Below are 57,671 nucleotides of genomic sequence, written 5' to 3' on the forward strand. Positions count from 1 at the left end.
CTCTGCGTCGCCAAAATGCCGCGCCATGGTTCTTTGCTTCCCGCTCGAAAGCACTCCCAGTGCCGAACACTACTGGCAGGAGTGCCCATCGTACTTTAATCGAGGCGCACGGCGGCGCAGACGGCGGCGAGGACGCGGCTCAGGTTGGCGACGCCGCCGGGTTCGTCGAAGCCGTTGCCGAGCTTGGGCTGCCAGGTGTCGCGGCTGTGATCCTGTTCGGGCTGGGGAATGAGGGTGAGCTTGGGATCGTACTGGCCGTCTTTGCCGCCGAGCTTGTAGATGACGAGATCGAGCGAGGGAACGATGTAGAGGCAGAAGCCACCGGCGCCGGATTTCCAGAAGGCGTCCTTGGGCACACCGGCGACGTGGCCGTCTTCGTTGTGCTCAAACTGGAGGGAGAAGGGCGTGTGCGGATTGTAGGGGCTCCAGGTCTGGCATTTTTTGATGTAGTCGGCAGGCACGAGCTGCTTGTCCTTCCACTTGCCGCCGTGGGCGAGGCAGTAGCCCATGCGCAGGGCATCGGTGGCATGCAGGGCGGTGCTGCCCGCGCCGTTGGCGTGGGGCATCACGTAGTCGCCACGGTGCAGGCAGTAGTCCCAGGCGCCCCAGCCCTGGGGCTTGGCGAGGCGGGTGTCGATGTAGTCCTTGAGCTCCATGCCGGTGACGTGGCGGAGCACGATGCTGGCGATGTGCGGGGAGGGAGAAGAGTAGGAGTAGCCTGCGCCGGGATCGATCCAGAGCGGGACATTGAGGGAGGACTTGTCGAGGTCACGGATGTTCTGGCCCGGCACGGGCTTGAGCGGGCGGGTTTTGGGATCGCCCTTCACATAGCCGCTGGGGGTCTGGCCTTCGCCCCAGTAGCCGGCGGTCATGCAGAGCAGTTGTCCCAGGTTGATGTCGGCTTTGCGCGGATCATTGAGGGGGAAGGCTTCGGGCAGGTACTGCTCGGTGAAGACCTTGGTATCGAGGCCCTGGGGGATCTTATCTTTGAACTCATGGAGCATGATGCCGCAGGCAATGCTGCAGAAGGCCTTGCCGGTGGAGGCCATGTCGGGATTGCAGTTGCGGCTGGCGCGGCCGAAGTACTTTTCAAAGACGAGGTAGCCTTTGTGCACGACGAGGAGGCCGCCGTGGGCGGTGGCGCGCTCGGAGAGAATATAGGCGGGCTCGATCTTGCTGAGGTCCATGCCGGCGAGATCGCGGCATTGCTTCTCCGTCTTGGCCTCGCGCCAGCCGCCTTCGCTGTCGGGCGGCGGGAAGTAGGTGTCTGCGGCGGCGGCGTGCAGAGATACAGCGGCGAGTGCGAGGGCGGTCAGGATGCGGGAGCTCATGGTGGTGCCGCACCATGAAATGCCCGGCGTGCTCTGGCGAGCGTGATTTTGACGGAGCCTGCAGAAAGCGCGGAGAGCCGGGCGTGCCGGGGCGCGCTACTCGGCGTGCGGGAGGTCCCAGGCTTTGAGCCAGCTGACGGCGGTGCGGGTGTAGCCTTTTTTGAGCAGGCGCTGCTCCATGTCTCCGAGGTGGGCGGCACCGTAGAAGATGGCGAGGTTCTTTTTGCCGATGGCGATCTCGTTGTCGAGGACGCGGAGTGCGAACTTGTTGCGCTCGCCGACGATGACGGTGCCGTCTCCGGATTCGATGCCTGCCATGATGTCCTCGACGGAGTCGAACTCGCGTGCGATCATGCGCTTGAGCTCGGTGCTGCTGTCTTTGACGGTGAAGACCTTGAGGAAGGAGGCGAAGCCGGAGGCGGTGGAGCTGCCGCCGCGTTTTTCATTGGCGGCCTCCTGGGCCTTCATGGCCTTGAGGTAGAGGGAGAAGAAGCTCTCCTGCTTGCGGGTCTGGGTGTCGGAGAACTGGGAGAGGTCCATGTCTGCATGGACGAAATTGGTGGCGCGGTAGTCGATGCCTTCGAGCTGGCCGTGGAGCTTGAGGGCGTCCCGCATCATGGTCTGGAGCTGGCCGACCCACTGGATTTTGGAGGCCTCCTGCTTCACCTCGGGATCATCGCGGTCTTCAAAGGCGGGACCGACGAGCTCATAGAGGACGGCGTCGTATTTTTTGAAGCGGAGATTGAGGCCTTCGAAGTAGGCCTTGTCCGCGATGTGGATGGCCCCGACGAGGTCCACCTTGACCTTTTGCGGAGATTCGTAGCTCATCACCGCCGTCTGGAGGCTGTCGGTTTTGGCCTCTTCGACAAAGCGGATGAAGTTGGTGGGCTCTTCCGCCGCTGCTGCGTGCAGCGTGGTGAAGGCCAGCACGGCAGGCAGCAGGAGGAGCTTTTTCATGGCCGGAGAGGCGGCGGGTGGAGAAGGGACGGACGGAGGGGCGAGACTGGTATAGACCGGGCTCAGCCCTGGGTGTTGAAGATACGGCCAAAAAAAGCCTTCATCTCCTCCCAGGAGGCCTTGTCTGCGGCCTCGTTGTAGGCGGCGCCCTTGCTGTTGTCGTTGCCGGCGGCCTTCTGGGTGAAGGAGTGCACAGCACCGGGGTAGCTGACGAGCTTGTAGTCCACCTTGGCGTCCTTCATCTCCTGCTCAAAGGCGGCGATGTCCTTGGCGGGCACGAAGGGGTCGTCGGCTCCGTGGAGGATGAGTACCTTGCCCTTGATGTTTTTGCCGTCGGCGGGATTGGGGGAGTCGAGGCCGCCGTGGAAGCTGACGATGCCTTTGATAAGAGCGCCGGTGCGGGCAAGCTCGATGACGCCGGTGCCGCCAAAGCAGTAGCCAATGGCTGCGACCTTGGAGACGTCGGTGTGGGCGTCCTTGTTGAGCACTTCCAGGGCGGAGAGCATGCGCTCGCGGTAGAGCTTGCGGTCAGTCTTGTACTTGCCGGCCTCCTTGCCAGCGGCAGGGGGCTGGGGGCGGATGCCTTTGCCATAGATGTCTGCGGCAAAGACGTTGTAGCCCAGCTCCGCGAGCATGCGGGCACGCATTTTCTCGTTGTCGCTGAGGCCGGTCCACTGGTGGATGATGAGGATGGAGGGGAGCTTGCCGGTTTTGGCAGAGTCCACGACGTGGAGGCCCTCGCAGAGGGTGTCTCCGGACTTGTATTCGACGACGGTTTCCTGGATCTCGGCGTGGAGCAAGCTGGTGGAAAGGAGGAGGGAGGAGATGAAAAGCAGAGCGCGGTTGGTTTTCATGGTTTGTGCGCAGTGTAAGCAGCGGGAAGCGAGTTTTCCAACTCGTTTCCCGCAAGAACTCTTGTGACGATTTTACTTGAGTTCCTGGATGCGGATATTTTTCCACATCACTTCCTTGCCCACGGCTTCCTTCTTTTTGCCGATGCCGTGCACCTGAAGGGCGATGACGCCTTCGGCGGTCATGTCGTCGGTGAAGTCGGCGGCGGGGACGCCATTGATGAAGGTCTTGATGCTGGAGCCGCGGCACTCGATGCGGGCCTGGTTCCACTCTCCCTGCTTGAAGGCCTTGCGGGCGGCTTCGTTGTTTTTGAGGTCAAAGAGCCAGCCGCGGCGGCCTTCATCATAGACGCCGCCGGTGAAGGCGCGGGGGCTGGGGTCGATTTCAAACTGGTAGCCGTGGACGCGGTCGGCGGGGAATTTCTTCTTTTTGCCAGCGATCTCGACTTCGGTTTCCTGGGTGTAGTAGTTGCTGCGGAACTGGATGCCGGAGTTCATGGAAGGATCGACCTTGAACTCGAGTTCGAGGATGAAATTGGCGTATTTTTTGGCGGTGCAGAGGAAGGAGTTGCCGGTGTCGGGGACGGTCTTGCCGACGACGGCGCCGTTTTCCACGCGGTATTCGGCCTTGCCGCTGTGCTGCTCCCATCCGGCGAGGGTCTTGCCGTCAAAGAGGGGGACGAAGGCGTCTTCGGCGCGCAGGGCGGAGGAGAGGGAGACGAGGGCGGCGGCAAGGGAAAGCAGGCGGTGGGTCATAGGAGCGATTTTAAACGGGGGGGAACGAGGGGTCTTTCTGCCCATGTTTTGGACGTGCATGGTGCCGTGCCCGTCAGGGTTGGTGGGCTAGATAAGCGCAATTTAAGACCGTATTTATTTGCTGATCAGACCAGATAAGGGGGATATTTAGTGATATGTAGGCCGTTTATCCCAGCCAGTTTCTGCCAACATCGAATGGAGAACTTTTGCTCAAACACTGGTGGAACCAGCCGCTTCTGATGAAAAAACCGCTCCCGAAAAACCCGATCAACAGCTCCCTGCAAATACGGCTGGCGAGCATTGCGATTCTGGGGCTTTTGATCGCTTTGTCTGCGGTGGCGTATTACAGCGGACGTCGAGTGGAGCGCGACAGCAACCTGATCGCGCAAGATGCGGTGCCGGGAACGATCCACGCGCACTACATGCGGATGGCGATCTCCCGGAACGTGGGCTGGGTGCTGGTGGCGGCCTCGGCGCAGACAACGGAGACGCGGGATGCCGCCTTGAAAGTGGTGCATGAGGCGGAAGAGAAGTTTGCCGATGAATTCAAAAAGTACCAAGCCACCATCAAGCTGAATCCGAAGGAGGACCATGCACTGCTGGAGCAGGTGAAGGAAAAGTCTGCGGTGTTTTTTGAAAAACGGCGGGCTTATGAAGCCTTGATTTTCAAAGGCGACCGGGATGCCAACGCCGCCTTTATGGAGCGTGAGCTGCTGCCGGTTTTCCTGCCAGCCATCACTGCAGCGGAGGATCTGATCAAATACAACCACGCCAACTGCTTTGGTTTTGCGAACTCGATCTATCGAAGCGTCAGTGATCTCTATCTGGCCGTGGCCGTGGTGGTGGGGCTGGCGCTGGCGTGCACGGCGGTGCTGGTGTTCAATCTGACCACCCGGCGCAACGAGCTGACGGAACTTCAGGAGAACGAGGAGAAGTTTTTCAAAGCGTTCAAGTCGAACCCCAGCGGGATCGCCATCACGGAGCTGGAGACGGGGAAATTTATCGAGGTGAACGACAGCTACTGCCGGATCATCGGGTATTCGCCACATGAGGTGATCGGGCATACGTCATTGGAGCTGGGGATCTGGGAAGATTCCAGCGCGCGGAGCCGGATGTTTGCGCCGCTTTTTCATGGGGGCTCCCTGCGTGACATGGAGATGAACGCGATCATGAAAGGCGGGGGGCGGAAGGCGGTGAATGTGAACTCGGACCCCATCGAGCTGGGCGGGAGGAGGTGCGTGATCTCATCGGTGGTGGACATCACGGAACGCAAGCAGCTGCAGACCCAGCAGGCGCAGCTGGCATCCATCGTGGAATCCTCTGAAGACGCGATCATCGGCAAGACGCTGGAGGGCGTCATCACGAGCTGGAACCGTGGTGCGGAGAGGATTTTTGGCTACAAGGCGGAGGAGGTGATGGGGCAGACGCTGCTGATGCTGTTTCCGCCAGAGAGACGGCATGAGGAGGAGATGATTTTGGCGCGGATCTCGCGCGGGGAGACGGTGCAGCATTTTGAGACGGTGCGCGTGCGCAAAGACGGGCAGCGGATTTTCATCTCGGCCACGATTTCGCCGTTGAGAGACAGCGATGGGAAGGTGACGGGGGCATCGAAGATCGCGCGAGACATCACGGCGCAGAAGCAGGCGGATGAGGCGCTGAGGGAAGGAGAGGCGCGCATTCGCGGCCTGGGGGACAACCTGCCCAGCGGGATGATGTACCAGCTGGACATGGGTAAAGAGGGGAAGGAGCGGAGGTTTACGTATGTGAGCGCCGGGGTGGAGAAACTGCACGAGGTCTCAGCCGAAGAGGTGCTGCGGGATGCGCAGGTGATGTATGGGCAGGTGGCCAAGGTGGACTTAACGAAGGCAATGGCGCTGGAGGCCGAGGCCCTGGCCGCCATGAAGCCTTTCAGGGCGGAGCTGCGCATGCAGATGCCGTCTGGAGCAATGAGGTGGAGCCTCTTTACCTCAGCACCGCGCCGTGCGGCCAACGGGCATGTGCTGTGGGACGGGATCGAGCTGGACATCACGGCGCAAAAGGAGGCTGACGAGATCCTGCGGCAGAAGCAGGAGCAACTGGTGCAGGCGATGGAGGTGGCGAAGCTGGCGCACTGGGAGTTTGACGTGGTGAGGAACATCGTCACGGCAGACGAGCATCTTTTCCAGATGCTGGGCACGACCTCCGAACAGGAAGGCGGGAACTCCATGCCACCTGAAGAGCATATACGGAGATTTGTGCATCCCGAGGATGCAGGGATCGTGGCGGCCGAGGTGGCTGGTGGAGTGGCGACGACCGACCCAAACTTTGCGCGGGAGTTTGAGCACCGGATCATCCGCAAGGATGGCGTGGAGCGTGCGATGCTGGTGCGCTGCCGGATCCTGATGGGAGAGGGGGGGAGAACGGGCAAGATCCTGGGGACGACGCAGGACATCACGGAGCAGAAGCAGGCTGAGCTGAAGATCCGGCAGCTGAACCGGATCTATGCGGTGCTGAGCGCGATCAACAAGATCATCGTGCATGAGAAAGAGCCGCAGGCGATGCTGACCAAGGCGTGCGAGATCGCGGTGGAGACGGGGGGCTTCCGGATGGCCTGGGTGGGAATGCATGACAGCGCCGCCAACAAGCTGAAGCCGGTGGCCTCCGCTGGCGTGGTGGAAGGGTATCTGGATCAGATCAACATCGACCTGAACGACAGTGTGCGGAGCTGCGGCCCGACGGGGCGGTGCTTCCAGACCGGGGAGCATACGGTGTGCAATGACATCGCCCAAGATGAGCGCTTGATGCCGTGGCGCGAGGCGATGGTGAATCGAGGGTACCGCTCGCTGGCCAGCTTTCCGCTGAAGACTGGCGAGAAGATGCGAGGTGTCTTCGCGCTTTATTCGGAGGAGAAGGCCTTTTTCAATGAGCAGGAGATGCTGCTGCTGGACGAGCTGGCGATGGACATCAGCTTTGCGCTGGAGGTGGGGGAGGACAATGCGCTGAGGCGGCAGGCGGAGCAGGAGCTGCGGTGGCGGACGGCCTTCTTTGAAGCGCAGGTGTACTCCGCGATCGACGGCATCCTGGTGGTGGACAGCACGGGGAGAAAGCTGCTGCAGAACCGCCGGATGAACGAGCTGTGGAAGATCCCGCCGCACATCGCGGATGATCCGGATGACGCGCCGCAGTTTCAGTTTGTGGTGGGGCGTGTGAAGGATCCGGAATATTTTGTGCAGAAGTCGGCGCATCTGAACGCGAACCCTGACGAGTCCAGCAGCGATGTGATCGAGCTGGTGGACGGCACCCTGCTGGAGAGGTACTCCGCGCCGGTGCGCGGGCGTGACGGCACGTACTACGGGCGTGTGTGGACCTTTCACGACATCACGGAGAAGAAGAAGCTGGAGCAGCAGTTTCTGCGGGCGCAGCGGATGGAGAGCATTGGGACGCTGGCCAGCGGCGTGGCGCATGACCTGAACAACATCCTGACGCCGATCATGATGTCTGTGGCGATGCTGCGGATGCCGATGCCGGATGAGAGGAGAGGGAAGCTGTGCGACACGATCGAAACGAGTGCGCAGCGCGGCGCGCAAATCATCAAGCAGGTGCTGACCTTTGGGCGCGGCTATGAGGGCGAGAAGCAGCCGCTGATGGTGGGGACGCTGATCCAGGAGATGGAGCAGATGATCCGAAGCACCTTCCCGAAAAACATCCGGCTGGAGACCGAGTGTGCGCCGGACCTGCGGATGGTGCTGGGGGACGCCACGCAAATGCACCAAGTGCTGCTGAACCTGTGCGTGAATGCGCGCGATGCCATGCCGGATGGCGGGAGGCTGCGGCTGAGCGCGGCGAACCTGGACATCGACGTCAGCTTTGCGAGCATGCTGCCGGAACTGACGCCGGGTGCCTATGTGCTGGTGAAGGTGAGCGATTCAGGCTGCGGCATGCCACAGGAAGTTATCGAGCGCATTTTTGACCCGTTTTTCACCACCAAGGGGCTGGGCAAGGGCTCGGGGCTGGGGCTTTCTACGGTGCATGGCATCGTGAAGAGCCACGGTGGCATGCTCAAGGTGGAGAGCACCCAAGGGGAGGGGACGACCTTCCAGATCTATCTGCCAGCGGATGTGCAGCAGGAGGAAAAGGCAGATGCCGTAGCAGACACCGCACCGCCTGCCGGCCACGGTGAGCTGGTGCTGGTGGTGGATGACGAGCCTGTGATCACGAACGCGGCGAGGGCGGTGCTGGAGGCCCATGGCTACCGTGTGCTGGTGGCCAAAGACGGGGTGGAGGGCATCGACACCTTTTCAAAAAACATGAACGAGGTGGCCGTGGTGCTGACGGATGTGATGATGCCGGTGATGGATGGCGTGCTCTTTGTGCGGACGCTGCGGAAGCTGAGCCCGAAGGTGCCGGTGATCGCCTCCACGGGGGTGGCGGAGGCAGGGCATCTGGACCAGTTGAGTGCGCTGCGCGTGGAGCATGTGCTGTGCAAGCCGTACAATGCCTCCACGCTCCTGCACACGATCCACGGGGTGCTGCACCCTGCGGCCTAGGCGGAGCTGTGGATTGCCGGGGGGTGAATCAAGAAAAGGCACGCGGGGGTCACAAAGGATGTCCGGTTTTGGCTCGCACTGCGGGATGAATCCGCTACAAGATCGGCAACCGGTCTCCCCATTTCCCAACCCCAACCATGAAGCGCTACTCTCTCGGAATCGACTACGGCACGAACTCCTGCCGCTCCCTGCTCATCGACCTCGACAACGGTGCGGAGGTGGGATCGACGGTTTTTAATTATCCGAGCGGGGAGATGGGCATCCTGCTGGACGAGAAGAATCCGCATGTGGCGAGGCAGAATCCGCAGGACTACCTGGACGGGCTGGAGGCGGTGACGCGCGGTGCGCTGCAGCAGGCGCGGGAGAAGGTGCCGGGCTTTGATGCGGCGCAGGTGGTGGGCATCGGCATCGACACGACCGGGAGCACGCCCATCCCGGTGAACAAGGAAGGCACGCCGCTGGGGCTGCTGCCGGAATTTAAAAACAACCTGAACGCGATGGTGTGGCTGTGGAAGGACCACACGGGCTACGCGGAGGCGGCGGAGATCACGAAGCTGGCGCATGAGATGCGGCCCAACATCATCGCCAAGTGCGGGGGCATCTACTCCAGCGAGTGGTGGTGGAGCAAGATCCTGCGGCTGCGCCGTGCGGACCCGGCGGTGTTTGCGGCGGCGTACAGTTTTGTGGAGCACTGCGACTGGATCCCTGCGGTGCTGACGGGGAACACGGACCCGCTGACGCTGAAGCGCGGCGTGTGCAGCGCGGGACACAAGGCGATGTACAGCGCGGAGTGGGGCGGGCTGCCGGACAAGGAGTTTCTGGCGAAGCTGGACCCGGCGCTGGCGGACCTGCGCGACCGTTTGTATGAGGTGGCCCATACTGCGGATGTGAAGGCGGGAGATCTGTGCGCGGAGTGGGCGCAGCGGCTGGGGCTGAAGGCGGGAATCGCCGTGAGTGTGGGTGCCTTTGATGCGCACATGGGCGCGGTGGGCGCGGGGATCAAGGAGGGGACGCTGGTGAAGATTTTGGGCACGAGCACGTGCGATCTCATGATCGCGCCGACAAGCAAGCCGCTGGCGGACGTGCCGGGCGTTTGCGGCATTGTGAATGGATCGGTGCTGCCGGGGTATTACGGGATCGAGGCCGGGCAGAGCGCGGTGGGGGACATCTTCCTGTGGTTTGTGAATCACCTGGTGCCGGACAGCTACGGTGCGAGTGTGGGCGAGAAGTTTGTGAACATGGAGAAGGCGATGGCGGGCCAGAAGCCCGGAGCCACCGGCTTGCTGGCGCTGGACTGGAACAACGGCAACCGCACGATCCTGGTGGATGTGCGGCTGACCGGGCTGCTGCTGGGCCAGACGCTGCACACGGAGGCGCATGAGATCTACCGCGCCTACATTGAAGCGACGGCCTTTGGCGCGCTGACGATCATCAAGCGCGTGGAGGAGTACGGCGTGAAGGTGGAGGAGGTGATCAACACGGGCGGGCTGTCCATCAAGAACGCGACGCTGATGCAGTGCTACGCGGACATCATCGGCAAGCCGATGAAGGTGAGCCAGAGCGAGCAGACCTGCGCGCTGGGCGCGGCGATCTTTGGCGCGGCTGCGGCTGGTGCCGGTGAAGTGGGCGCGCTGCAGGCGAAGGTGACGGCCACGCGCGAGAAGGTGTATTACCCGATCCCGGAAAATCAGGCGGTGTATGCAGAGCTGTATGCGCTGTATCGCACGCTGCACGATGCCTTTGGCACGGCGGAGTGGAGCGGGAAGATCAATCATGTGATGAAGGATCTGCTGGATATCCGGGCGCGGCAGAGCTGAGGTGGGGGCTTGTCTTTGAGCCAAGCCCGGCTAGACTTCTGCAGTGGAAACAGAAACCCTGGCCCGCAAACTTGGCACCACGACGCACCTTTCTCCGCTGCTGATGAAGGCGCGGAGGCTGGGGGTGCGTGTGCCCGAGGATCTGCGTACGCTGGCTGTGCAGCGGGGATGCCGTCACTATTGGCAGGGAGATGAGCCTGCGGGCGAACTTCTCCCGGTTGAGGCTTTTTCAAATGAGGAACTGGCTGTGGCGCTGCTTAGCATCGCGCAGGTTTACGATCCTTATTCGATCCGTTGCGGGGCTGCCATGCTCGGAGCGGAGGGGAATGATCCCCAGGTTCTTGCACGACTTGCGGTTTGGGAGCGCAGCGAGATGGTCGTCGCCTATGTGGCGGAATGCGGTCGGAAATATGAACCGGACAATGCTTTTTGGACTGAACTGCTGGCGCTTCTGCCGACAGTGCCTGCGCCAAAGGATGGCGTGATGCCTCATCCCACTCGTTTCGTGGCGATGAATGGCTACGTGGGGCCAAAAACCACTTTTGAATGGCAGCGCCCACGGCGTTTAGCTGCATGACCAATGCCGAGATCATTGCCTCCACTTTGGATGGTTTGCTCAAGCATTCAAATCCTCCTATGAAGGAACTCATTATCCTGTTTGTATTCAGTAGCCTTGCTTCCAGAGGCATAGAAACGGCCCTGCTTCGACAGCTCTGGCAGCTCAGGCCGGAGTGGGCGGTGGAGCGGAGCATTCCCCGGCATGCATGGGAAAAGTCACGGAACTTTAACTGGCTCAGGCTTTTGATGTGCTTTGACCGACAATTGCACATTACCCCGGAAATGAAGCGGCTGGCAACAATACTGGGCGTTCTTAACTACATCTGCATCCTGTCTCTTGTTCTGATATTCCTTGCCGCCATGCTTTGACTTGGGGTTGCGCATCGTGAGCTGTGCCTCTGAGATCAATCAACGGGCAGAATTCGAAGGCGCTGGGACGCTCGGATTGCAGGCAGGAGTGCCTGCATCACTTGGATTGCCGCAAGCTGGGCACGATTTGTGGCGTTTGGGTTGGGGTCATGATTTCTTTCCGCGCGCTTGCTGCTTTTTCCCTGGTGTTGGCTCCTTCCTTTCTGCTGGCTGAGGACTGGCCGCAGTGGCGTGGGCCGAGGCTGGATGGGACGTCGAAGGACACGGGGTTTCCGGTTTCGGCGGATGGCAGTGTGATCTGGAAGGTGGAACTGCCGGGGAGCGGGCATGCGTCTCCCATCGTGTGGCAGGATCGTGTGTTTGTGGTGTCGGCGCTGCCGGAGACGGAGGCGCGGGTGCTGCTGTGCTTGGACCGTGCGTCAGGCAAGGAGCTGTGGCAGACGGTGGTGCTGAAGGCGCCGACGGAGGGGACGCACAAGCTGAACTCGCTGGCGTCCAGCACGCCGGCCACGGACGGGGAGCGGGTGTTTACGGCTTTCCTCGACAACACGGAGACGGAGGCGACGCGTGCGGCGAATGCGGGGCGGGTGATCCCCAAGGGTGAGGTGCCGAAGGGCACGGTGGTGGTGTCTGCGCATGATTTCAGCGGCAAGCCGGTGTGGCAGGTGCGGCCGGGGCTTTTTTCCAGCAAGCATGGCTTCTGCTCCAGCCCGATCGTGTTTGAAGACAAGGTGATCGTGAACTGCGATCATGATGGCGATGGCTACATCGTGGCGCTGGCGCGCACGGATGGCAAAGAGCTGTGGAGGATCGAGCGGCCGAACAAGACGCGCAGCTACTGCGTGCCGCTGATTCGGGACATCGGCGGACGCACGCAGATGGTGCTGTCCGGCACGATGTGCGTGGCCAGCTATGACCCTCGCACGGGCAAGCAGCTGTGGATCATGGACGGGCCGACGGAGCAGTTTGTGGCGTCGATTGTTTACAGCGAGCAGAGCGGCCTGCTGTACATGACGGGCGGGTTTCCGGAGCACCATCTGCTGGCGATCAAGCCGGATGGCAGCGGGAATGTGACGAACACGCACATCGCGTGGCGCACGAACAAGGGGGTGTCTTATGTGCCGTCTCCGATCATCGAGGGAAGTCATCTGCTGAATGTGTCAGACTCGGGGGTGGCGCACTGCTTTGATGCGAAGTCGGGAGAGATCAAGTGGGAGGAGCGCATGCGCGAGCACCATGCCTCCCTGAGCAGCGCGGAGGGGCGCGTGTATTTCATCAATGACTTTGGCGTGATGCGCGTGGTGCAGCCGGAGAAGAGCTACAAGCTGGTGGCGGAGAGCGAGCTGAAGGAGAAGGTCTTTGCCACGCCGGCGCTGAGCGAGGGGCAGATCTTCATCCGCAGTGACAAGAGCCTGATCTGCCTGGGGAAGCGGAGCGCGAAGACGGCGGCGCGGTGAGGGCGGGGTCACTCCTGCATCCAGTAAAGGACCTGATGTCTGCTCTGAGACACTGCGACTCCTTTGAGGAGTTTATCTCTATTGGTTTCGCCGGGCGCGTGATTTGGTGAGACGTCAAAGAAGACAAAATCGTTCTCGAAGTTGGCGCTATCGATGGGGGCTGACTGATCCCTAAAGCCTGAAGTGAGCCAGGCTTTAGGAAGCATCGCGGATGGAAAAACCGGGGGCTTTTCATTGGGGAGGCCGGAATGCTCAGCGCGCAAACGCTGCTCGATACTGGCCGTTTCAGCGGCGGAAAAAGTCAGCAGCAGCAAAGTGTAGCCGCCATCGACGAAGCCAGGCTGAGAGTAGAATTTGGCGTCGGTTGCTGACGGCGGGATTCGATCTGGGAAATGGGCGAATTTTGCTGGTGTCGCGACTCCGGCGCTTTTCTTTGTCACTCTGCTGATGAAGGCGTCATACTTCTTGATGCTCGTGGTCGGAGACATTGTGTAATAGCAGCATGCGGCGCAGAATGCGAGGAATGCGAGAAACAATGAGCCTGCCACGATGGCTGCCCGTTTAATGAAAAATAAGAAATCCCGCATGGCGGCAAAGCTTATCGCAAATGTTGGCCGCGCATAGGTGTTGTTTTGTGATTGGAGCCAGCTGTGCTGAAAGCATCGGAATATGCAGAGTCAGCGCAAAGACGGCGGCTTGGGGAAGGGGGCGCTGAAGTTTTGATAGCCCAAGAAACGAAAGCTGACATCGTAGTCAGGAGGGAGATCATCTTATGCGAATCACTCTTTCACTGCTCGGTCTAGTGTTTGCCCAACTGACGTATGGAGCGGATGCCCTCACTTATGAGGGCTACGAGCGGGATCGCGTTTTGATTCGGTCCACCTATCGCTTGGTGGAGTCAAAGATTAATGCCTCCAGTGGAGAAGCCGGTCAGGCCGCCCAGCGGATCTTCAAAAACATCAGGTTTGTCGGTCTCACTCGTCAGCAGGTTCTGGGGATTCTCGGGGATCCGAAGACGATCAGCGATTACGGAATCGCGGCAGATGGCGCAGCCGACAGCCCGCTGACCTACCGCTTTGACTCAGGATTCGGCGGATGGGAATACACCCTTCGATTCGCGAAGGGTGTTGTCACGCAAGTGGACGAGCGGGGTTTGAACTGAGTGCATGTGCACAGAGACAGGGGGCTTGACGTGTGGTCGTGGGATGGGTGTGGCGAAAGCCCGCCCGTTCTTCAGCGGGTTGATGGCGCTGTGGCGTACGGACGTCCTCGCGGTCGGGCGGTTTGGCGGAGGGCTTTTTGTGTGTTGGAGAGTGTTTGGTGCGCCAAACACACCCCAACCTACGGCCGGAAAGCGCGGCGCGTGATTTGAGCGCCGGGTTATGGAATCACACCACGTGCAGCTGAAAACGGGGCTCATCATCCGTGAAAGCCCAGCACTCCCGCATCGTCGAGCGTTCTCGATCCATCCGTAAACACGCCGCAGGTGGGGGGATCAAGATGATCCCCCTCCGTCGGCTCGTGCTTCCGCCAGCAAACCCCTTTTTCAGCGCAGCGTGCTATCACTTCTTTTTGGCAGCGGCCTGGCTTGCGGTCATTTTGGCGGCGGCTTTTTCGGCGTCGTTGATGAGTTGCTTGTAATCTTTGACGGTGCCGGAGCCGGTGTGGGCGGCGAGCTGGGTGCCGTCTGGGGCGGCGATGACGACGAAGGGGAGGTATTCGCCGTCGGCTTTGAAGTGGCGGTTGAAGAGATCGAAGGTGCTGAGGTCATCGAAGTCCACGTCGGCGTAGATGTACCGGGTGTCGGAGAGAGGAAGCTCGTTTTTTGTGATCATGCTTTTGAGCTGCTGGCAGTTGCCGCAGTTTTCACGGCCGAGCTGGACGAAGAGGAACTTGCCCTGGGTGCGTGCGGCTTTGATGGCGGCCTTGAGGCTGGTGATGCCGGCGGGTGGGCCGGCGAAGGCGGTGGCGGCGACGAAGAGGGCGAGGGCGGTGAGGAGGGATTTCATGGTGGGAGTTAAAAATTTAAAGTTTCAGGTTTAAAGTTGGATGGCCGCCAAGAGGCGCGAGAGGGAACAAAAAGAAGACGTGGGAAAGAAGTAGAAAAGGCAGGGGTGGGTGCGTTTAGATGGGGCCAACCCATTTTTACAAACATGCTTTTCCGCCCGATCTCTCTGCTTTTCGTTTTGTCTCTGGCTGCCGCTGCGGCGGAGGCTGTGCCTGAGTTTAAGGGCTCGATTGAGCGGCTGGATCCGGCGCTGGATGGGCTGATCGCGCCGGGGACGGGGATCGAGGTGCTGGCGTCGGGCTTTAACTGGTCGGAGGGGCCGGTGTGGCGGGATGGCGGCCTTGTGTTTTCAGATGTGCCGGAGAATACGGTGTTTGGCTGGAAGGAGGGTGACACGGCGGCGAAGGTGGTGCTGAAGCCGAGCGGGAGCCTGAGCGGCGATGGGCAGGGCTCGAACGGATTGCAGGTGGATGCGCAGGGAAATCTCATCCTCTGCCAGCATGGCGAGCGCCGTGTGGCGAGGCTGGAGAAGGACGGGAGCTTCACGCCGCTGGCGGACAAGTATGAGGGCAAGCGCTTTAACAGCCCGAATGATCTGACGATCGCGAAGAGCGGGGTGATCTTTTTCACGGATCCGCCTTACGGCCTGAAGAAGGGTGAGACGCCGGAGCTGCCGCAGCATGGGGTGTACTCGGTGACGCCTGGGGGGAAGGTGTCGCTGGTGGTGGGGGACATCCGCTTTCCGAACGGGATCGCGCTGAGCCCGGATGAGAAGACGCTGTATGTGGCGGTGTCTGACCCGAAGGACACGCGGGTGATGGCGTATGATCTGCAGGCGGATGGCAGCGTGAAGAACGGGCGTGTGTTTTTCAATGCGCAGGGGCTGAAGAGCCCGGAGCGCAAGGGCGGCTGCGACGGGATGAAGGTGGATGCGCAGGGGAACCTCTGGACGACGGGGCCGGGCGGGGTGCTGGTGATCAGCAAAGAGGGCAAGCACCTGGGCAGCATCCTGACAGGGCAGGCGACGGCGAACTGTGCGTTTGGCGGTGCGGACCGCAGCACGCTGTACATCACGGCGGACATGTTTCTGCTGCGGGTGAAGACGCTGGCGAAGGGGCTGTGAGGTGTGGCTGCCCCCAGGATCGTCAAAGACCTATCCTCCAGTGCCATACGGCGGGCGCGAGATTCACGCAGATCACTGTGATGATGATAAGTCCGTAACGCAGATAGCGAACGTCCCAGCGGGTCAGGCTCCAGGGCCTGCGAAGCAAGACGAGCACTGCGATGCTCCAGTAGGCGATGGAACCGTATAGGAAACCATGCCAGCACTCGATGCTTGGATACATCGGCCCTTGCAGGACCCAAAGCAGAAACTGTATCACGACGCCCGACCACAGAAGCACGCGGACCTTGGGGTCGAACTTCATGTCGGCGTTCAGTTTCATGCTGGTTGTGCGAGGTGGCTGGGGTGTTGTTATACCGGATCGGAGCGCCGGGATGCCATCACAAATGTGACGATTGAACAGGCCGAGCATGGGGTGGAAGAATCCGCGTCCGAGGTGTGGGGAGGATGGCCGTGTGGAATTGTGTGAGGTGTGCCAAAGTACTTGGCCTGAGATGCGTTTTGAGGTGTAGTGACTGTGATGAGCGAGACTGCGACAGCGAGCGCCCCGATGACTCCGAGCTTTGCGCCGGTGGCGCAGCGCGTGCAGGTGTGGGTGGTGCTGCGGCGGTGGCTGGCGGTGCTGCGGATGACGCTGGTGCCGGCGTCCCTGTGCATGGTGCTGCTGGTGCTGGCGGGGCTGCGCGGTGCGGGCTTTGCTTTCTCTCCGTGGCTGGGGCTGCTGCTGTGGGTGGCGGGTTGCCTGGGCTATGTGTGGTGGCGGAGGCCGGGGGAATTTAGCGCGCTGGCGCTGTGGGATGAGGCGGCGGGCAGGCGCGAGGCGTTTGCTTCGGCGTGGTGGTTTGAGCAGCGTGCGGAGGAGGGCGCGGAGGCGCGGGCGCACATCGCGGCGCAGCGTGCGGTGCTGGGGCAGGCGTGGCCTGCAGCGCTGCGGCGGGATCTGCCGCTGAGGCCGGATCGCTGGCTGGTGCTGCCGGTGGTGATCGCGCTGCTGGGCAGTGGCGTGAGCGCGGTGCTGGCCCCGGTTTCGGATGAGGTGCCGATGGATGCGGAGATGACGCGCAAGGCGGCTGAGGAGGCGCGGCGGCTGGCGCAGACGGAGTGGGAGAAGAAGAAGCTGGCCGGGCTGAAGGAGGACGAGGAGAAGAAGATGGAGGAGCTGAAGCAGAAGCTGCAGCAGACGGTGGCGGAGCTGGCGCAGGCGGAGGGCAAGGATGCTCGCAGCGTGCTGGCAGAGCTGGAGCGCCGGGCACGCGATGCGGAGAAGCTGGCGGAGGAGATGGGGCGCGGGCAGGAGGACTGGGCTTCTGAAAAGCTGGTGGAGGAACTGCGCAAGCACGCTGACACGGCGGATCTGGGCGATGCGGTGGCGGCGCACAAGGCGCAGATGGCGGCCCAGGCCGCACAGGCGCTGGCGGAGCAGCTGAAGTCCCCGCAACTGACGGCGGAGGCTAAGGCACGCATGGGCGAGACGCTGAAGGATGCGCAACGAGAGGCGGATGCGGAGGACCGCAAGCGCACGGTGGGCCAAGGCGTGCTCTCAGCTGCGGATGAGATGCAGCAGGGACGACCGGCGGGTGCGGGAAAGGAATTTGAAAAGCTGGCGGAAAAGCTGCGCGAGCTGGGGATGCGCGAGCAGGCGCAGAAGGAGCTGCAGCAACTGGCGCAGCAACTGCGGGAGTCTGGCAGCAAGATCGCCGGACAGCAGGAGGGCGAGAGCGGGGCGATGCAGCAAATGAGCCAGGCGGGGCAGCAGGGCGATGGTGGCTCTGACCAGCAGGGGCAGCAAAACACGCCGCAGGTGGGACAGGCGCAGCAGGGACAGCAGCAGATGAATCCGCCTGGGATGGGGCAGAGCGGGCAGCAGAATCAAATGATGCAGCAGCAGCCGCAGGGAGGTGCGGGCTCTCAGCAGCAGCAGATCCAGATGGGGCAGGCGCAGCAGGGACAGGCGGGCAAGGAGGGGCAGCCGGGAGACGGGCAGCCGATGCTGCTGGCACCGATCCCGGGCGGGGCCAATCCAGGCGACAAGCCGCCGACGATGATCATCGAGAGCGAGGGTGCGCCGCAGGACCCGCAAGGGCCGATGCTGACGATGCCGGGTTCCGGCCTGAATGCGGGGCAGGGGAAGGCGGACCTGAACAACACGCCGACGGAGCGGACGAAGACGGATCAGCAGAGCGTGGTGCGCGCGCAGCAGGGCAGCGAGGGGCAGAGCACGGTGCGCAGCGTGCAGGGCGGTGCGCGCAAGGAGGATGCCGCACGCGGTGCCACGCAGACGGCGCTGGAGGCGATCCAGGCCGAGGAGGCGGCGCTGGATGAGGCCGCGCTGCCACCGGCGCGCCGCGAACAGGTGCGGCGGTATTTTAATGAGCTGCGGAAGCGGTTTGAGGGAAAGTGAAGGGGGCGGTGCTTTGACGGCCGCAGGTCTCTGCAACCAAGTGAAAAGCCAACCATTGTCAGGTCAGGAAGTCATGAAAGCCATTAATCAAAAAGAACTGGCGGGGCATTTGATCGTGATGCGCCGCACGAAGGGGCATGTCAGCGCCTGGGAGCATCATCGAAGGCATCCGCTGCGGTTGATAATTTTCATTGCAGTGATGGCGCTGATCTATGCCCTGGGTGAGAAGTTTGAGCTCAGTGGGCTCAGCGGAGGTGTGCTGGGCATTATCATGGGGGTTTTTGCACGAGACAGTGCCTACGCCAGGCGGTCGGAGTCCAGCTGGGAGGTGTTTGAGCGATTCATCGATTGGAATGAAGTGGAGAAGTGCGAGAATGAACCATGATGAGGCAGCAGCTGTTGAATGCTGCTTTCCGGTTGTGAGAGGCTGCATGCAAGTGATGCCCTGCGCCGAATTTTGAAGTGTGCTCTGACGACAGGTGGCCGGGGTATGCTATGGTCGCTCAATTGCTCTATGGATTACCTTCCACTTCTGCCCTTTCTGGTATGCATGGTGATGGTGGGCATCATCCATCACCGCTATCTGCGACGCGTGGAGGCTGCCTATGCCAGGCGTGGGCTGGCCCTGCCGGATACTTCAAAGCTGCCTGCAGGCAGCCGAACTGGAGGGGCGTGGTGGGCCTTTTATCCTCTGCCTGATGATCAGCCGGATCTGGCTGAAGAGAAGCGGCTGATCTTGAAGGCGGTCAGCCGCAAGACATGGCCGGTGGTGATCATCTGTATGACACTGTTTTTTACGACTGCGATCTGGCTTTCGTTTTGCGGGTGCCGGTGATGGGGGCGCGCTGGATGAATGGGTGGGATGAGTTTGGGGCGGCGCAAAGTGGTCCGCACAGTCCTCTGTGCGGCTCGTGAGGCCCTGAGTGGTGAGCTACTCAAGGCTTGCGCAGAAACCCAGTACTTCTTCTCCGGCGATGTGATGGCAAAGCTGCGCGAAGGAGGTGGAAGAATAGAGAACGCTGGGCAACGCGTGCCGCACAGGGGACTGTGCGGACCACTATGGGGGAGCGCTGGGGGTTGCGGTGTTGCAGTGGAGGGCTCGTGAGTCAGGGGGCTGGCGTGCCGCACAGGGGACTGTGCGGACCAGTGCGCTGTGAAGCTGCACGATCCTCCGGGGTGTGAGACCCCGGCCATCTGGAACCGTGTTCTGGGTGAGAACTTGAAGTAACTGCGCCGCCGCGAGGCGGGGTGGGGAGCAACGGAAAGAACCTGACAGACAACAACGAGAGTGAACACGATTCGGCCACAACACGACGGCGAGCCAGCTGGTCAAGAGCGAAGCCCTGATGCGATAAGCATCAGCCCACGACGTGGAGACACGGGACCTGTGGTGGGGAGTGTTGGGGTGGTTGGTGGTCGTATGTCAGGCAAGGATGGTGCCGTGAACACAGGAGGTCTGCCAGCGCAGGAACGTCGTGAGACGGCTGGCAGAAGTCAGAGTCATCATAGTAGCGGTGAAGTGGGTAATGACCATGGAGCGAAGGATGACAGGAAAGAAGACCGTCTCAGCGAAAGGCTAAGCGAAGCCCCATCATCGCCAGTCCCGGCAACGGGTAAGCAAGATGAAGAAGGCCTGTGGCAGCGCCACAAGGCCCAACGCGGAGTCTGGAGTGAGAAGATGCTCATGGCCCTCGAAAGAGGGATCAAAGGAGGAGTGTGGTTCAGTCTGATCGACAAGATCTACGCTGAACGCACGCTGCAACTGGCCTGGGAACAAGTGCAGTCCAACGCAGGGGCCTGCGGCGCGGACTGCATGACGGTGGCGCACTTTGCCAAAGACAGCCAAACGCGGCTGCTCGCCGTCAAAGAGCACCTCACCAAAGGCAGCTACCAGCCCAAGCCAGTCAGACGGGTTTACATCCCAAAACCGGGCAGCAGCGAGAAGAGGCCGTTGGGCATCCCGACGGTCACGGATCGTATCGTGCAGACCGCCGTGAAGATGGTCATAGAGCCGATCTTCGAGCGCGAGTTCGCCGAGCACAGCTATGGATTTAGACCCGGGCGCAGTTGCAGGAGTGCCCTTCGCCGCGTGGAGGAGCTGCTGCAAGGCGGCCTGGTCCATGTGGTGGATGTGGACATCAAGGGGTGTTTTGACAGCATCCCGCACCAGCGCCTGATGGAGCTGGTGGGGGAGCGCATCGCCGACGGGCGGGTGCTCGTGCTGATCGAGAGCATGCTCAAGCAGGGCATCATGGAGCAGGCGGGAGAGATGGAGCCGGAAGAGCGCGATGAGGGCACGCCGCAAGGCGGAGTCATCAGCCCGCTGCTGGCAAACATCTACCTCAACCCGTTGGACCACCTGATAAGCAGAAGCGGCATTGAAATGGTGCGCTACGCCGACGACATGGTCATGCTTTGTCGAGACGCGCAGACGGCACACTCCGTCCTGCAAACCCTGCGAGAGTGGATGGCCCAGGCCGGGTTGGAACTGCATGCGCAGAAGACGAAGATCGTGGACATGGGGCAGCCCAGAGCACACTTCGACTTCCTCGGCTACCGGTTCTGGCACGGCAAGACCAGCGGGCGCATCCGCCGGGTCATCCGTCCCAAGAGCTTGAAGAAGATCAGGGAGACGCTCAAGCCGTTTATGCGGCGCACCAGCGGTCAGAGCATGAGCGCGATCGCGCACCTGCTGCGGCCCCGGCTGGCAGGCTTCTTCAACTACTTCAAGCATGCCACCGCTAGTTCGCTGGCGGAGGTGGACCAATGGGTGCGAGGGCGTTTGCGCAGCATCCTGCGCAAACGTGCAGGGCACCGTGGAAAGGGACGAGGACTCGACCACCACCGCTGGCCCAACAGCTACTTTGTCAGGCTGGGTGTCTTCAACCTGGAAGAGGCCCGGAAACTGGAACTCATGAGTCTGCGTGTAGCAGCCAACTTCTGACCGGAGAGCCGGATGCGGGAAAACTGCCAGTCCGGTTCGGAGGGAGGGGCGGCGTTCATCGCGCCGTCCCTACCCCTATCTATGGGGGAGCGCTGGGCAGCACGTGCCGCTCAGGGGACTGTGCGGACTGCTTGGCTGGCGCATCGTGCGATGCCCGGCAGGGGGTGGTGTGGCTACGTGATTATTAAAAGCGTCCGCCGTTCTTTGTTTTTAGAACGGCGCACTTTTTTGAGCGCCTGCGATGCTCCAGGCCCGAATCTTCGGACGCGGCGCAGGGGTTCACCGCCAGCTTGGATACAGACCTTTTTTCCACAGGCTGTGGCATCAGCCGCCGGAGGCGCGCTGGATGCGGGCGGGGACGTCGTTGATGCTGAAGCCTGCTTCGCGCAGGGCATCCCAGACTTTGACGAGAACGCCGAGGGCCGAGGTGGTGTCTGCCTGCAGCTCCAGCTTGATGCCAGGCTTGGCGGCTTTCAGCGACGTGATGGCTTCTGCGAGGTTCTCAAGCTCCACGGGCTGGCCGTCGAGGAAGATCTTCTGCTTCTCGTCGATGCTGATGGGTACGCGTGTCTCGGCCACCTGGGCTTCGCCACCGAGGGTCTTGGACTCGGGGAGGGTGATCTTCACCTGTGTTTTGTCTTTTTTAAACGTCGTGGTGGCGATGAAGAAGATGAGGAGGATGACCATGATGTCGATGAGCGACACGATGGGGATCATCGGCACAGGGCGGCGTTTGGGGCGGAGGTCCATGTCAGGGGGCGGTGGTCAGGGGCCGGTTCTCAGTCACTAGTGGTGTGGGCTCAGGCTGCCGGGCGCTGGACCTCAAAGTGCTGGTAGAAATGCTGGATGACCTCCTGCATGACGGACTCCACACGCACTGCGAGGGCGTCCAGACGACGGGTGAAATAGGTGTGTGCGAGCACGGAAGGCACGGCGACAAACAGACCCGCGATGGTGCAGCGCAGCGCCACGCCGATCTCGTGAGCGATGACGGTGGTGTCCGGGCCCTCTCCGGTGCCGAAGGCGGAGAACATGCCCACCAGGCCTGCGGTGGTGCCGAGGAGGCCGAGGAGGGGAGCCACGGTGATGAGCACCTCAAGGAGCGGGATGCCGCTCTCCAGGCGGTGGATCTCCTCGCGGGCCTTGATGGCGCAGGCGTCATGGCACTCCTGCTTGCTGGTGAAGGCGCCGCTGATGGCCATGCTGCCGAGGCGAGCGAGCATGGAGGCATCATTGGAGAGAAACTCCTGCAGCGGGCGGATGTCGCCCTTTAGAGCATAATTTGGGATGGCCCGGAGCTGGCTGACGACGGAATTGGGCATGACGATCTGCGGCCGCATCTGCAGCCAGGAGAGGATGGAGGCGCCGATGGCGGCCATGGAGCAGAGCACGATGAGCGCCATGACAAAGCCGCCTGTGGCGAGGAACTCATAGAGGAGCTGCAGGCCGGAAGGCTGCGCGGCGGCCGTGGCGGTCTTTTCAGCTGCCGCAGTGGCGGCGGCAGCCAGCATGGGGGAGACGGCGGACTGGACGATCAGATCAGTAAATGAGCACATTGTATTCTACTTTGAGGCGCTCCTGATCATTCATCGGGAGCGAGGGGATCACGTCTGCAGGCATGGGGGGGATGTCCGCATCTCGGATCGCCTGCAGGGTGAATCCGGTGAGGATGGGATTGGAATCTTTGTCGTTCACGATGCGGAGGTCTTCGACCTTGCCCTGCTTGTTGACGAAGAAGACGACTTGGAGGCTGCCGTACGTGACGCCATCGCGGCGGAGGAGGCGGTAAACGTGCCACTTCTTTTCCACCTGGCCGGTGACCTGCCGGATGTAGCGCCCTTTTGGCGTGGCCTCGGCGTCCACGGAGTCTTCGGTGCCGCGGGTGGAGATGGTGCCCTTGGTCTGCGATCTGCGTGTGAAGGGAGTGAAGGAATTGGGGGCCTGGTTTGGCGTAGTGCGGGTGATGACCTCGTCATCCAGCACGGGCAGGGCTTTGGGCACGGGCTTCTGCGGCATGGACTCCGGAGGGGACTGCTGCGCCATCTCGGGCTTGGGCGTGGGGGCGGGCTCGGCCTTGGGATCTGTGGTGGGCGGTGCGTCGGGCTTCTTCTGCATCGCGTCCGGTTTTTTGACCTCGATGGGGAGGAGGTTTTTGTCCACCTTGGCGAGTTCCTTGTCGGCCTCCTCCATCATCTTGGTGAGCGGGGTGTCGTCGGGCTTGGCCTTGGCTATCTGCTGTGGGGCTGGCTTTGCCGGCTGAAACTGGGACGCCGTCTGCTGGGGCTTCATCTCTGTGCGAGGAGCCTCCGGGGCGGGGGGCTGCGGCGGCTGGGGCTGCAGCATGGGGATGGAGCGCTCGGGGGACTTGGGTCTGGCGTCGTCTTTCAGGTCGCCGTCATGGTGGTCGCGGTCGGCGAGTTCACGGGTGGGGATCTTGAGCCCGTTCATGGTGGGCAGGGGCTCGGTGCCATCAGGAGGCGGGGCCATCCTGGTGGAGGCCTTGGTGTTTCTATCCGCGATGAAGGAAGGATTTTTGGGTGCGCTGTCCGCCTCCTGGTTCTGGGAGGTTCGCATGTAAACCTCCGGCTTTCGCGGGGGTGGTGTCGGTGGTGGAGGTGGCTTTGGCTTTACCGGCTCAGGCGGAGGCATGAGCTGCTCCGGGAAGATGAGGGTGACCTCTTTCTCTTTGGGCGGCTGGTGCGCCTGCTTCCAGAGCTTGTGCGCTGACTCCTGGGCAAACAGCCACGCTAGCAGCACGAACAGCAGCGCATGCACCACGATGGTGCCCGTGATGGCGATGCGCAGGTTGTTATTGCTGCTGTTGTTGAAGTTGTCTGGCTGGGAGAGCGCGGTCACAAAGGGCAAAACTCAGGTGGCTGCCGCGGCCTGCCAAAAAGCAGGCGCAGCCCCACCCCCGCATAGTGCCCCCCACGCCCTAAGAAGCAAATCCAGAATGATCCCCCCGACACGCCACTCAGGGCATCCCGTGTGTCCCTTGAGGGCACAGGGCCTGGCTGAGCGGACGGCGGGCCCAAAAACAAAAAGGGCCCCCGGTGTGCGGGGGCCCTTTGAGGGAAGTCGATTTTGGAGAGGAGGCCTTACTTCACCACCGCCTTGAAGACGATGGGGATGATGAGGATGGCGAGGATGTTGACCACCTTGATCATCGGGTTCACGGCAGGACCTGCGGTGTCCTTGTAGGGGTCCCCCACAGTGTCGCCGGTGACGGCTGCCTGATGGGCAAAGCTGCCTTTGCCGCCGTGGTTGCCCTCTTCGATGTATTTCTTGGAATTGTCCCAGGCACCGCCGGCGCTCGTCATGGAGATGCCGACAAAGAGGCCGGTGACGATGGTGCCGATGAGCACGCCGCCGAGAGCCTCCATGCCGAGGTAGGACACACCGATGACGAAGATGAGCGGGAGCAGGGCGGGCACGATCATCTGGCCGAGGGCGGCCTTGGTCACGATGTCCACGCACTGGGCGTAGTCGGGCTTTTCGGTGCCGTTGAGGATGCCTGGCTTCAGGCCGATCTGGCGGCGGACTTCCATGACGACGGAGCCAGCGGCGCTGCCGACGGCGCTCATGCAGAAGGAGGTGAAGAGGAAGGGCAGAAGGCCGCCGATGAACATGCCGATGACCACGCGGTGGTCCATGAGGTCGAAGCTGACCTTGTGACCGACGAAGGCCTGAAGGTCCTCGACATAGGAGCCGAAGAGCACCATGGCGGCGAGACCGGCGCTGGCGATGGCGTAGCCTTTGGTGACGGCCTTCATGGTGTTGCCCACGGCGTCGAGCTCGTCGGTGATCTTGCGCACGCCTTCCGGCAGGCCGGACATGACGGCGATGCCGCCGGCGTTGTCAGTGATGGGGCCAAAGGCGTCCAGGGAGATGACGATGCCGGAGAGGGAGAGCATGGAGACCACGGCGATGGCGATGCCGTAGAGGCCGGCGAGATCGTAGCAGTACCAGATGGAGGCGGCGATGGCCAGGACGGGGAGGAGGGTGGCCTGATTGCCGATGCTGATGCCGGCGATGATGTTGGTGGCGTGGCCGGTTTCGGAGGCCTTGGCGATCTTGCGCACGGGGCCGTAGTGGGTGCTGGTGTAGTAGTTGGTGATCCAGACGACGAGCAGCGTCATGACGAGGCCGACGACGGCGCAGTAGAAGAGATTGGCATGGGCCACGGCGATGCCGCCGATCTTGAGGCCTTCAGGGAAGATGGCGCCGGTGGCCCACCAGAAGAGGCCTGCAGCGGCCAGACCCGCCACCACCACGCCGCAGACGAGGGAGGTCGTGGCTTCCTGCTTGATGAAATTGACCCAGCCGATGCCGATCAGGGAGGCGATGATGGCCAGACCGCAGAGCACGAAGGGGTAGATGACGGCGGCCTCGGTGCCGACGGTGAGGTGGCCGACGAGCACGCCGCCGATAAGGCTGACGGCGTAGGTTTCGAAGACGTCTGCGGCCATGCCGGCGCAGTCGCCCACGTTGTCACCCACATTGTCGGCGATGGTGGCGGGATTGCGGGGATCGTCTTCATTGAGGTTCTGCTCGTTTTTACCCACGAGGTCGGCGCCGACATCGGCCGCCTTGGTGTAGATGCCACCGCCGAGACGGGCGAAGACGCTGATGAGGGAGCTGCCGAGGGCCAGACCGACGAGGGAGTCGATGGCGTGCTTGGCGTGGTCCACCGCGCCGCGAACCACCAGATAGAACACACCGACGGAGAGGAGGCCGAGAGCCACGACGAGGAGGCCGGTGACTGCACCGCCATTGAAGGCGACCTTGAGCGCGGGATGGCTGCCCACGGAGGCGGCCTGCGCCGTGCGCACATTGGCGCGGACCGCGATCATCATGCCGATGTAGCCAGCGGCGAGGGAGCAGACTGCGCCGACCACAAAGCCTGCGGCTGTGAGCCCGCCACGCAGATACCAGACGGCGGCCAGGATGACGACTGCGATGAGGCTGACGGAGACGATCTGGCGATTAAGATAGGCCTTGGCACCCTGCTGGATGGCGCTGGCGATCTCATGCATCTTTTCATTTCCTGCATCTGAACCCACCACCTGGCGGATGAGGATGAACGCAAACACCAGCCCCACGACAGCGAGGGCGATGGCGAGAGTGATGCCGTTGGTCAGCAAGAATGAAGGAGCCATGTGATCAGTTGATGGATGAAGTGTAGGAACGTGAAACGGAGCAATGAATCGCGCCGCCCGGGGGCCTTCCAGGTTGGTCGGACCGGGCCGGGTAAAGCCGCGAACTTTAGCAAGTCGCAAATTTGTGGCAAGAACTTGCGCAGAGTTTTCGAAAATGTCTGATTGCCAAGGGGAATGGGGCTGGTGATGGCACCTAGGTGGAAATGCCCGGAAAGCTATTCCAATCGTCTCCCAGTCTCAGGTTTCTTGTCTTTGCTGATACAAGCCAGGTTCACCGGCGGCTTCTTCCGTTTTCAGGAAGCTGGGAGCTGAATGGTCGTTAGCAACTGATACAGCGGACGATGAATATAAAAATTACTGCGACCGATCTTCTCTTTCTCCAGAAAGCCCGCTGCTGTCCTTTGCTTCCTGGATAGCCAAAGTATCCACCAGAATGGCCGGATTGGGCAGTGCCGCACAGACCCCTTTAAGCTCCGCCAGGCTGCGGTGAGCATCCCGCAAGGCCTTCCACACTTTCGCCGTTTCCAGTGAGTGCAAATTTGGCAGGGGCAAAGGTTTGAGCAAAGTCATGACCTGTTAAGAAAATTGGTTTTTTTGAACAGATGGTGCCCGATATGTAAAGGAACCGGCCTTTCTTTAACATTTCTGCGCCGCAGAAACCCGCTCCCCCATTACACCCCTCACTTCTTTTTCTCCCTCATCAGCTCCCGCAAAATGAGGTTGGGGAAGCGGCGGCTGGGGGTGATGGCGTAGAAGGTTTCTTTGATCTGGGGGAAGCGGTGGCGCTCGACGAGGGTGCCGGTTTCGAGTTCGTCTTTGACGACGACGGGGGGGACGAGGGTGACGCCGTGGGTCTCGCGGGCCATGAGGCGGAGCATGGCCATGTCGTCCACCTCGGCGGCGATGATGGGGCGGATGCCGCTCTGGTCCATGAGGATGTCGAAGGCGGTGCGGATGCTGCTTTCGAGGCTGGGGAGGACGATGGGGGTCTTGCGCAGGTCCTCGGGGAAGCGAAAGGGGCGCATGCCGCGCTTTTTGTGGCCCACGAGGCTGACGGACTGCTCATCGAGGAGGTGGCTGTGGAAGCCGGTTTCGGCATCGCGGCGCACGGGGGTGTTGGAGAGGACGACGTCGAGCTTGTGGTTTTGGAGCTGGGCGAGGAGCTCGCGCAGGGTGCCGGAGTGGATGATGAGCTCGACATCATCCCGGGGGATGAGAGGGCGGAGGAAGCTGAGCTGGAAATTGCGGGAGAGGTTTGAGGCGGCACCGACGCGGAGGAGGCCGCGGCCGCGACCGGCATGGTTTTTGAGCACGTCTGAGAGCTCCTCGCCGCTGCGGAAGATGGCGTGGGCGTACTCCAGGGCGATGCGCCCGGCCTCGGTGAGCATGAGGGTCTTGTGCTTGCGCTCAAAGAGGGCCTGCCCGAGGCTGGTCTCCAGGCTGCGGAGCTGGACGCTGAGGGCGGACTGGGAGAGCTTGAGCTGTTTTGCCGCCTTGGTGAGGCTTCCTTCCATGGCGATGGCACGAAAGTAGCGAAGGTGGTGGTAGTTTAAAAATGCCATGACAATCCTTTTATCAAAGCGAACGATGTCTGCCAATTCTTGAAATGGAACGAATTGATTCCCTGTCTCAGGAATCAGGTGTCATAATCCCTCTTCTTGTCTCTTATCCGCCTATGAATCCGCCCTCCATGAAACGTGTCTCCATCATCTGCGCACCTGCTGTGGAGGAGCACGTGACGGCGCTGCTGGAGGAGATCGGTGCCGAGGGGCAGATGATCGTGCCCGTGCGTGGCATTGACGGCCAGAACACCGACGACGATGGAGAGCCGGCTGAAACCGCCAAGCTGCAGATCGAAGTCACCCTCGACCCCGACCGTGCCGAAAAGCTCCTCCAGCGCATCCAGAGCGATCTCATCGCCGCCTCTTCCGCCATCGCCGCCTATGAGAGTGACATCCCGGAGGAAGATCCTGCTGAAAGCCATGTGACAACTGCCGAGGAGCAGGCGCGACTGACACCGGACGAGGTGCTGCAGCAGTTTAAAGACGGCAACAGGCGCTTCCGCAGCGGCCATATTACCCGCCGTAATCATCCGGAGCAGGTGCGCAAATCTGCCGTGGGGCAGTTCCCCAAGGCTGTGGTGCTGAGCTGCCTGGACAGCCGTGTGCCGGTGGAGGACGTGTTTGACCAGGGGATCGGCGATGTCTTTGTGGCGCGTGTGGCCGGGAACCTGGTGAATGAGGACATCCTGGGCAGCATGGAGTTTGCGTGCAAGGCAGCCGGGGCCAAGATGATCCTGGTGATGGGGCACCAGCACTGCGGTGCCATCCGCGGGGCGATTGATGATGTGCAGATGGGAAACCTGACGAGCCTGCTGGCAAAGATCAAGCCTGCGGTGGTGATGAGCAAGGACTTCCCGGGTGAGCAGATCTCCTCCAACCCGCTGTACATGCGCCATGTGGCGCGCAACAATGTGCGCTATGCGCTCTCCCAGATCCGCACGCGGAGCCCCATCCTGAAGGAGATGGAAGAAAAGGGGGAGATCAAGATCGTGGGTGCGTTTTACCGCCTGACGGACGGGACGCTGGAGTTTATTGAGTAGTCTGGCACGTGGGAACGGAGTGCAGCGAGGGCTGCCGCCGCTGCTTTTTGAAACGTGGAGGGAGGTCAGATCTCACCACGTGGCTGACCAGTAGATGATCTCGTTTCTCTGAAGGCTGATCGCCACGCCGTGACAGAAGAGATAGGAATGGTTCTGCTGTTTTTGCTCGGATGTCAGAATGGGATCAAATACCATGATCTCATAGTCCGGAGGAAAGGGGGCTTTTGTGGGCTCGTCGCCGGTGTAGAAGAAGGTGGTGGCCATGCCATCGGGCTGGAGCGAGTGCTCCTTGTGGCTGCCGCCGTGGAAGGATGCGGTGCGTTGCGACAAAGACTGGCTGTACAGCGAACGGATCTGCTCCGCCGGGCGCTGGAGCCTCAGCTGCATGTACCAATGGCCGCTCCCCACTCCGGGGAAGTAGCAGAATTTTTTGAGGGTCGCATCTGCGGGGATCTCCGCAGGGAAGTGTGGTGCCCAGGTGCGCTGAAACTTGGCGAGGTATTTGGGATAGGCGTCGAGGCTGCGCACCTGCGAAGGGTTGAACATCCGATAGATGAACAGGGCGAGTCCACCGAAAGCGAGGATCGCCAGGACTAAAAGAAGGAGGAGGAGGGGCTTCAGTTCCTGCAGCAGCACGGAGCCACGCCCCGTGTGCCCGGTGGCGGCGCTATCTTGCTGGGCGGCAGGCGGGGGCTGGGCGGGTGCAGGCGAGGAGCCACCGGTGTCTGGATTCATGAGGCATCAAGGTCTGGCTACGACTGAAGAAGCCAGAATGAACTGGTTGCCCAGGGCAGAGGGAGGTGGGCTGAACTGGAAGTGATCAGCGGCCTTTGGTTTTGACCTTGGTGTATTTGACGTAGGGCTCGAATTTGTAGTGGGTGGGCATGATGATGCCGCGCTTGCCGAGGATGGTGATCTCGCTGTCGGCGGCTTCGCGGCCGGGGTGGCCGGTCCAGGCCCACTGCCAGCCTTCATTGGCGATGAAGAGGCCACCGCGCTCGTGGCCATCGCGAATGATGCCGATGGTCTTGAGGCGCTCCGGGGCGACGTAGTAGATGCCTTTGGAGGACTGGGCTTCGGGCTGATAGATGCCGGCGGGGAGGGTGAACTGGCCGCCTGGGTAGGTGCAGTCCACCGCCTGGGAAACCCGGATGGAGGGCAGGCCGGGAGGGCAGCGCTCGAGGTCGCGGGGCTTGGTGGCGCAGGAGGCGAGAACGACGAGCGAGAGCAGGCTGGTGAGGAGGTGCTTCATGAGAGGTGGCGGATTTTTAGCAGAGGATGAGGCGTGGGGAAAGGGGGGAGTGCGGGGAAGATGAGGGAGGGGGGAATTATGATTTATGATTTACGATTTATGATTTACGATTTGTGATTGATGATTTGTGGATGCTGGATGCTGGATGCGGCGAGGAAGAGGAAGAGGAAGAGGAAGAGGAAGAGGAAAGCGGGGAAGAAATATTTGCTTGTGATTTTGAAAAGGGTCCCAAGGGGTTTTGAAAAACCACGATTATGAAGGAGGCTGATTTTCATCTGGCGGCGCATTCGCCCCTGGTACATTTCGAGACCTGCACGAAGGTGCAGAACGCGACGACGAAGAGGCTGGAGACGCCGAAGGCAAATGTGCTGCAGCGGCGGATGGGAGAGGCGGTGGAGGTGCTGAATGCGCTGGGGGTGCCGGCGATACGGATCATCGTGACGAAGACGCGGCAGTGCGGGGGGACGACTTTCAGCGTGGAGGTGATCTACCACCTGTGCCAGCAGCGGAACACGGATGCGCTGATCCTGGCAAACATCAGCGCAAACAGCCAGGGCATCCTGGAGAGGATGCGGACCTTTAGCGAGAATGACCGGTTTCCATGGCAGAACCCGCTGGCGCCGAGGGAGACGCGGATGAAGTGGGAGAACGGGAGCACGGCGACGATCACGAGCGCGGAGTCGATGAATCCGGGGATCTCAAGACCGAGGCAGGCGGTGCTTTTCAGCGAGAGCGCAAAGTATCCGCGCGGCGGGGTGAAGGATGACAAGAAGATCATGGCATCGATCCTGCCGTCTCTGAATGATGCGGGGCTAGCGATCGCGGAGAGCACGCCGGACGGGGCGAGCGGGTGGCACTATGAGACGTGGCAGGGGGCGCTGGAGCTGGAGGATTTCGTGCGTGCGTGGCAGGCGGGGGATCGTGCGCCGGGGAACGGGTGGGTGAAGGTCTTTGCGGCGTGGTATGAGTTTCCGGAGAATGTGAAGCCGGTGACGGAGGAGATGCGGGCGCGGCTGGAGGCGACGCTGACGGCACGTGAGGCGAACGGACGTGCGCGCTATGGATGGACGCATGAGCAGATGGCGTGGCGGCGTGCGATCATGGAGGCGGAGTGCTCGGGCTCGGAGGAGACGTTTGATGAGTACTATCCGGAGGATGAGGTGAGCTGCTTTCTTTCCTCCGGCAGGCCGCGCTTTAATGTGGCGGCGCTGCGGCGGCTGGAGCTGGGGGCGCGGCTGCATGAGCCGGTGACGGGGGCGCTGGTGGAGATGGAGAATGAGACGGTGGTGTTTCAGGGGGATGCGTCGGGCTTTGGGTGCTTTCAGGTGTGGGAGCCGCCACGGCCAGGGTGCAGCTACCTGGTGTGGTGCGATCCGATGACGGGCGAGGACCAGACGTGCAGCGGGGATCCGGACCGGCACTCGATCGGGGTGCTGCGCACGGCGTACTCGGAGGCGGGCGGTGCGTGCTACAAGGATGCGGTGGTGGCGCGTGTGCGGCCGCCTTTTACGGGGACGACGAAGCTGACGGCGGAGTGCATCGCGCTGCTGTCTGCGTATTACGGCGGGGCGCTGGTGGTGCTGGAGGTGAACATGGGGCTGCATGTGCTGGAGCGGCTGAAGGACGCGGGCGTGCCGCTGTACAAGCGCCAGGTGGTGGACCCGTATGACCGGGAGAAGCAGAGCTACATGCTGGGCTGGAAGCTGAAGGACCGCGATCAGCGGAGAGAGGTGATCGACGGTCTGGCGCTGGCGTTTCTCAACGGGACGCTGGATGTGTGGTGCCCGCATCTGCTGACGGAGTGCCGGAACTTTATGTGGAGCAAGAACGGGCGCGAGCAGGCCCGTGCGGGCTGCCACGATGATGATGTGCTGGGACTGGCGATGGCGCTGCGCTGCAAGGGCAGTGCGACGCTGTACCGGCAGGCGGTGAGAAGGAGGAGGAGGCCGATGGATTATCGGCGGGTGGAGGGGTAGGGATTGAAAAGCTGAAAGCTAAAAGCTGAAAACTGAAAATTGGCTCTGGGTGATGACGGTGTGGATGGATCGAGGAAGAGGAAGAGGAAGAGGTCTGAATGGCTGAGGTGTAGGGTGGGGGCCTATTGAGTGTCTGGTGGCGGTGGGCGGGAGAATTGTGTGATTATTTTTATGACGTGAGACGTCGAATGTTTGTCTGTGATTGATGGCGCAATGATGCGCGAAGCTGCCAACCGATGATTTTTTGTTATGAATGCTGATGCTGTGATTTCTGCTGCGTGGATGCCGCTGGTGGCTGCGGGGAGTGCGGGTGCTGGGACGATGACTGCTGCCAAAGAGGTGGAGGATGCGACCAGCGGTGTGATGGAGCACTGGATGAGCGAGGAGGAGCTGCGTGAGCTGATGAAGGAGTTTGAGGCGCATGCGGAGAAGCTGGACCGCAAGCTGACGGAGGATGAGGAGGTGCGGAATTTTCAGGTGTTCTTTGGCGCGATGCGCGATGCGCTGGGCGAGGTGGGCACTTTCAGCGAGGACATGACGGACGATGAGGCGGACTTTATCTCGAAGAGCCAGGCGGATGCGGCGCGGGTGATGCGGGTGCTGACTCGCGTGCCGGTGACGCGGGAGATCGCGGGCGCGGTGCTGGCGGCGTGCGAGGCGCTGGGCTCTGAGCATGCGGTGCTGTTTTACGGGAAAGAGGGGCGCGCGGTGGTGTTTAGCAACGGGGACTTCTGCCACGAGGAGTGAGGGCGGAGTTTTGAGGGATGAGATTTCCTGGCTGAAGCCGGGGGATGGGCGTGCATGGAGACGTTGGCGGGATTGCTGGACGAGTGGATACCATGGTGTGGTGGAAATAAGCATGAAATAAGCTTGCGATTTCCAAAGTGGTCCCAAGGAATCTTGCATGGACGACGAAGATACAAACGAGGAGGAGCTGCCTTCACAGGCAGAGGGTCAGCAGGGCGGGGCGCAGAACGAAGGGCAGGAGGCGCCGGAGTCTGGTGGCGGGGGAAAGCAGGGGGCCGCTGAGGCGCCACAGGCCGGTGCTGGCGCATCGCAACCAAGCCCTGGAGGATCGCCGTCTGGCGCTGGAGGGCAGCAGCTTTCTGCGGGTTGGCAGCAGCCGGGAGGGAATACGAATCTCACGATGCCGGGCAGCGGTCAGGGGGGCGGGCTCGGGAGCGGGCAATCGCCAGCGAGTGCGGGTGCGATGGCCGGAGGCGGGGGGCAGAGTGCGGCTGCAACCTTGGGGGCGGCTTCGAGGTCGCTTGCGCAGCCGTTCCCGCAGTTCAGTCCTGCACAGCTGCAGCAGTTCGCGGCGCAAAACAGGCAGGGTGGCGGGCCGGGCAGTTTTGGATCGAGGCCGGGGAGGATCGATGCGCGGCCGAGGAACAATATCTACATGCCGGGGACGGGACCGGGAACAGGACGCACGGCGATCCGTGTGGGGACGCTGAACCGCGATGGGAGTGCATCGCCGGTTTCCGGGATGGGATCGGCAACGGGGCCGCTGAGTCAGCCGGGCGCGCAGTTGAGTCCTGATGAGCTGCAGGAGAGCGCGGCGCAAAACCAGCAGGGTGGTGGTCCGGGCAGTTTTGGATCGAGGCCGGGAAGGATCGATGCGCGGCCGAGGAACAACATCTACATGCCGGGGACGGGGCCGGGCACGGGACGCACGGCGATCCGCGTGGGGACGCTGAACCGGGATGGGAGTGCATCGCCGGTTTCCGGGATGGGATCGGCGACGGGGCCGCTGAGTCAGCCGCAGTCGAGGCTGTTTGAGCAGCGGCAGCCGACGAGTGACTATGCGCAGCAGCGTCAGGCGAACGTGGCGAATGCGAAGGCGGACGGGAGCTTTGACGGGATCCGTGACAAGTTCAACTCCAGCAATGCGGGGCACTACATGGATGAGAGCGGGACGATCAGCCAGCGTGGTGCGGACGGGAAGCCCGGGGCGGGCACGAGCCTGCTTTTTCAGGCGAGGCAGCCAGGGGGCGGGGCGTCTGGTGCGGGGCAGTTTGTGAGTGCGCCCGATGGCCAGGGCGGGAGCAAGATGGTGAGGCTGCCGGACAAGCCTGCGGCTGCGGCGAAGCCGGCAGGTGCGGCGCCTGCGCCACCGGCTGCTGCTGCGACCCCCACTCCGCCCAGACCGCCGCTGGCGGCTGCGGGGAATGCGCCGAAGACTTCGTTTATGGACGGCCTGCTGAAAGGGGTGCCGGGTGCGGCGAAGCCTGCCGGGCCCAAGCCGCCGCTGGCGGCTGCGGGAGGTGCGCCACCCAAGGCACCTGCGGCGGGTGCGCCGCTGCCTCCGCTGACGGGGAATCTGCTGAAGGGTGTGATGAGCACCACGACGCCGAAGCCGCCGCTGGCGGGTGCTGCGAATGTGGCACCGAAGCCGCCGCTGGCCGCTGCGGGCAATCCGACGCCGCCTGCTGCGGCACCACGATCTGCGAGCAAGGCGACCTTTGAGGGGCAGAGCCGGGAGGAGTTTTTTGCTGCGGCTGCGCAGCGGCAGAAGATGGACAACAAGTATGCGAAGTGGAAGGGGCAGTAGCCCTGCGCGAGTGATGAGGGTGTGGTGATGGCGGGCTCCGGGCTGCGGTGATGAGCTGTGGCGGTGGAGGAGTGGTGGGGGGCAACGGATGAACGGGAGGGCTTACGGAGGAATGGGCATGATGATGAATGGCACGCAGATGCGATCTCTGAATGGAGGCGCGAATGATCCGCTGGTGAGGCGGAAGAAGAACGAAGCGACTGCGCCGATGCAGCCGCCGGTGAATGAGGTGATGGCGGGGGCTGGGCCGCCAGTGCCACGGCCCACGCCGCAGCCTGCCACGGGTCCAGGAAAGCCGATGGCGCCGCCCCCTGCCCAGGGAGTGCAGGGGGCGGCAGGGCCGATGGTGAAGCCGCAGAGCGGCGCTGTGAAGCAGCAGCCTGCTGTGAACGCGGCCCCGATGATGAAGCGGTACACGGACCCCAAGGAGCAGCAGAATGCGCAGCGGTGGCTGGACAGCGTGACCCAGCCGGGAGCTGCGCCGCACCGACCGCCTGAGCCTGCGGTGCATGACATGATGCAGCGCGGGTTTGCAAGGACCCAGACGATGACGATGGAGAGGCGGTATGATGATGGTCTGCCGCGGGAGCCTCTGCCTGAGACGCTGGTGATGAAGCAGCAGGCGGCCGGGAAAAGCGGCGTGCCCGGCATGGCACGTGGCTATGATGTGCCACAAAATACCATGCTAAAAAATCCGCATGAGGCAGAGGCGGTGATGCGCCCGGGGGATCTGAGCCCGGAGAAGCGGCAGATGCATGAGGACCTGGGCCGGTTGCTGGGCGGGCAGAGCAAGCAGGTGCCGCAGTCGCCAGAGGATGAGGCGAGGCAGAGGGAGCTGGTGAAGCAGACGGAGCTGTCTGTGCAGAAGCCTGCTGGTGTGCCGGTGCAGACTCCGGGGGCTGCGAAGCCACAGGCACAGGCACAGCCACAGGCACAGGCACAGGCACAGGCACAGGCACAGGCACAGGCACAGGCACAGCCACAGGCACAGGCACAGGCACAGGCACAGGCACAGGCACAGGGCGCGCCAAATGGCAAGACGGGGGCTGATGCTGCGCAGGCACAGGGGAATCAGGGGGCGGGCGTGCCGAATGCTGGCACGGCGAATACTCCCGCAGCCCCTGCTCCGCAGCAGAATGTGCAGCCAGCCCCGGCGGCTGCTCCCAGCCGTGCGGAGGCGGCCTCTGCCATGCGGGCGGAGGCGGAAAGGAAGGCGGCTGCGGCACAGCTGGAAAACGCGCGGAAGGCGGGGGCGGTGATCGAGAACGGCAAGACGGTGCCGCATCCAGATGGCAAAGGCGGGCTGCTGCACCAAACCGGGTTTGCGGCGGACTCCTTCCGCAATGATGAGGAGCTGGGGCCGGTGATTCCTTACCGCGATGATCACGGGAAGCAGCATCCCATCAAGGTGAATGACATCACCCGCGTGACGGACAAGGATGGCAAGGCAAGCTACCAGTTTATGGCAGGCGGAAAGGCTGTGACTGTGCCTGAGGGGAAGATGCCGCTTTTTCAGGTGGATCAGGCAGGCAGGCGCTACACCACTGCTGCTGATGGCACCCGGCAGGAGCTGGGCGCTGACACGCGCACGATGGCGCAGAAGGGCGTGGCCCCGCGTGTGGAGGCTGCGGACAAGGCGATGCAGGAAAAGCTGGCGCAGGGCGCGCAGCTGGCCGGGCAGATCAAGGACAAGCAGGCGCAGGCCGCTGCTGCGCAGCAGCGCCTGGAGGCTGCCCATCAGGCTGTGGCCGCTGCGGACCAGAGCACGGGACCGGACTCGCAGACAAAGCGCATCCAAGCCCGCGAGGAGCGCATACGAGCGGAGGAGGCCCTGGCGCAGCGGCAGCAGGAGGTGCAGACGCTGCAAAAGCAGCACGATGAGCACTACCGTGCGCTGAATCATGAAATGCGTGCGCGCCAGGCGGAGATAAGCCGGTATCAGAGCGCCGCTGCGGAGAGCCCGCATGATGAGCCGTGGCAGAAGGACGCACGCTCCATGCAGGGGGAGGCGCGCGTGACGGACGTCAACAACATCGCTGCAGCAGAAAAGCAGGACCCCGCCGCTGCCGCCGCCATGCGCCGGGGGCAGGTGGGGCAGCCCACGCAGCGTGTGTTTGATGCAGCGGAGAAATCCTTTGGCGCACAGCCAGGGAAGCCGCCTGAGCCGGGGAAAAGCATGACGTTGCATGAGATGCTGATGCAGGCGCCGGCGATGACGCAGGGGAAGGGTGAGAGGCAAACCACCGTGGACCAGGCCGCAGCTGCGCGTGCCACCGCGCAGGGTGCGCTGGGGATCGCTGACCCGGAAAACGTACGTGTGACGCGCGGCGCGGACGGCGTCTGCACGCTCTCGCGCAAGGCGGCGGACGGCAGCGGTGCGGACGTGCCCTTTGCCACGCTGGATCCGAAGACCAACCGCATCACGCTGAAGGCTGGGGCGGACGGGCGCATCGGCCAGCATGCGCTGGACATGGCCGCACACAGCACCCCCGGCAGCACGCCGGTGTACCTGCCGGGCAGCCAGCCGCCGATGAGCGAGTCGGAGGTGAGCGATCTCATCAAAAAAGGCACGGAGGCCAGCAGCTCTGCGAAGGACCGCAAGGCCGCCGAAGCCGCGCTGACGCAGGCAGGGCTGTCGCCGGAGGGCATCAGCCAGATGGTGCAGCAGGGCCGCCTCTCCGTGCAGGACGGGCAGCTTTTAAACAACAAGTTTAATGGCGGTGTGTCCTCCTATGCAGACCGAGAGAAAGCCGAGGCCGCGCAGAGGCAGGATGCCGGCCTGCAGCAGATGTATGAGCAGGGCAAAGGCGCGAAGGGCAAGCCCAACTTCAAGAGCTGGCTGGAGAAGGGGGACCCGCAGCGCGATGCGCAGGTGCAGGCCCGGGCGAAGGAGCTGGGCGTGAGCGAGGACGAGGTGCGGCGCGATCTGGAAACGCGCCGGGTGATGGACTTTTCCACGCCGCTGACGCAGAAGGGGCACGACGAGCAAAGCGGCGTGATCAATGGCCTGAGGCGCGGTCTTGGCATCGGTGGGTTTGAGGATTCCACACGTCTGCTGCCCAATGGCGGCCTGGCTGTGAACCCGTCTCTGGGAGAGGACCAGTCGAAGTTTGAGCAGGCGGTCAACAGCTCGTCTGCGAGCAAAGAGGCGAAGCAGGCGGCGCTGAAGCAGTGGACCGCCTACCATGATGCGTGGCTGACCAAGGCCACCGACACCCTGAAGGCGAGCAAGACCCTGCCGGGCATCCAGGACTACAACGAGTGGCTGACCAGCAACACGGCGGCGGGTCATTTTTCTGAAAAGCGCCCGGATGGCAGCGTGCGGCAGTACACGGACAATGAGAAGACACAGCTCTATCTGGACGCGATGAAGGGACGCAGCGGGCTGCGGAAGTTCATGGACAATGTGAGCACCTCTCTGGTGGCTGGGGGCGGCCAGGTGGTGGCGGGAGTGCTGGGGGCGGAGGCCCTGGCCAGAAACACTTTCCAGGACATCACGGGGTTGGATATTGGAGGAAAGCAGGTGAGCGAGGCTGCTGCAGCCATGGCCCAGCAAAATCAAGCGCTGACGCAGGCGCATGAACTCACCGGCACCATTGAAGGGACAGGAGGCCGCATTGTCAGCGGGGTGGCGCAGGCGGTGCCCAGCGTAGGGTTTACGGTGGGCACCGGCGGCGCTGGCGGAGCTGCGCTGGCTTTTGTGCAGGGCGCTGGCAGCACCTACAATGAACTGCTGCAGCATCACCTCGACAAGGGGATGAGCCCGCAGGAGGCGCACCGTGCGGCTGCGGGCACGGCCATCGCCTCGGGGGCGGTGAGCGCGGCGCTGGGCAAGATCATGCCCGGCGGGGCGCAGGCGCTGAACAATCCGGCGACGCGGGAGGCGGCGAAGAGGAGCTTTGGCACGGTGCTCAAGTCTGCGCTCAAGGGCGCGGCGGAGGAGATCCCGCAGGAGGTGATTGATGGAGGGTTCAATCACATCGCCACGGAGATGAGCAAGGGGAAGAGCTTCAACGAGGCGGCGACGAGCTATGCGGAGCAGTTCCCGCAGAGCGCGCTGACGGCGGCGCTGCTGGGCGGGGGAGTGCAGGCTGCGGGGGATCATCGCACGGGTGGTCAGCAGGGCGGTGCAGGCAAGCCGCCTGCGCCTCCATCCGGCCCAGACCGGGTGGACTCTTCGGCTCCGCCGCCGCGTCCTGGGGAGCAGACCTTTACCGTGGCCGGGGTGGATGGCCCGGATGTGCCGGCACCGAAGCCGGGTGCTCCGCCGGAGAAGCCAGGAGCAGGCATGCCGATCACGCCAACGGCGGCGGAGGGTGGCGTGGCTCCGGGGCCGGAAGCGCCTTCCTCATCAGGGCAACAAATACCACAAGATACCACGAAGAGGGATCGGCAAGCACCGGCGACGGGCGGCAGCGGCCAGCCTGCGGCAGGTGCACCACCCGCAGCACCAGCGGCGACGCTGAAGGATGCGGAGAAGGTGCTGGGGAACATCGAGCGGCTGAAGGAGAAGCAGAAGGCAGGGAAGCTGAGTCTGCTGGAGCAGCGTGAGCTGGCGCATTCAGAAAACGTGGTGGCGCTGACGCAGGTGGCGAACCTGGAGGCGGAGCAGCAGGCGCTGCGCAAGCTGCCGCAGCCGCGCGAGCTGGACCCGGCAAAAGCGGAGGCGCTGGAGAAGGCGCGGGAAGTGCTGAAGAGGCCGTGGCCGGGCGGGGCATCTGCCACCACCACCACGAAGTCCAGCGGCGGAGGCCAGCCGGTAGAGGATGGAGCAAGCGGAACTACCAATGGAGTCGCGCCGCCCACGGGCAATGCCAATCACAGCATTGCTGACAGCAGCGGTGAGGCTGGCGGGGGCAGTGCTACGGTCAGCTCTGGCGGTTCTTCCTCGACAGGCGGCGTGACGCACACGGTGGACTCCAGCGGGCAGCAGACGAGACCACCAGGAACTACCATTGATGCTGGGGAGATCGAAAAGGCCAGGGCGATTGTGACGAACCTGGATAAGGTGGGCAGCAAGCGGAGGCTCAACCCGAACGAACAGCAGGCCTATGACCGTGCCCGAGGGTTGCTTGAGCGTGAGAACTCGGCACAGACCGGCACTCGTGACGCCAGCCAGCGCTCAGGAGACCGCAATACGGGGAATCCAAAGGAGCTGGTGATGGCGGGCGATGGCCCTGTTGCGCAGGGGCATGCTGCTGCGGATGCGCCGCCACCAGCTGCGGCTGTGCAGCCTGCGGATGCGATTGGTGCGACGGTTCAAGGACCGGACGTGGCGAATCCGGATGCGCCGACGGCGAGTCAATTGCCAAACGGCCAGACAAACCCGCAGTCAAAAAATGCCCCCAACTCTCAGCCGGCAAAACTCACCCCAAAAAATGCCAAGCCCGGGCAGTCCGGAGGAAAGTCACCACCGCCTATAGGCAAGCCACCAGCAGGAGGCTCCATATCGTTTCCGCCAGGAGGAGCCAAGCCTGTTTCACCGGGTAAACCGAAACCCATTACGCCACCTATTTTTAATAAGACGCATAAAAATTCACAGCCTATACCCAAGGGCAAAGGATTGAATGGAGGCGGAATGCAGTCACACCACGGACTTCAACAAGAATGGGCATTACAAAATCTCAAAAAATATGGATATCACCCTGACTTGGCTCCCACAGTTACTCTTGAAACAGCCAAAGGTCTTCCTCATTCCATTATTTCTGCAGAGCAGAATAGACGACAAAGACAAAGAGAGAATGAGGGCAAGCCTCCATGGAGTTCGAGCCTGCAAGAAGAGCTTGGATATATTGTCGCTGACATGAGTAAAGCTGGATTTAAACCCGCCGTCATTCGATCAGTTTTGGAACAGCAATATCGAATGCTAGACAAGCTGAAGGTCCCATATCAACGTATCAAATATTAATATGAGCATTTTATCGCATTTCAATTCGGCTCTCACTATTGCGTCCAAAGATCCTGGCTGCAGCGAGGCGGAAATTCAGGAGTTGATTGCATTTTCTCCGATAACTATTCCTTCTGATTACCTCGGTGTTATTCGTGAAGCGACTGAGGTTGAAATTAAAGTGGACCTTGCTGAGGAGGGGCAATGGTTTTTGCGGGTTTGGGGCCCCGTTAACTGCATCGACATGAACACCGCCTATGATATTCAGGAGGTGTTTCCTGAGTCTCTGGCCATTGGTGATAATGAAGGATGTGGGCTTCTGGTGTATCTACCATCTGAGCCGAAGCCAGGCATCTACTTGGTTCGGACTTCTTACATTCATAAAAAAGGGGCGGTTTATATTGCTCAAAATTTGACCGAATTACTTACTATTGGAAATAACCTGAGACTGGTCTTCAAGGCCGAATAGCGTGAATAATAATGGTTTGGACCGGGCATAGGTAATGAGGTCAGGCCGATACAGCAGCACAAGCTGCTGGACACCGTGGGCAGCGATCTGATTGCGAGCTCGCACGATCTCGTGGCGGCCATCGCGGGCACGGCGGGGCTGTTCACCGGCAGCCAGACGCTCTCAGACTACGCGGCGGAGAAAGCCGGAGAGGCAAGACGCATGCCGAGGCATGGAAGGCCACAGCACCCTATGCGCTGGCCTCCGGCCTCGTCATGGCGGCACTGACGGCTGCGGGTGGGCGCACCGGCTTTGAGGCCGCGCTGGGGGCCAAGGCCGGCTCACAAACTGCCGTGAAGGAGGCAGCTCAGGGCTATTGGAAGAACCTCCTGCGCAATGTGCCGAAGCACGCGCTGGCAGATATTCCCCAGGAGCTGCCGGATGAGCTTTTCAGCCAGCTCAGCTCGGCGCTGGCGACCAACCCCAAAGCTGACATCGGCCAGGTGGTGGGAGATTTCATCCAGCGCTCCCCTGAGCTCATGGGGGCGGTGGCGCTCATGGGTGGTGCTGGTGGTGCTGGTGGTGCCATGAAGGCGCAGCAGGATGCCAGAAGCAGCCCCGGACAGGCGCAGACTGAATCCGCCAGGGTGCAACAAGGTGGGGACGACGCAGGGGGTCAGCAGTCTTCGTCGGGTGGTGAAATACCACAGAATACCACAAGCGGAGACGGAAAGCCTCTCACGCAGCCATCCACGCCGCCGCTGAGTGTGGCGGATTCGCAGAAGCTGATCGACAATGTGTCGAAGATGCCGCCCGAGGCGCAGCAGCACCCGCAGGTGCAGGCGGACCTGGAGCAGGCGAGGAAGGTGGTGGCCGAAGACGCCGCCAGCAAGGCTCAGCCGAGCACGCCGCCACTGAGCGTAGCGGATTCGCAGAAGCTGATCGAGAACGTGTCAAAGATGCCGCCGGAGGCGCAGCGGCATTCGCAGGTGCAGGCGGATCTGGAGCAGGCGAAGAAGGTGCTGCAAGACCATGTGCAGCAGTTGGAAAGTCAGAAGGAGCCGCTGAGCGAGGCGCAGATGAAGGAGCTGGCGGATGCGAAGGCTGCACTCGAGCGTCTGAGGACACCTCTTCCGGGTCAGCAACACATCAGTGGCGGCAGGCCTGAGCTGCCGGAGGGTGCCAAACTTTTTGCAATCCTCAGAGCCTTGGTTCATCTATGAGCAGGGAGGCAAGAAATGGGTGCGCTTTTATGCGCCTGAGGCAAAAAGTCCTAATGCCACTCCCGTTGAGGGAGGAACGGGTTCTGGAACTCATGAAACAGTAGCGTATCTGAATCCAAATGGTCAGATATATGTGGAGGAAGGACAGAATCGTTTGACCGGAGTAGTTAAAAAAGGCAAAACCAATCAGAATACTGTTCCTGATCATCCACAATGGTTGGACTATGAATACCATGGTCCTACGGACAACATTGGAGAATCACCTGGGTACAACGATCAAAAACCGTTTGAATTTGATCCAGACAATCCTTTTGTTAACCGAGAGGGGTATGATTGGTGAGGGATAATTTAAATGAGGGGCCATTATGACATACGGAGAAAAAATAGAATACCTTCGCCATGAGAGTCGCGACCAGAAGGCGAAAGGAAACTTTGAACGTAGCATTGAATGCATTCATGAACTTCTCGGAATCCTGAAAGAAGATAGAATTGCATTAAAAATTGCCGCGTATGAATGGCACCGTATGGCGGGCATTTATATCCGCATGGGGCGGCCTCAGGAGGCGGAAGTGGCGGCCAGAAACGCTCTGGACACCTACCTGCGCAATCGGGCGCTTTTGCATGGTGAATGGCATCGAGATCGTGATGGCACCATTGCGGAGTACACCATGACCTTGTCGCGCTGCCTCGTGGACCAGCAGCGCTATGAAGAAGCCCTACCTTGGCTGGAAGAGTCGGCTGCGATTTACAGGCTCAAGGGGGAGGATGATCCCTTCGTCAAGGAACTCGTTATCCCTAGGTTGAACTGGTTGCGGCCCAGGGCAGAAGCTCAGCGCAAGACGCGCGCAAGTTCGCCCTCTGTAGATTGAGCGTGCAGAAGTGGTGTAGGACTGGAGTTCCCCTTTGCTTTGGCCTCCGGTCTTGCCACGGCACTGCTGAAGGCGGCGGGCGGGCGCACGGGCTTTGAGGCTGCGCTGGGGGCCAAGGCCGGCACGCAGAGTGCTGTGAAGGAGGCTGCGCAGGGATATTGGAAAAATCTTTTGCGCAACGTGCCCCCGCACGCGCTGGCGGAAATCCCCAAGGAACTGCCGGACGAGCTCTTCAGCCAGATCAGCTCGGCGCTGGCGACCAACCCCAAAGCTGACATCGGTCAGGTGGTGGGAGATTTCATCCAGCGCTCCCCCGAGCTCATTGGGGGCAGTGGCGCTCATGGGCGGGCGATGAAGGCGCAGCAGGATGCCAGAAGCACCCCGGGCAGACGGAGGTTGACTCGGCCGGGGGGCAGCATGGCGGGGATGATGCAGGGAGCCTGCAGTCTTCGTCGGGGGGGTAAATACCACAAAACACCATAAGTGGTGACGGGAAGACTCCCATGCGGCCGAGCACGCCGCCGCTGAGCGTGGCGGATTCGCAGAAGCTGATCGAGAACGTGTCAAAGATGCCGCCCGAGGCTCAGCAGAATCCGAAAGTGCAGGCGGATCGCAAGCAGGCGGAGCAGGTGGTGGAGGAGTATGCCGCCACAAGCGGAAAGCAGGCAAACCCTGAAGCGGCTGCTCCATCTGAACCACAGTCAAAAATACCAGCAAATACCACGAATGACGCCGAAGGAAAGCCTGCGGCAGATTCAGGCGGAGCAACCCAAACTTCCACTTCATCCGACAAGCCAGCCACCGCCCCTGGCTACGCAGCTTCATCCTCGTCAAATCCACCTGCGAATGCCGCAAGCGGCCCCCAACCACCTACTTCAAACTCAGGGATTACTGGACCCGCAGCTAAAAAAACGAAAAAGTCCAATACCACGAGCAAAGGCGTCAAACGAAACAATCCAAAAGATTGGAAAGATACAATGAAATTATGGGATGCCGTAGGTTATCAAGATCTACTCAGCCCAGCCAATCGGGTGTTAATTCAGAATGAATTAGTTCCTATTGTTGATGATGCATGGATAAAGGTTCACCCCGAAGACGCTGGACTAAAAGGCGAAAAAATTAGCATCCATCATGTTCAAGGATTGCCACTGAATGTTCCTTTGCCATATTCGCGTCACAAGGACGCACACAAGCCAGGAGGATTCCGTTACAATCCCGGAGGTGTCGGTTCTCAACTTCCAGTTTATTCTGCTTAGAAAGCCACCGCCTTCCTAATTACCTTCTCAAGAAATAAACTCACACGAATATGGATGCAGACTTCAACCATCCGACAGATCAATTTTCCTTTGTGGTGTTGACCACCGACGTGCAAGCCTTTCAGCCAGAATTGGCAGAATCGCTACGGCTTCTGGCGCAATCTCGACAATGGGTGATCGCACCGCCAGCGCTCTTTGATCCCGAGTCAGAGGATGACGGATTTCCGGCAGAGAAGACTGTCAGTGACGCGACTGAAAACTCACACCCTTTAGGAGGCTATCTGGATGTGTATTCCGCACTTCAGGGGCCACCTTTGCCCTACGAGGTGGATCAAGGCCATTTTGAGGAGGTCTCTGCTCTCATTCAGATGCTGGAGCGATTCTCCATGAAGCATGGTCTCGAGATTGAATTTTATCTAGGACCTGAACTGATCGGAAGTATAGTATGGGGCTTGCAAGATGAATCACTTCGTGAGGGACTTCTGGAAGAATGGAGCCGCATATTAAAAGTGAAAAAAGAAGAGAAAGAACAAGCATTTGCATAAGATGCTAGGTATGACTGGCACTTGATTAAGCCGCCTTTCGATACTTGCCGCGGTTGGGGATTTTCTGAAAATCGTGCAGCTGCTGCGTCAGCAACTGATGGGTTTCGAGATGTTGTTTTTGGCTCCGGGCTCGCGCTTCAAAGAGCTTTCCGGGTTGATCACCGAGGCGCTGGCCTCCAGCCTCGTCACGGCGCACTGACGGCGGCGGGTGGGTGCGCCGGCTTTGAGGCTGCGCTGGGGGCCAAGGCCGGCCGCCGTGGCCTTTGTGCAGGGCGCGGGCAGCACTTATGCGGACCTTTACCAGCATGGCATCGACCAGGGCCTGAAGCCGGAGGAGGCGCACCGTGCGGCTGCGGGCACGGCCATCGCCTCGGGGGCGGTGAGCGCGGCGCTGGGCAAGATCATGCCCGGCGGGGCGCAGGCGCTGAACAATCCGGCGACGCGGGAGGCGGCGAAGAGGAGCTTTGGCACGGTGCTCAAGTCTGCGCTCAAGGGCGCGGCGGAGGAGATCCCGCAGGAGGTGATTGATGGAGGTTTCAACCACATCGCCACGGAGATGAGCAAGGGGAAGAGCTTCAACGAGGCGGCGACGAGCTACGCGGAGCAGTTCCCGCAGAGCGCGCTGACGGCGGTGCTGCTGGGCGGGGGAGTGCAGGCTGCGGGGGATCATCGCACGGGTGGTCAGCAGGGCGGTGCAGGCAAGCCGCCTGCGCCTCCATCCGGCTCAGACCGGGTGGACTCTTCGGCGCCGCCGCCGCGTCCTGGGGAGCAGACCTTTACCGTGGCCGGGGTGGATGGTCCGGATGTGCCGGCACCGAAGCCGGGTGCTCCGCCGGAGAAGCCAGGAGCTGGCGTGCCGATCACGCCCACGGCGGCGGAGGGTGGCGCGGCTGCTGGGCCGGAAGCGCCTTCTTCATCAGGGCAAAAAATACCAGAAGATACCACGAAGAGGGATCGGCAAGCACCGGCTACGGGTGGCAGCGGCCAGCCTGCGGCAGGTGCACCACCCGCAGCACCAGCGGCGACGCTGAAGGATGCGGAGAAGGTGCTGGGGAACATCGAGCGGCTGAAGGAGAAGCAGAAGGCAGGGAAGCTGAGTCTGCAGGAGCAGCGTGAGCTGGCGCAGTCAGAAAACGTGGTGGCGCTGACGCAGGTGGCGAACCTGGAGGCGGAGCAGCAGGCGCTGCGCAAGCTGCCGCGCGAACTGGACCCAGCGAAAGCGGAGGCGCTGGAGAAGGCGCGGGAAGTGCTGAAGAGGCCGTAGCCGGGCGGGGAAGACACGCCTGCGGATGCAGTTGGGGCGGGGGCTTCCTCACAAACAAGCGGCTCCGGTGGCCAGCCGCCAGCCGGTGCTGGCATTGGTCAGCCATTGGCTGTTTCTACCACCGGTCAGCCGACATCTCGCGTGCCTACGCCTGAAGAAGTCGGAGGTGCTCAAAAAGCCATCGACAAGCTCAAGGCACAAGACAGGCCGCTCAGCCAGGAGGAGCAGCGGCAGCTGGATGCCGCCGAGAAAACAGTGGCCCGGAAAACGGAAGCGAACCTTCTGGCGCAGAAGGCTGCTGTGGAAAAGGCCGGTAAAAGCCTGCATCCCACGGCAGCGAAGGCACTGGCTGATGCACAGGCCGTATTGGCGCGGCCCGCTTTTGCTAATAGCGACTCCCTGCCTGGCTCACACGAGGCGGGAAACATTCTTCAATCCTCTTCCACCAAGCCTCCTGCTCTTCCTGATATTCCATTTCCTGAAAAATCACCACAGGCAAAAGTGGAGAGGGAAAAACGGTCTCAAGCTCGTAGTCAGGTGCTGGAGCAGCATGGGATCAAACCGGAAGACAAAGCCAGAATCCTAAGCATGGAGAATGGAAAGCGCCCGGACCCTAAAACGTACATGTCCGAAGCTTTCATCAAGGCTCACCGTGAGGAGTTCATAGATGGAGCTTCGAGAATTATATCCACCAACAGCCTCAAAAAATATGGCCCCTCTCAAATAGACAAAACCGCGTTTGTTTTCCCAACGAGCAAGCTCTCCGACTTACTTAAAGAAGCTGGTGGCGACAGAGGTAAGCTGGAGGATCTGCTCGGTATTCCTCGGGGGCAACTGGGATCGAGGCCATTGTCGCGTGTTGATTTTAAAGATCCAGCCTCTCTTAATATACGCATTCCAAGCGGCAACGAAGCGGGTGCCAATGATCAGTGGCTGCCCGGAGCAAGGCTCCCCACCGGCACATTGGAAGGAGTCATTGATGTGGAAAACACGACTTCTCCTTCATGGACACATGAAGATCTAAGCATAAAGTAGAAAACGAAGACGCAATGAACTTCACTGATATAAAAGTATTCCCCAAAGAGCGCTATTCGATTGAGCAAGATCTGGATAGCGGGAAGTATTATCTCTCATTTCCTGTGTTTAATGGAATGGCTGAATATGAGGAGTTTTATGAGATTCTTCCCGAAGAGCTCGAACGCATCCTCGAGGACGAAGCTTCTCGAACAGAGCTTCTCGAAAAATCTCGCACCCGCCAGAATGATGGCCGCCTGCTGCTAAAGCCTGGCAAAATGCGGGGATCTCCCTGCTGAGTGATTTTATACCAAGAATCATTTGAAAGAATGAGCCGGGGAATGGGGCAGGTGGAATGGCACGGTAGAAGGTGGAGCAAGCGGTACTACCAATGGAGTCGCGCCGCCCACGGGCAATGCCAATCACAGCATTGCTGACAGCAGCGGTGAGGCTGGCGGGGGCAGTGCTACGGTCAGCTCTGGTGGTTCTTCCTCGACAGGCGGCGTGACGCACACGGCGGACTCAAGCGGGCAGCAGACGAGACCACCAGGAACTACCATTGATGTTGGGGAGATCGAAAAGGCCAGGGCGATTGTGACGAACCTGGATAAGGTGGGCAGCAAGCGGAAGCTCAACCCGAACGAGCAGCAGGCCTATGACCGTGCCCGAGGGCTGCTTGAACGTGAGAGCTCGGCGCAGACCGGCACTCGTGACGGCAGCCGGCGCCCTGGAGACCGCAATACGGGGAATCCAAAGGAGCTGGTGATGGCAGGCGATGGCCCTGTTGCGCAGGGGCATGCTGTTGCGGATGCGCCGCCACCAGCTGCGGCTGTGCAGCCTGCGGATGCGATTGGAACGACCATTGAAGGAGCGGGTGCGGCGAATCCGGATGCGCCGACGGCGAGTCAATTGCCAAACGGCCAGACAAACCCGCAGTCAAAAAATGCCACCAACACTCCACCGGCAAAACTCACCCCAAAAAGTGCCAAGCCCGGGCAGTCCGGAGGAAAGTCACCACTTCCAGGCAAGCCAACAGCAGGAGGCTCTTCATCTGTTCCACCAGGCAAACCAAAATCTGTTACGCCGCCTATTTACAATAAGACCCACAAAAACTCCCAGCCAATCCCTAAAGGAAGAGGAGTGAATGGGGGGCTAATGCAATCTCATCATGGGCTTCAGAAAAGGTGGGCTATGCATAATCTAGCTAAATTCGGTTATAATCACGACTTAGCGCCTACAGTCACCTTGGAAACAGGTACAGATCTTCAGCACACTATAATATCGAATTTGCAAAACGCCCGTCGTGACGACAGAATTGCATCTGGCAAAGGTGCCTGGAGTTCAACTTTGCAGGAGGAGCTCGGATACATAGTCTCTGACCTTACTGCTGCCGGGTTTAGTCGGCAGCACATTTCAAAAGTTTTAGAACAGCAATATGGTATGTTGGATAAGCTCAAGGTTCCATATAAACGCATCAAGTATTAGTATGAACATCCTGTCAAATCTCCATTCCTCCCTCAAACTCGCAGCCTCACAGCCCCCATCTACCAAGGAGGAGATTCAGGAGCTTCTTGAATTCTCTCCCATTTCCGTGCCGCCAGAATATTTGGAAATAATCCAGCAGGGCAGCGAGTTGGAAATAAGCGTGAATCTTGGAAGTAGAGGATATGGGTTCATCAGAATCTATGGGGCCGCTGGCGTGATAGAAATGAACAAGATCTATAATGTGCAAAAGAACCTTAAACACGTTCTTGCCATCGGTGACAACGAAGGAGGAGACATGTTGGTTTTGGCACCGCATGCCAGTCCTTCGGGAGTGTATCTCAATCCCATGTCCTGCCTTAGCGACATGGAGGACGCAACCTTTATCGCCAGCAATCTGACCGAGCTGCTTGTTGACGGTAGGAATCTTGATCGCGTTTTTTAAACGGTTAAAAAAGGCATCGATCTCAGTCATTTGACATACGATCCCGACTCACACACCATCATTAATGGCCATACCGGGACCCCCCTTACAGAAGGAGCTCTTAAATCTCTCGTGGACCGATTTGAACCCGGAGATAGTGGAGTCGGCAAGACAACACTTCTTAGGGCCCTTGTCACCGGATCCACGCTACAGGGACGCAGATCCGATGGGAGCATTCAGCCTCTACATGACGATGCGGGAGGAGACCCCGGAGGGCAGGGAACTGGGGCGGCTGACCGGGACATGGTGCGCTTGGCACGGGGTCTTTACTATAGCCGACCATCGGGCGGCGCTGGAGGCGTTCCGACGCGGCGAATGGGTGACGCCGTATCCGAACGGCCCGGTGGGCTCGCCACCGCCGTTGCCGACGTATCCGACCACCTTAAAACCCAGGTCCCCGGACTTCTCAACGACAGAACCCACGTCTTCCACAGCACCGAAGACTTCTTAAACTCTGACTACGCGAAGAAGCATCCGCTCTCTAAAGCGGACCTCGACAAACTCCATGCCGCCGAAGGCTTCCATGATCCGAAGACCGGGCACAGCGTCGTCATCGCCGGCAATGTGGGGCTGCGCCCTGGGGAAACGCCGCATGATGCGCTGACGCGAGTGATCCTCCATGAGCGCGTGGGGCACGATGGTTTGCAGGCCCTGCTGGGTTCGAAGGACAGCAAGGCGCATAAACATTGGGAGGGGCTGACACAGCGCATCAAACCGGAGGAACTGGACGCCATCGCCAAACAGGATGGCTACCAGCACCTGGCAGGAGACCGCAATGCACTGGCCCATGAATGGTTTGCCCGGCAGGCGGAGAAGTCTCCGCAACTGCTCAAGAAGCCCGGTCTGCTGCGGGACATGTGGGAGGCCTTCAAAGGGCAGCTCAGGAAACTGAGTAACAACTGGAAAGACACGCCGGATAGCCATCTGGATACGCATTTGAGCGAGCTGCTGCGTCTCTCTCGCAAGGCTGCGCTGAGGCCGCAGGCTAGCAGAGCAGTGGGGGCACCCGATAATAGCGCTACTGGCAGGGCGATATAGGCATTCTATCGCTGACAGCAGCGGTGAGGCTGGCGGGGGCAGTGCTACGAGCAGCTCTGGCGGTTCTTCCTCGACAGGCGGCGTGACGCACACGGCGGACTCAAGCGGGCAGCAGACGAGACCACCAGGAACTACCATTGATGCTGGGGAGATCGAAAAGGCCAGGGCGATTGTGACGAACCTGGATAAGGTGGGCAGCAAGCGGAAGCTCAACCCGAACGAGCAGCAGGCCTATGACCGTGCCCGAGGGCTGCTTGAACGTGAGAGCTCGGCGCAGACCGGCACTCGTGACGGCAGCCGGCGCCCTGGAGACCGCAATACGGGGAATCCAAAGGAGCTGGTGATGGCAGGCGATGGCCCTGTTGCGCAGGGGCATGCTGTTGCGGATGCGCCGCCACCAGCTGCGGCTGTGCAGCCTGCGGATGCGATTGGAACGACCATTGAAGGAGCGGGCGCGGCGAATCCGGATGCGCCTCGTGCTTCGGCCAATGAAGTTTCCGGCGATTCAGGTGCTCATTCAACGTCACAACCGAAGCAGCAAGATGATTCGCAGGAATCTGGACCGACGAATACTGTTGCTGACGGCGTTAGCACACAGTCCCATCCTACGAGGCCTGCGTCTGCTTCTTCAGCGGTAGATCACTCCACGTCTGGACCAACTTCTCCCCCGATTGATTATCCGCGTGCTGCTGACGGCGATTTTCGCAGCAATTGGAAAACCTCCACTGCTGGCAGACGAGTAAAGCTCGAGGATGGTCGGGAAGGCGTGGTCACTGCTGTTGCTAAGGACCATACACTTACGGTGAGCGTGGATGGCAAGAGCATAGAGGGCATTTCACAGAATAAGGTCAAAATGCAGCTTTCACTGGATGAATTGGCTGCCGAACAAGCGTTTATCAAGAGGCAACAAAGCTTTAAGAGACTCAAGCCAGAGTACGATAGGCGCCTGGAAGATATTGCCAAATCCATTCCTGAAGCCCACGTCATTCTTGCTCCGCTCAAAGGTGCTCCACGAGCACTCGAAAAGGTTGCAAAGGTAGCAAAAAGAAAAGGTGATGACGGTAAATCACCATCTCCCGAAAAGGCAATATCCAAACTGACGGATATGCTGCGCGGTTCGATTGTGGTTGATTCCATCGACCAAGTCCCTGAGGCAACGAGGGCTGTCTTGAGATCATTCGCGCCAGATGCCAAGCTAGTAGGCACCAACAAATGGGGTGCAAGCATTTACCAAACAGGTGATGGAAGAAAAGTGATTGTTAACGACCGCTTTAAAAATCCTACCGCAGAAGGATACTCAGATGTTCAAATCATGCTGGAGATGACCCCAGGACACATGGTAGAGACCCAGATACATATTCCGGAGATGATTGTAGCCAAAGAAGGAGATTCTGTCAAAGCACTGGGACTTCCTGAAAAATACTGGCCGGAAAATCTACCCATCAACGGATTTGATCCCAAGCGAACTGGGCACCATATGTACGAAGAAAAGCGCTCGTTGCCTGATGACTCTCCAGCAGCTGACTTGGTCGCACTTGAAATGAAAAAATTAAATCAGGCCGCGATGGATGCCCATCGCAAACGCCACTCAAAGCCTAGAAACTGAAGTTCGAGACCAGTGCGATTAATCCATGTCGAGCATGCAATGAAAATTGATCATTTAAACTAAAAAAACTACGATTTAATCAATCATGACAACGATACCCGTACTCAGGCGTGACATGTTCAGCCCAAAGGCTAAGTTTTATGTTGTGGACAACTTTTATCCAGAGGTTTGGGACGAAGGACACCTCTGGGCTATTGGTCCCAATGGTAAAATTCAGGTCGGCGGAGTAGAGAGCCGACCAATGACTATGGACGTGGGAACCTTCGAACTAAATTGGGATCAATTTTACGGTCAGGTCGAAGAGACATGGAGGGAGATATATGGTTAGATGATTGGGAGGTTGGTTGGGGGATGCATTGTCAGCGGAGAGGTGCAGGCGGTGCCCAGCGGGGTGGGCACGAGCCACAGGAGGCGCAGGTGCAGGCGGATCTGGAGCAGGCGAGGAAGGTGGTGGCTGCAGATGCCGCCAGCAAGGTCCGGTTCAGCGCGCTGCCGCCAAGCATGGTGATCCATCTCGTCGGGCAGCAAGCTTGATCGTTTCTCTATTAGGATTTGATGGCTGGGGAGAGCGCGTGTTGTGCCGATGGTTATGAGCAGCCTGTTGTTGGGGATCGAGCTACAGACCGATTTTATCGATTTGTGCGCAAGTTTGTGTCAGCCAGATTTTCAACCGCTGACGGTCCACAAGTCCCAGACCGGTGTTGTCTCGTTCCGGGTACTTGCCCACAGCAAATGGGGCGTTGGACGAATCGATCTTGTGCATCACATGGTCCATCAAGTGGCGGATGCTGATCACAGGCGCGTTTAGATCGGCTGCGCGCTGCTTTTCAGCGGATTTGTCGAAAAGATCGAAGGTATCTCCGCGGAAGTGGTTTTGGACAATCACGTAGCTGAGTCTTGAGCCCAGCTGGTCAAAAAGCTTTTTCAGCAAATCCACGGAGTCTTTTCCGCAGTCCATGACATGCCAGTAGCGTACTTGATAACCCATCTCTTTGACCATTTCGATCATATCCACGCCTTCCATCCACCTTACCAGCCAGTCATGGGTTTGTGCCGCCAGATCGACAATGATGCGGGTGCCGGGGTGTTCATGCGCGGCCTCGATGATTTTGTCCATCTGGTCATGTCGGTCTGTTAAAATTTGAGTGGAGACCTCGGGGTAGTAGCGCATCAGGGCGGCATTGGAGCGATCGGCGTCAAAGGCGCGGAACGGCAGGTTTCTTTCCTGCATGTAGTGGACTAGAAGTCTGGCCATCAAAGATTTGCCAACGCCTCCTTTTTCGCCTCCAACCAAATGAATGGTGCAGGATTCAGCCATGCTGGCTGCTGGCATCACCGGATTGTTTAGCCTGGTTTCCTGGACGCTTAGCGCCAATTGAAGACAGCTGTCTCGGGCTGCAAAATCTTCCATATTCTTATCCTTCTACCACAAGCCGTGGTACAGGCCGGATCGCTAAGATGGGTTAACCCGATCTGTAACATGTGTTTCGCTGCTGAAGCTTGGTGATATGCGCTGCCGATGGGGGATTTGAGTGGCTGCGTTGGTCGCCTGCCTGCTGTTTGCAAATTGCAGGCGGCGCTCTCGCCTTGCCAGTGGGGCCACTGCGCTCGCCGGTTCAAATTATGACAATCTTTTCGAGAGCTGGTCTAACTCAGGAGCTGATGAGGTAAATCATTATAAAAGCAATGGGTTAACCAATAATAGAAGGTGGTTAACCCACTGGATATCTTTAATGAGGGACGGTACTAATTGTAATTGATTTGTAGTGATACACTGCAGATCGCTTTACTTTAGAAGCAGGGACAAGAATGCGCTGGCAACGGTGTTGTGGCGGCTGTCTTTATCCCGGAGCATCCGTCTCCTGGCATCTGTGTTGGTTTTTTGTGCTGGCTGGATGCCTATTGACTGCAATGGACAAACTGACGAGTTGTATCAATTCCATTCACTCGAGGCGGCACGTGCGCTGCAATGGGCGCAATATTACGAATCGCTGGCGGGCAGTGGGCATGATGGGAGCCGGTGCTTGTTGCTGGCACAACAGTGGAGGGCGTACGAGGACAATCAGAGGCACCTTGCGGCATACTTTTACGGTCAAATGCAGCCTGCCTGGGGGGGGCATGTCTCTTCGAGTGGAGCGGGGGCGCCTCAGCTTGGCTTGGCAGGCGGCATCACGTCAGGCCCCTATGGAAACTACCCGGGCCATATCGTGGTCAGCCGGCCTCCCGTGGTGCTGCAGGATGGCATGGCATTCGGCTTGACATCACTTCCCGCCACCGTTCACAGGATGCTGGAGGCTGGCAATCAACTGCAACGCAAGCCCTACATTTTCGGGGGCGGACACCGCGTTCTTGAGGATTACGGATATGACTGCTCAAGTGCAGTTTCGTATGTTCTGATCAAGGCAGGTCTTCTCAATCAAGTGCTGAACAGCCGAACTCTGGCGGCCTATGGAGAGCCTGGGGAGGGGCGTTTGGTGACGCTTTGGGTCAAGCCGGGAAGCCACACCTTCATGACCATCTGCGGTCTTCGCCTGGATACCTCCGGGGATGGGACTGACCGAGGGCCCCGCTGGAGAACGACTAACCGTAACTTTGCAGGGTTTGCTGCACGGCACCCGCGTGGCCTCTGATTAGGAGGCCGTGTGTCTTCAGGCGGTGTGAGGCTGCAGTGCTGCTGATGTGAGTCTCCACTGCTCCGTGGAATGCAACTGTGGCTGCATGCCGCAGCCAGCCTGCAATGAAGCAGGTGGCCAGCGAGCCGAGAAGGATGGGGCGTCTTTTCACCTGCGTCAGTCTGCTGCGGACGTGCTGGCGAGGGCGGGCAGGTGCGTGGTGAGGGTGTGGAGGATGAAGCGGGCCTCGGTGAGTGGGAGGCCGGTGCCGAAGCGAATCAACCGGCCTTCGTGTTCGAAGGCCAGAGCGCCGGTGGGTGGCACGTGCAGCTGGCGGATGTGCGCCACATCGTAGGTCCTGCGGCGTCCGCAGCCGAAGATCGCGCGCTGGAGGGTGAGCGTGGCGGGCGTGATGGTGAGGATTTCACAGCCCAGCACCTGCCACAGCCACTGGTGAAGGGCCCAGAGGCCGGCGGCCGTCCATAGGCCCACGCAGGCAAGGACGAACACGGCGAATTCGAGCGGATGAAAGAGCGCCTGCAAGAGGAAGGCGGGCGTGGCGATCTCGACGATGAGCCAGAGGCAGAGCCAGAGCGTGAGCAGCACCAGCCCGAAGACATGACGCCTGGGCGGGATGCGGAAGACAAGGCCGTCAGCCTCTGCCGTGACGGTGTGCAGCTGACCTGGAGTGTGACAAACATGCGTGGCGGTGGTGCGGCGCAATCCACGGCGGGGAAGGGGCTTTGTCGAGGAAGGAGATGCGGGCGAGGCTTCTAGTCTGATCAGCCCGCAAAGCTCTCGACTCAGCGTCATCTCTCAATACTCTTCCAATTCGACAGCATGGCGCATCCCCGCAAACACTCCAGACTGATCACCGTCGGTGGTCAGGTGTTTCGCTGGCATGTGGACATTAATGAGGACTCTGCCGATGAGAAAATCCTGAGCGTCTATCCAGACGAAGACCCCAATGGGGCGCGTCTTGCCATGACTCTGAATAACCACACGATTCCTCCCAGCCTCGTGCGCAGGCTCATCCTGGTGGGGATGCGTCTGGGCTATGTGCCGCATGATCGGGCAAAGTCTCGCATCATCCAAAAAGCAGAGCATGTCTCTGAGATTCTACACGACTACCCGCGCGTCATTCTGCACAACGGCGTCGAATACACATGGACTCCCGAGTCTCGTGGCGGACTTCACATCAAAGTGCGTCGCAGCGATTCTCCGCAGGGGCAGCTTCTGGCTACCTTCGCTACTTTAAAGCCCGATCAGCTCAATGAACGGTTTGTCTCCCAAGCCATCGACGCAGCGCTACGCGAAGGTTGGAGACCTGCCGACTTGGGCCTCGACTGCCACTGGCTCGATGCCGTATGGACGCAATGCTGCAGTCCGTAGTGGCTCCCGGCTGCCGGTTCACTTCTTCGAAGAGGACGAAGGCGCAAACCTGAGGCCTTCGACAAACTCGTTCGTCTTGAAAAAATCTGCGCTGGAGACCGGCTTGTCTGCGATGGTCAGGTTCTCAAAGGTCAGGTTTCGTATGCGCGCATTCTTCTGCCCCCAGAGCATCTGCGGCTCGCCCAGGACGCTGGGGGCGGCGATGGAGATGTTTTGGAAGAGAACGCCCGAGAGGTCTCCCTTTACGTGCTGGTCATCGCCATAGGGCTTGGGCACGGTCATGCAGATGAAAAACTGCTGCAGCGTGGGGCGCGGGTCTGAGATGCGGATGTTGCGGAAGATCACGCCGGGGCCTCCGGCTTCATCGTTCTCGCCACGAGCGTTGAAGACACGCCCGCCGCTCCAGTGGTGCCATTTGGCGCGGGAGTAGATCACATCGCAGTCCTCCACGATGAGCCTGCGGTCAGGGATGCTGCTGAGCACGAAGGAGGAGCCGTTTGCATCATTCCACAGCACCACACGGCGGATGCCGAGACCATTGACATAGAGCGAGTCGTCCTGGGTGCGGATGAAGCAGTCTTCAATGAGCGTGTTGCCAAAGGGGTTGATGCCATCACCGTTTTTACGCCAGGTGAAAATCTTGGTCCACTGCACCTTGTTTGGATGCCCCTCGGTGTAGCGGTTGATGAGCATGACGGAATGCGAGGCCGAGTCGGCGATGGTGAGCCCCTCCACGCGGGTGTCCTCGGCTCCGAAGATTTCGATGGGCTTGCGGCTGATGTTTTTCTGCCCCAGGGAAAACAGGCCCAGGGCTGTTTCATGCTTCAGCCTGGCGCCGGAGAGCGTGCCGTGGCCAAAGATGCGGATGTCTTTGCCGTCCTTCCATTCGGGATTGCAAAACGTGCCATATACCATGGCATCTCCGGGTATGTAATACCGGCGGCTGGCATGCACGGGAAAGGCCGCGCCGATGTCATGCACCCCGGGCAGAAAGTAGAGCGTGCTCCACTCTCCGTCCGCCGGTGGTTTCTCGCCGGTCTTCACGGTGCGCACACCCGGGCCGTCGGGGCGCGGCTTGTTTGCGAGCGGTGGGTTGGCAAAGATCGAAACGGTGTGCAGCGGCGGGCCTTTGTAGCCTTTGCCGGTGTCCTGTCCGTCCATCTGGCCGTCGATGTCCACTGCCACAAGGCAGGGCCTGTCGAGCTTGACGAGAGCCTTGCCCTCCTTCACCACGCATGACGAGCTGCGTTGCGGATGCACGGCCGCGCTGCGGATCGGCCGGCCATTGGCGCGGCTGATCTCCACCTCCACGGCGGCGGAGGTTTCAAAGTTCACATAGCTGTGGGTCCAGCCCGCGAGGGTGTCGAAGTAGGCCTTTTCCGTCTTGCACTCTGTCTGCCACACAAAGGCGCTTTTCCATTCACCGCCCACAGCCCGCACGCGCACCTGATAATGCTCAGACGCCGCAAGCCCCGGCACCGGTGGATAGACCACCAGATCATCGCCGGCATGCAGGGTGAAGAGTGGCAGGAGCAGCAGGGCGATGAATTTCACAGGTGGCTCCTCGGAGGGATGTTACTTCTTCGCCTTGGCTTTTTCCTCGGCCTGCGCTTTCGCTTTCTCTTCCGCCGTCATCAGAAACCCGCTGTCGGCCAGCCAGTCGGTCATGCGGGTGGTCCAGGTTTTGATGGAGGCGAGCTTGGAGCGGGTGCCCATGCCGAAGCCGTGGCCGCCTTTGGCGTAGAGGTGGACTTCGACGGGGAGCTTGGCGGCTTCATATTGGGCGAGCTGGTCGAGGATGGGCTTCACGTGGCTGGTGTCGTCATTGGCCACGAGGAAGAAGGCGGGCGGGGAGTCGGCGGGGATGGGGCCGGCGGGCACGCCGAGGGGACCGGGGTAGATGGAGATCT

Annotated in this window: 52 protein-coding genes (1 of these 52 running past the window's edge); 33 read left to right on the top strand and 19 right to left on the bottom strand. The window is 60.7% G+C overall.

Annotated elements, in window-relative coordinates:
• Positions 1-95 precede the first annotated feature (95 nt).
• The 4 genes from HNQ65_RS24745 to HNQ65_RS24760 all read right to left on the bottom strand — a co-directional run bounded on the left by HNQ65_RS24745 (position 96) and on the right by HNQ65_RS24760 (position 3,895).
• Positions 96-1,331 carry a serine hydrolase domain-containing protein gene (locus tag HNQ65_RS24745; RefSeq protein ID WP_184344207.1) on the bottom strand — a complete coding sequence of 412 codons (1,236 nt, stop codon included), beginning with the start codon at positions 1,329-1,331 and terminating at the stop codon, positions 96-98.
• 96 nt (positions 1,332-1,427) lie between these two features.
• Positions 1,428-2,288, bottom strand: a complete 861-nt coding sequence (locus HNQ65_RS24750) for a hypothetical protein (RefSeq protein ID WP_184344209.1) — start codon at positions 2,286-2,288, stop codon at positions 1,428-1,430.
• A gap of 62 nt (positions 2,289-2,350) precedes the next feature.
• Complete coding sequence (locus HNQ65_RS24755) at positions 2,351-3,142, bottom strand: dienelactone hydrolase family protein (protein ID WP_184344211.1); 792 nt, start codon at positions 3,140-3,142, stop codon at positions 2,351-2,353.
• A 72-nt stretch (positions 3,143-3,214) separates the two neighbouring features.
• Positions 3,215-3,895 (bottom strand): 3-keto-disaccharide hydrolase, encoded by a 681-nt coding sequence (locus tag HNQ65_RS24760; protein WP_184344213.1) that lies wholly within the window; start codon positions 3,893-3,895, stop codon positions 3,215-3,217.
• Positions 3,896-4,134: 239 nt separating this feature from the next.
• On the opposite strand from HNQ65_RS24760, the gene HNQ65_RS24765 reads away from it, so the two are divergent.
• From HNQ65_RS24765 to HNQ65_RS24785, 5 genes are all read left to right on the top strand, one after another.
• Positions 4,135-8,421, top strand: a complete 4,287-nt coding sequence (locus HNQ65_RS24765) for a PAS domain S-box protein (RefSeq protein ID WP_184344215.1) — start codon at positions 4,135-4,137, stop codon at positions 8,419-8,421.
• A gap of 137 nt (positions 8,422-8,558) precedes the next feature.
• On the top strand, positions 8,559-10,238 hold the full coding sequence (locus HNQ65_RS24770; RefSeq protein WP_184344217.1) for a ribulokinase: 1,680 nt from the start codon (positions 8,559-8,561) through the stop codon (positions 10,236-10,238).
• Positions 10,239-10,281: 43 nt separating this feature from the next.
• A complete protein-coding gene (locus HNQ65_RS24775; protein WP_184344219.1) occupies positions 10,282-10,815 on the top strand; it encodes a hypothetical protein in 534 nt (177 codons plus the stop codon).
• On the top strand, positions 10,812-11,165 hold the full coding sequence (locus HNQ65_RS24780) for a hypothetical protein (protein WP_184344221.1): 354 nt from the start codon (positions 10,812-10,814) through the stop codon (positions 11,163-11,165). The genes HNQ65_RS24775 and HNQ65_RS24780 overlap by 4 nt, the downstream gene beginning before the upstream one ends.
• 149 nt (positions 11,166-11,314) lie before the next feature.
• Positions 11,315-12,622: a PQQ-binding-like beta-propeller repeat protein gene (locus HNQ65_RS24785; RefSeq protein WP_184344223.1), complete on the top strand. Its 1,308-nt coding sequence runs from the start codon at positions 11,315-11,317 to the stop codon at positions 12,620-12,622.
• Positions 12,623-12,630: 8 nt separating this feature from the next.
• On the opposite strand, the gene HNQ65_RS24790 is transcribed toward HNQ65_RS24785, so the two are convergent.
• On the bottom strand, positions 12,631-13,110 hold the full coding sequence (locus tag HNQ65_RS24790) for a hypothetical protein (protein WP_184344225.1): 480 nt from the start codon (positions 13,108-13,110) through the stop codon (positions 12,631-12,633).
• Positions 13,111-13,394: 284 nt separating this feature from the next.
• Here HNQ65_RS24790 and HNQ65_RS24795 point away from each other — a divergent pair, with 284 nt between their 5' ends.
• Positions 13,395-13,784 carry a hypothetical protein gene (locus HNQ65_RS24795; protein ID WP_184344227.1) on the top strand — a complete coding sequence of 130 codons (390 nt, stop codon included), beginning with the start codon at positions 13,395-13,397 and terminating at the stop codon, positions 13,782-13,784.
• 400 nt (positions 13,785-14,184) lie between these two features.
• Here the strand turns inward: HNQ65_RS24795 and HNQ65_RS24800 are convergent, their stop codons facing one another.
• Positions 14,185-14,631, bottom strand: coding sequence for a thioredoxin family protein (locus tag HNQ65_RS24800; RefSeq protein ID WP_184344229.1), 447 nt, complete (start codon positions 14,629-14,631; stop codon positions 14,185-14,187).
• A 144-nt stretch (positions 14,632-14,775) separates the two neighbouring features.
• On the opposite strand from HNQ65_RS24800, the gene HNQ65_RS24805 reads away from it, so the two are divergent.
• Positions 14,776-15,753, top strand: a complete 978-nt coding sequence (locus HNQ65_RS24805) for an SMP-30/gluconolactonase/LRE family protein (RefSeq protein WP_184344231.1) — start codon at positions 14,776-14,778, stop codon at positions 15,751-15,753.
• A gap of 22 nt (positions 15,754-15,775) precedes the next feature.
• On the opposite strand, the gene HNQ65_RS24810 is transcribed toward HNQ65_RS24805, so the two are convergent.
• A complete protein-coding gene (locus tag HNQ65_RS24810) occupies positions 15,776-16,075 on the bottom strand; it encodes a hypothetical protein (RefSeq protein ID WP_184344232.1) in 300 nt (99 codons plus the stop codon).
• Between the two features lie 198 nt (positions 16,076-16,273).
• On the opposite strand from HNQ65_RS24810, the gene HNQ65_RS24815 reads away from it, so the two are divergent.
• From HNQ65_RS24815 to ltrA, 4 genes are all read left to right on the top strand, one after another.
• Positions 16,274-18,154 (top strand): hypothetical protein, encoded by a 1,881-nt coding sequence (locus tag HNQ65_RS24815; RefSeq protein WP_221306290.1) that lies wholly within the window; start codon positions 16,274-16,276, stop codon positions 18,152-18,154.
• A gap of 40 nt (positions 18,155-18,194) precedes the next feature.
• Positions 18,195-18,539: a hypothetical protein gene (locus HNQ65_RS24820; RefSeq protein ID WP_184344241.1), complete on the top strand. Its 345-nt coding sequence runs from the start codon at positions 18,195-18,197 to the stop codon at positions 18,537-18,539.
• Between the two features lie 129 nt (positions 18,540-18,668).
• The gene (locus HNQ65_RS24825) at positions 18,669-18,989 is read left to right on the top strand and encodes a hypothetical protein (protein ID WP_184344243.1); all 321 of its coding nucleotides are present in this window, start codon (positions 18,669-18,671) and stop codon (positions 18,987-18,989) included.
• 849 nt (positions 18,990-19,838) lie between these two features.
• Positions 19,839-21,098, top strand: a complete 1,260-nt coding sequence (ltrA, locus tag HNQ65_RS24830) for a group II intron reverse transcriptase/maturase (RefSeq protein ID WP_221306291.1) — start codon at positions 19,839-19,841, stop codon at positions 21,096-21,098.
• A gap of 324 nt (positions 21,099-21,422) precedes the next feature.
• Here the strand turns inward: ltrA and HNQ65_RS24835 are convergent, their stop codons facing one another.
• The 6 genes from HNQ65_RS24835 to HNQ65_RS24860 form a co-directional block, all read right to left on the bottom strand.
• Positions 21,423-21,848: an ExbD/TolR family protein gene (locus HNQ65_RS24835; RefSeq protein ID WP_184344247.1), complete on the bottom strand. Its 426-nt coding sequence runs from the start codon at positions 21,846-21,848 to the stop codon at positions 21,423-21,425.
• A gap of 50 nt (positions 21,849-21,898) precedes the next feature.
• Positions 21,899-22,654 (bottom strand): MotA/TolQ/ExbB proton channel family protein, encoded by a 756-nt coding sequence (locus HNQ65_RS24840; protein ID WP_184344249.1) that lies wholly within the window; start codon positions 22,652-22,654, stop codon positions 21,899-21,901.
• Positions 22,638-23,954, bottom strand: a complete 1,317-nt coding sequence (locus tag HNQ65_RS24845; protein ID WP_184344251.1) for an energy transducer TonB — start codon at positions 23,952-23,954, stop codon at positions 22,638-22,640. Before HNQ65_RS24845 ends, HNQ65_RS24840 begins: the two co-directional genes overlap by 17 nt.
• A gap of 242 nt (positions 23,955-24,196) precedes the next feature.
• Positions 24,197-26,257: a sodium-translocating pyrophosphatase gene (locus tag HNQ65_RS24850; RefSeq protein ID WP_184344253.1), complete on the bottom strand. Its 2,061-nt coding sequence runs from the start codon at positions 26,255-26,257 to the stop codon at positions 24,197-24,199.
• Between the two features lie 354 nt (positions 26,258-26,611).
• Positions 26,612-26,827 (bottom strand): Fic/DOC family N-terminal domain-containing protein, encoded by a 216-nt coding sequence (locus tag HNQ65_RS24855; RefSeq protein WP_184344255.1) that lies wholly within the window; start codon positions 26,825-26,827, stop codon positions 26,612-26,614.
• 110 nt (positions 26,828-26,937) lie between these two features.
• A complete protein-coding gene (locus HNQ65_RS24860) occupies positions 26,938-27,819 on the bottom strand; it encodes a LysR family transcriptional regulator (protein ID WP_184344257.1) in 882 nt (293 codons plus the stop codon).
• 128 nt (positions 27,820-27,947) lie between these two features.
• Between HNQ65_RS24860 and HNQ65_RS24865 the strand changes: the two genes are divergently transcribed.
• The gene (locus HNQ65_RS24865; protein WP_221306292.1) at positions 27,948-28,859 is read left to right on the top strand and encodes a carbonic anhydrase family protein; all 912 of its coding nucleotides are present in this window, start codon (positions 27,948-27,950) and stop codon (positions 28,857-28,859) included.
• 72 nt (positions 28,860-28,931) lie between these two features.
• On the opposite strand, the gene HNQ65_RS24870 is transcribed toward HNQ65_RS24865, so the two are convergent.
• Together HNQ65_RS24870 and HNQ65_RS24875 are read right to left on the bottom strand one after the other, a co-directional pair.
• On the bottom strand, positions 28,932-29,594 hold the full coding sequence (locus HNQ65_RS24870) for a hypothetical protein (RefSeq protein ID WP_184344259.1): 663 nt from the start codon (positions 29,592-29,594) through the stop codon (positions 28,932-28,934).
• An 85-nt stretch (positions 29,595-29,679) separates the two neighbouring features.
• Complete coding sequence (locus HNQ65_RS24875) at positions 29,680-30,111, bottom strand: hypothetical protein (protein ID WP_184344261.1); 432 nt, start codon at positions 30,109-30,111, stop codon at positions 29,680-29,682.
• A 113-nt stretch (positions 30,112-30,224) separates the two neighbouring features.
• Between HNQ65_RS24875 and HNQ65_RS26890 the strand changes: the two genes are divergently transcribed.
• The 20 genes from HNQ65_RS26890 to HNQ65_RS24970 all read left to right on the top strand — a co-directional run bounded on the left by HNQ65_RS26890 (position 30,225) and on the right by HNQ65_RS24970 (position 51,757).
• Positions 30,225-30,353, top strand: a complete 129-nt coding sequence (locus HNQ65_RS26890; protein WP_281382154.1) for a hypothetical protein — start codon at positions 30,225-30,227, stop codon at positions 30,351-30,353.
• Positions 30,354-30,365: 12 nt separating this feature from the next.
• Positions 30,366-32,087 carry a hypothetical protein gene (locus tag HNQ65_RS24880; protein ID WP_184344263.1) on the top strand — a complete coding sequence of 574 codons (1,722 nt, stop codon included), beginning with the start codon at positions 30,366-30,368 and terminating at the stop codon, positions 32,085-32,087.
• Between the two features lie 249 nt (positions 32,088-32,336).
• Positions 32,337-32,834 (top strand): hypothetical protein, encoded by a 498-nt coding sequence (locus HNQ65_RS24885; RefSeq protein ID WP_184344265.1) that lies wholly within the window; start codon positions 32,337-32,339, stop codon positions 32,832-32,834.
• A 157-nt stretch (positions 32,835-32,991) separates the two neighbouring features.
• Positions 32,992-34,641: a hypothetical protein gene (locus tag HNQ65_RS24890; RefSeq protein WP_184344267.1), complete on the top strand. Its 1,650-nt coding sequence runs from the start codon at positions 32,992-32,994 to the stop codon at positions 34,639-34,641.
• Between the two features lie 139 nt (positions 34,642-34,780).
• On the top strand, positions 34,781-40,549 hold the full coding sequence (locus HNQ65_RS24895) for a hypothetical protein (protein WP_221306293.1): 5,769 nt from the start codon (positions 34,781-34,783) through the stop codon (positions 40,547-40,549).
• Position 40,550: 1 nt separating this feature from the next.
• Complete coding sequence (locus HNQ65_RS24900) at positions 40,551-40,997, top strand: SMI1/KNR4 family protein (RefSeq protein ID WP_184344269.1); 447 nt, start codon at positions 40,551-40,553, stop codon at positions 40,995-40,997.
• 254 nt (positions 40,998-41,251) lie between these two features.
• Entirely contained in the window at positions 41,252-42,199 is a 948-nt protein-coding gene (locus HNQ65_RS24910) for a hypothetical protein (protein WP_184344273.1), read from the top strand.
• Positions 42,168-42,539: a hypothetical protein gene (locus HNQ65_RS24915; RefSeq protein WP_184344275.1), complete on the top strand. Its 372-nt coding sequence runs from the start codon at positions 42,168-42,170 to the stop codon at positions 42,537-42,539. The genes HNQ65_RS24910 and HNQ65_RS24915 overlap by 32 nt, the downstream gene beginning before the upstream one ends.
• A gap of 25 nt (positions 42,540-42,564) precedes the next feature.
• Positions 42,565-43,068 carry a tetratricopeptide repeat protein gene (locus tag HNQ65_RS24920; RefSeq protein WP_184344277.1) on the top strand — a complete coding sequence of 168 codons (504 nt, stop codon included), beginning with the start codon at positions 42,565-42,567 and terminating at the stop codon, positions 43,066-43,068.
• Between the two features lie 39 nt (positions 43,069-43,107).
• Complete coding sequence (locus HNQ65_RS24925; RefSeq protein ID WP_184344279.1) at positions 43,108-43,551, top strand: hypothetical protein; 444 nt, start codon at positions 43,108-43,110, stop codon at positions 43,549-43,551.
• A gap of 20 nt (positions 43,552-43,571) precedes the next feature.
• Entirely contained in the window at positions 43,572-44,324 is a 753-nt protein-coding gene (locus tag HNQ65_RS24930; protein ID WP_184344281.1) for a hypothetical protein, read from the top strand.
• 50 nt (positions 44,325-44,374) lie between these two features.
• On the top strand, positions 44,375-44,869 hold the full coding sequence (locus HNQ65_RS24935) for a hypothetical protein (RefSeq protein WP_184344283.1): 495 nt from the start codon (positions 44,375-44,377) through the stop codon (positions 44,867-44,869).
• Between the two features lie 73 nt (positions 44,870-44,942).
• On the top strand, positions 44,943-45,068 hold the full coding sequence (locus HNQ65_RS26895; RefSeq protein WP_281382155.1) for a hypothetical protein: 126 nt from the start codon (positions 44,943-44,945) through the stop codon (positions 45,066-45,068).
• Between the two features lie 57 nt (positions 45,069-45,125).
• Positions 45,126-46,133, top strand: coding sequence for a hypothetical protein (locus HNQ65_RS24940; protein WP_184344285.1), 1,008 nt, complete (start codon positions 45,126-45,128; stop codon positions 46,131-46,133).
• Positions 46,134-46,274: 141 nt separating this feature from the next.
• The gene (locus tag HNQ65_RS24945; protein ID WP_184344287.1) at positions 46,275-47,168 is read left to right on the top strand and encodes a hypothetical protein; all 894 of its coding nucleotides are present in this window, start codon (positions 46,275-46,277) and stop codon (positions 47,166-47,168) included.
• A gap of 14 nt (positions 47,169-47,182) precedes the next feature.
• A complete protein-coding gene (locus HNQ65_RS24950; RefSeq protein WP_184344289.1) occupies positions 47,183-47,446 on the top strand; it encodes a hypothetical protein in 264 nt (87 codons plus the stop codon).
• Positions 47,447-47,651: 205 nt separating this feature from the next.
• Positions 47,652-48,632 carry a hypothetical protein gene (locus tag HNQ65_RS27065; RefSeq protein WP_221306294.1) on the top strand — a complete coding sequence of 327 codons (981 nt, stop codon included), beginning with the start codon at positions 47,652-47,654 and terminating at the stop codon, positions 48,630-48,632.
• A gap of 1 nt (position 48,633) precedes the next feature.
• On the top strand, positions 48,634-49,074 hold the full coding sequence (locus tag HNQ65_RS24960) for an SMI1/KNR4 family protein (protein ID WP_184344291.1): 441 nt from the start codon (positions 48,634-48,636) through the stop codon (positions 49,072-49,074).
• Positions 49,075-49,428: 354 nt separating this feature from the next.
• A complete protein-coding gene (locus HNQ65_RS24965; RefSeq protein WP_246438734.1) occupies positions 49,429-50,151 on the top strand; it encodes a hypothetical protein in 723 nt (240 codons plus the stop codon).
• A gap of 82 nt (positions 50,152-50,233) precedes the next feature.
• Positions 50,234-51,757, top strand: coding sequence for a hypothetical protein (locus HNQ65_RS24970; protein WP_184344295.1), 1,524 nt, complete (start codon positions 50,234-50,236; stop codon positions 51,755-51,757).
• 616 nt (positions 51,758-52,373) lie between these two features.
• Here HNQ65_RS24970 and HNQ65_RS24980 read toward each other — a convergent pair.
• Together HNQ65_RS24980 and HNQ65_RS24985 are read right to left on the bottom strand one after the other, a co-directional pair.
• Positions 52,374-53,168 (bottom strand): nucleotide-binding protein, encoded by a 795-nt coding sequence (locus tag HNQ65_RS24980; RefSeq protein WP_221306295.1) that lies wholly within the window; start codon positions 53,166-53,168, stop codon positions 52,374-52,376.
• 1,378 nt (positions 53,169-54,546) lie between these two features.
• On the bottom strand, positions 54,547-55,092 hold the full coding sequence (locus HNQ65_RS24985) for a hypothetical protein (RefSeq protein WP_184344299.1): 546 nt from the start codon (positions 55,090-55,092) through the stop codon (positions 54,547-54,549).
• A 117-nt stretch (positions 55,093-55,209) separates the two neighbouring features.
• Between HNQ65_RS24985 and HNQ65_RS24990 the strand changes: the two genes are divergently transcribed.
• Positions 55,210-55,761, top strand: a complete 552-nt coding sequence (locus HNQ65_RS24990) for a hypothetical protein (RefSeq protein WP_184344301.1) — start codon at positions 55,210-55,212, stop codon at positions 55,759-55,761.
• An 18-nt stretch (positions 55,762-55,779) separates the two neighbouring features.
• On the opposite strand, the gene HNQ65_RS24995 is transcribed toward HNQ65_RS24990, so the two are convergent.
• On the bottom strand, positions 55,780-57,315 hold the full coding sequence (locus tag HNQ65_RS24995) for a glycoside hydrolase family protein (protein WP_221306296.1): 1,536 nt from the start codon (positions 57,313-57,315) through the stop codon (positions 55,780-55,782).
• Between the two features lie 21 nt (positions 57,316-57,336).
• On the bottom strand, positions 57,337-57,671 hold the 3' end of the coding sequence (locus tag HNQ65_RS25000) for an alpha/beta hydrolase (protein ID WP_184344303.1). 580 nt of this gene lie beyond the right edge of the window; only the last 335 of its 915 coding nucleotides appear in the window; its start codon lies beyond the right edge, outside the window; the stop codon is at positions 57,337-57,339.

The organism is Prosthecobacter vanneervenii, from assembly GCF_014203095.1.
In the GTDB taxonomy this organism is placed as follows: Bacteria; Verrucomicrobiota; Verrucomicrobiia; order Verrucomicrobiales; family Verrucomicrobiaceae; genus Prosthecobacter; species Prosthecobacter vanneervenii.

What these genes read in the sequence shown, in the direction of transcription:
- HNQ65_RS24770 (WP_184344217.1), top strand. Translation starts at nt 8,559, where the DNA reads ATGAAGCGCTACTCTCTCGGAATCGACTACGGCACGAACTCCTGCCGC.
- HNQ65_RS24895 (WP_221306293.1), top strand. Translation starts at nt 34,781, where the DNA reads ATGCGATCTCTGAATGGAGGCGCGAATGATCCGCTGGTGAGGCGGAAG.
- HNQ65_RS24765 (WP_184344215.1), top strand. Translation starts at nt 4,135, where the DNA reads ATGAAAAAACCGCTCCCGAAAAACCCGATCAACAGCTCCCTGCAAATA.
- HNQ65_RS24760 (WP_184344213.1), bottom strand. Translation starts at nt 3,895, where the DNA reads ATGACCCACCGCCTGCTTTCCCTTGCCGCCGCCCTCGTCTCCCTCTCC.
- HNQ65_RS24810 (WP_184344232.1), bottom strand. Translation starts at nt 16,075, where the DNA reads ATGAAACTGAACGCCGACATGAAGTTCGACCCCAAGGTCCGCGTGCTT.
- HNQ65_RS24795 (WP_184344227.1), top strand. Translation starts at nt 13,395, where the DNA reads ATGCGAATCACTCTTTCACTGCTCGGTCTAGTGTTTGCCCAACTGACG.
- HNQ65_RS24910 (WP_184344273.1), top strand. Translation starts at nt 41,252, where the DNA reads ATGGCGGCACTGACGGCTGCGGGTGGGCGCACCGGCTTTGAGGCCGCG.
- HNQ65_RS24755 (WP_184344211.1), bottom strand. Translation starts at nt 3,142, where the DNA reads ATGAAAACCAACCGCGCTCTGCTTTTCATCTCCTCCCTCCTCCTTTCC.
- HNQ65_RS24980 (WP_221306295.1), bottom strand. Translation starts at nt 53,168, where the DNA reads ATGGAAGATTTTGCAGCCCGAGACAGCTGTCTTCAATTGGCGCTAAGC.
- HNQ65_RS24930 (WP_184344281.1), top strand. Translation starts at nt 43,572, where the DNA reads ATGCGGCCGAGCACGCCGCCGCTGAGCGTGGCGGATTCGCAGAAGCTG.
- HNQ65_RS24800 (WP_184344229.1), bottom strand. Translation starts at nt 14,631, where the DNA reads ATGAAATCCCTCCTCACCGCCCTCGCCCTCTTCGTCGCCGCCACCGCC.
- HNQ65_RS24870 (WP_184344259.1), bottom strand. Translation starts at nt 29,594, where the DNA reads ATGAATCCAGACACCGGTGGCTCCTCGCCTGCACCCGCCCAGCCCCCG.
- HNQ65_RS24805 (WP_184344231.1), top strand. Translation starts at nt 14,776, where the DNA reads ATGCTTTTCCGCCCGATCTCTCTGCTTTTCGTTTTGTCTCTGGCTGCC.
- HNQ65_RS24815 (WP_221306290.1), top strand. Translation starts at nt 16,274, where the DNA reads ATGAGCGAGACTGCGACAGCGAGCGCCCCGATGACTCCGAGCTTTGCG.
- HNQ65_RS24875 (WP_184344261.1), bottom strand. Translation starts at nt 30,111, where the DNA reads ATGAAGCACCTCCTCACCAGCCTGCTCTCGCTCGTCGTTCTCGCCTCC.
- HNQ65_RS24825 (WP_184344243.1), top strand. Translation starts at nt 18,669, where the DNA reads ATGGATTACCTTCCACTTCTGCCCTTTCTGGTATGCATGGTGATGGTG.
- HNQ65_RS24880 (WP_184344263.1), top strand. Translation starts at nt 30,366, where the DNA reads ATGAAGGAGGCTGATTTTCATCTGGCGGCGCATTCGCCCCTGGTACAT.
- HNQ65_RS24835 (WP_184344247.1), bottom strand. Translation starts at nt 21,848, where the DNA reads ATGGACCTCCGCCCCAAACGCCGCCCTGTGCCGATGATCCCCATCGTG.
- HNQ65_RS24840 (WP_184344249.1), bottom strand. Translation starts at nt 22,654, where the DNA reads ATGTGCTCATTTACTGATCTGATCGTCCAGTCCGCCGTCTCCCCCATG.
- HNQ65_RS24885 (WP_184344265.1), top strand. Translation starts at nt 32,337, where the DNA reads ATGAATGCTGATGCTGTGATTTCTGCTGCGTGGATGCCGCTGGTGGCT.
- HNQ65_RS24865 (WP_221306292.1), top strand. Translation starts at nt 27,948, where the DNA reads ATGAAACGTGTCTCCATCATCTGCGCACCTGCTGTGGAGGAGCACGTG.
- HNQ65_RS24890 (WP_184344267.1), top strand. Translation starts at nt 32,992, where the DNA reads ATGGACGACGAAGATACAAACGAGGAGGAGCTGCCTTCACAGGCAGAG.
- HNQ65_RS24960 (WP_184344291.1), top strand. Translation starts at nt 48,634, where the DNA reads ATGAACATCCTGTCAAATCTCCATTCCTCCCTCAAACTCGCAGCCTCA.
- HNQ65_RS24950 (WP_184344289.1), top strand. Translation starts at nt 47,183, where the DNA reads ATGAACTTCACTGATATAAAAGTATTCCCCAAAGAGCGCTATTCGATT.
- HNQ65_RS24785 (WP_184344223.1), top strand. Translation starts at nt 11,315, where the DNA reads ATGATTTCTTTCCGCGCGCTTGCTGCTTTTTCCCTGGTGTTGGCTCCT.
- HNQ65_RS24745 (WP_184344207.1), bottom strand. Translation starts at nt 1,331, where the DNA reads ATGAGCTCCCGCATCCTGACCGCCCTCGCACTCGCCGCTGTATCTCTG.
- HNQ65_RS24780 (WP_184344221.1), top strand. Translation starts at nt 10,812, where the DNA reads ATGACCAATGCCGAGATCATTGCCTCCACTTTGGATGGTTTGCTCAAG.
- HNQ65_RS24935 (WP_184344283.1), top strand. Translation starts at nt 44,375, where the DNA reads ATGGATGCAGACTTCAACCATCCGACAGATCAATTTTCCTTTGTGGTG.
- HNQ65_RS24860 (WP_184344257.1), bottom strand. Translation starts at nt 27,819, where the DNA reads ATGGCATTTTTAAACTACCACCACCTTCGCTACTTTCGTGCCATCGCC.
- HNQ65_RS24900 (WP_184344269.1), top strand. Translation starts at nt 40,551, where the DNA reads ATGAGCATTTTATCGCATTTCAATTCGGCTCTCACTATTGCGTCCAAA.
- HNQ65_RS24990 (WP_184344301.1), top strand. Translation starts at nt 55,210, where the DNA reads ATGGCGCATCCCCGCAAACACTCCAGACTGATCACCGTCGGTGGTCAG.
- HNQ65_RS24855 (WP_184344255.1), bottom strand. Translation starts at nt 26,827, where the DNA reads ATGACTTTGCTCAAACCTTTGCCCCTGCCAAATTTGCACTCACTGGAA.
- ltrA (WP_221306291.1), top strand. Translation starts at nt 19,839, where the DNA reads ATGGCCCTCGAAAGAGGGATCAAAGGAGGAGTGTGGTTCAGTCTGATC.
- HNQ65_RS24850 (WP_184344253.1), bottom strand. Translation starts at nt 26,257, where the DNA reads ATGGCTCCTTCATTCTTGCTGACCAACGGCATCACTCTCGCCATCGCC.
- HNQ65_RS24750 (WP_184344209.1), bottom strand. Translation starts at nt 2,288, where the DNA reads ATGAAAAAGCTCCTCCTGCTGCCTGCCGTGCTGGCCTTCACCACGCTG.
- HNQ65_RS24920 (WP_184344277.1), top strand. Translation starts at nt 42,565, where the DNA reads ATGACATACGGAGAAAAAATAGAATACCTTCGCCATGAGAGTCGCGAC.
- HNQ65_RS24790 (WP_184344225.1), bottom strand. Translation starts at nt 13,110, where the DNA reads ATGTCTCCGACCACGAGCATCAAGAAGTATGACGCCTTCATCAGCAGA.
- HNQ65_RS24965 (WP_246438734.1), top strand. Translation starts at nt 49,429, where the DNA reads ATGGGTGACGCCGTATCCGAACGGCCCGGTGGGCTCGCCACCGCCGTT.